39 protein-coding genes and 1 pseudogene are annotated in these 42,771 nt (G+C 66.4%); 7 read left to right on the top strand and 33 right to left on the bottom strand.

Going from position 1 to position 42,771, the window contains the following annotated elements; translation table 11 throughout:
* The 7 genes from KJ554_08200 to KJ554_08170 all read right to left on the bottom strand — a co-directional run.
* A partial coding sequence (locus tag KJ554_08200; GenBank protein MBU0742310.1) for a hypothetical protein occupies nt 1-235 on the bottom strand: 235 nt, incomplete at its 3' end.
* Nucleotides 232-990: a DUF3450 domain-containing protein gene (locus KJ554_08195; protein ID MBU0742309.1), complete on the bottom strand. Its 759-nt coding sequence runs from the start codon at nt 988-990 to the stop codon at nt 232-234. The genes KJ554_08200 and KJ554_08195, both read right to left, overlap by 4 nt.
* Nucleotides 991-1,018: 28 nt before the next feature.
* Entirely contained in the window at nt 1,019-1,525 is a 507-nt protein-coding gene (locus KJ554_08190; protein MBU0742308.1) for a metal-dependent transcriptional regulator, read from the bottom strand.
* Nucleotides 1,526-1,612: 87 nt separating this feature from the next.
* A complete protein-coding gene (locus tag KJ554_08185; GenBank protein MBU0742307.1) occupies nt 1,613-2,269 on the bottom strand; it encodes a hypothetical protein in 657 nt (218 codons plus the stop codon).
* A 5-nt stretch (nt 2,270-2,274) separates the two neighbouring features.
* Nucleotides 2,275-4,098, bottom strand: a complete 1,824-nt coding sequence (gene pepF, locus KJ554_08180; GenBank protein MBU0742306.1) for an oligoendopeptidase F — start codon at nt 4,096-4,098, stop codon at nt 2,275-2,277.
* Entirely contained in the window at nt 4,099-4,722 is a 624-nt protein-coding gene (locus tag KJ554_08175) for a nitroreductase family protein (protein ID MBU0742305.1), read from the bottom strand.
* A gap of 85 nt (nt 4,723-4,807) precedes the next feature.
* On the bottom strand, nt 4,808-5,779 hold the full coding sequence (locus KJ554_08170) for a GGDEF domain-containing protein (GenBank protein MBU0742304.1): 972 nt from the start codon (nt 5,777-5,779) through the stop codon (nt 4,808-4,810).
* Between the two features lie 122 nt (nt 5,780-5,901).
* Between KJ554_08170 and KJ554_08165 the strand changes: the two genes are divergently transcribed.
* Nucleotides 5,902-6,687 carry a TerB family tellurite resistance protein gene (locus KJ554_08165; GenBank protein MBU0742303.1) on the top strand — a complete coding sequence of 262 codons (786 nt, stop codon included), beginning with the start codon at nt 5,902-5,904 and terminating at the stop codon, nt 6,685-6,687.
* Nucleotides 6,687-7,505, top strand: coding sequence for a bifunctional DNA-formamidopyrimidine glycosylase/DNA-(apurinic or apyrimidinic site) lyase (gene mutM, locus KJ554_08160; protein ID MBU0742302.1), 819 nt, complete (start codon nt 6,687-6,689; stop codon nt 7,503-7,505). The genes KJ554_08165 and mutM overlap by 1 nt, the downstream gene beginning before the upstream one ends.
* Nucleotide 7,506: 1 nt before the next feature.
* Here the strand turns inward: mutM and KJ554_08155 are convergent, their stop codons facing one another.
* A complete protein-coding gene (locus KJ554_08155) occupies nt 7,507-8,019 on the bottom strand; it encodes a hypothetical protein (protein ID MBU0742301.1) in 513 nt (170 codons plus the stop codon).
* Between the two features lie 126 nt (nt 8,020-8,145).
* Here KJ554_08155 and KJ554_08150 point away from each other — a divergent pair, with 126 nt between their 5' ends.
* Nucleotides 8,146-10,044 (top strand): DUF362 domain-containing protein, encoded by a 1,899-nt coding sequence (locus KJ554_08150; GenBank protein ID MBU0742300.1) that lies wholly within the window; start codon nt 8,146-8,148, stop codon nt 10,042-10,044.
* Between the two features lie 5 nt (nt 10,045-10,049).
* Here the strand turns inward: KJ554_08150 and KJ554_08145 are convergent, their stop codons facing one another.
* The 4 genes from KJ554_08145 to KJ554_08130 all read right to left on the bottom strand — a co-directional run bounded on the left by KJ554_08145 (nt 10,050) and on the right by KJ554_08130 (nt 14,133).
* A complete protein-coding gene (locus KJ554_08145; protein ID MBU0742299.1) occupies nt 10,050-10,946 on the bottom strand; it encodes an EamA family transporter in 897 nt (298 codons plus the stop codon).
* Nucleotides 10,943-11,401: a GAF domain-containing protein gene (locus KJ554_08140; protein ID MBU0742298.1), complete on the bottom strand. Its 459-nt coding sequence runs from the start codon at nt 11,399-11,401 to the stop codon at nt 10,943-10,945. Before KJ554_08140 ends, KJ554_08145 begins: the two co-directional genes overlap by 4 nt.
* Nucleotides 11,402-11,547: 146 nt before the next feature.
* Nucleotides 11,548-13,272, bottom strand: a complete 1,725-nt coding sequence (locus KJ554_08135) for a DUF885 domain-containing protein (protein ID MBU0742297.1) — start codon at nt 13,270-13,272, stop codon at nt 11,548-11,550.
* Between the two features lie 99 nt (nt 13,273-13,371).
* Complete coding sequence (locus KJ554_08130; GenBank protein ID MBU0742296.1) at nt 13,372-14,133, bottom strand: sugar transferase; 762 nt, start codon at nt 14,131-14,133, stop codon at nt 13,372-13,374.
* Between the two features lie 311 nt (nt 14,134-14,444).
* On the opposite strand from KJ554_08130, the gene KJ554_08125 reads away from it, so the two are divergent.
* The gene (locus KJ554_08125; protein ID MBU0742295.1) at nt 14,445-15,608 is read left to right on the top strand and encodes a DegT/DnrJ/EryC1/StrS aminotransferase family protein; all 1,164 of its coding nucleotides are present in this window, start codon (nt 14,445-14,447) and stop codon (nt 15,606-15,608) included.
* 6 nt (nt 15,609-15,614) lie between these two features.
* Entirely contained in the window at nt 15,615-16,742 is a 1,128-nt protein-coding gene (locus tag KJ554_08120; protein ID MBU0742294.1) for a glycosyltransferase family 4 protein, read from the top strand.
* A gap of 3 nt (nt 16,743-16,745) precedes the next feature.
* Here KJ554_08120 and KJ554_08115 read toward each other — a convergent pair whose 3' ends face one another.
* The 8 genes from KJ554_08115 to KJ554_08080 are packed head-to-tail and all read right to left on the bottom strand — an operon-like array spanning nt 16,746 to nt 26,770.
* Complete coding sequence (locus KJ554_08115) at nt 16,746-17,912, bottom strand: DegT/DnrJ/EryC1/StrS family aminotransferase (GenBank protein ID MBU0742293.1); 1,167 nt, start codon at nt 17,910-17,912, stop codon at nt 16,746-16,748.
* Entirely contained in the window at nt 17,909-18,589 is a 681-nt protein-coding gene (locus KJ554_08110; protein ID MBU0742292.1) for a GNAT family N-acetyltransferase, read from the bottom strand. The genes KJ554_08115 and KJ554_08110 overlap by 4 nt, the downstream gene beginning before the upstream one ends.
* A gap of 33 nt (nt 18,590-18,622) precedes the next feature.
* Entirely contained in the window at nt 18,623-19,687 is a 1,065-nt protein-coding gene (locus KJ554_08105) for a glycosyltransferase family 4 protein (protein MBU0742291.1), read from the bottom strand.
* Nucleotides 19,684-20,655, bottom strand: coding sequence for a glycosyltransferase family 2 protein (locus KJ554_08100; GenBank protein MBU0742290.1), 972 nt, complete (start codon nt 20,653-20,655; stop codon nt 19,684-19,686). The genes KJ554_08105 and KJ554_08100 overlap by 4 nt, the downstream gene beginning before the upstream one ends.
* Nucleotides 20,648-21,862, bottom strand: coding sequence for an oligosaccharide repeat unit polymerase (locus KJ554_08095; protein ID MBU0742289.1), 1,215 nt, complete (start codon nt 21,860-21,862; stop codon nt 20,648-20,650). Before KJ554_08095 ends, KJ554_08100 begins: the two co-directional genes overlap by 8 nt.
* Nucleotides 21,856-23,361 carry a flippase gene (locus KJ554_08090; GenBank protein MBU0742288.1) on the bottom strand — a complete coding sequence of 502 codons (1,506 nt, stop codon included), beginning with the start codon at nt 23,359-23,361 and terminating at the stop codon, nt 21,856-21,858. The genes KJ554_08095 and KJ554_08090 overlap by 7 nt, the downstream gene beginning before the upstream one ends.
* A 59-nt stretch (nt 23,362-23,420) precedes the next feature.
* Entirely contained in the window at nt 23,421-24,407 is a 987-nt protein-coding gene (locus KJ554_08085) for a hypothetical protein (GenBank protein MBU0742287.1), read from the bottom strand.
* Between the two features lie 17 nt (nt 24,408-24,424).
* Nucleotides 24,425-26,770 carry an SLBB domain-containing protein gene (locus KJ554_08080; protein ID MBU0742286.1) on the bottom strand — a complete coding sequence of 782 codons (2,346 nt, stop codon included), beginning with the start codon at nt 26,768-26,770 and terminating at the stop codon, nt 24,425-24,427.
* Nucleotides 26,771-26,970: 200 nt separating this feature from the next.
* Here KJ554_08080 and KJ554_08075 point away from each other — a divergent pair, with 200 nt between their 5' ends.
* A complete protein-coding gene (locus tag KJ554_08075) occupies nt 26,971-28,113 on the top strand; it encodes a DegT/DnrJ/EryC1/StrS family aminotransferase (GenBank protein ID MBU0742285.1) in 1,143 nt (380 codons plus the stop codon).
* A 6-nt stretch (nt 28,114-28,119) separates the two neighbouring features.
* Here the strand turns inward: KJ554_08075 and KJ554_08070 are convergent, their stop codons facing one another.
* The 13 genes and pseudogenes from KJ554_08070 to KJ554_08010 form a co-directional block, all read right to left on the bottom strand.
* Nucleotides 28,120-28,770 (bottom strand): acetyltransferase, encoded by a 651-nt coding sequence (locus tag KJ554_08070; protein MBU0742284.1) that lies wholly within the window; start codon nt 28,768-28,770, stop codon nt 28,120-28,122.
* Nucleotides 28,770-29,417, bottom strand: a complete 648-nt coding sequence (locus tag KJ554_08065; protein MBU0742283.1) for a sugar transferase — start codon at nt 29,415-29,417, stop codon at nt 28,770-28,772. Before KJ554_08065 ends, KJ554_08070 begins: the two co-directional genes overlap by 1 nt.
* A pseudogene (locus KJ554_08060) lies at nt 29,414-30,652 on the bottom strand (glycosyltransferase family 4 protein). The gene KJ554_08065 and the pseudogene KJ554_08060 overlap by 4 nt, the downstream one beginning before the upstream one ends.
* Nucleotides 30,649-31,782 (bottom strand): glycosyltransferase, encoded by a 1,134-nt coding sequence (locus KJ554_08055; protein MBU0742282.1) that lies wholly within the window; start codon nt 31,780-31,782, stop codon nt 30,649-30,651. Before KJ554_08055 ends, KJ554_08060 begins: the two are co-directional and overlap by 4 nt.
* Nucleotides 31,779-32,900 (bottom strand): glycosyltransferase, encoded by a 1,122-nt coding sequence (locus KJ554_08050; GenBank protein ID MBU0742281.1) that lies wholly within the window; start codon nt 32,898-32,900, stop codon nt 31,779-31,781. The genes KJ554_08055 and KJ554_08050 overlap by 4 nt, the downstream gene beginning before the upstream one ends.
* A gap of 47 nt (nt 32,901-32,947) precedes the next feature.
* Entirely contained in the window at nt 32,948-34,333 is a 1,386-nt protein-coding gene (locus KJ554_08045; GenBank protein MBU0742280.1) for an O-antigen ligase family protein, read from the bottom strand.
* Complete coding sequence (locus KJ554_08040) at nt 34,330-35,793, bottom strand: polysaccharide biosynthesis C-terminal domain-containing protein (GenBank protein ID MBU0742279.1); 1,464 nt, start codon at nt 35,791-35,793, stop codon at nt 34,330-34,332. Before KJ554_08040 ends, KJ554_08045 begins: the two co-directional genes overlap by 4 nt.
* 4 nt (nt 35,794-35,797) lie before the next feature.
* On the bottom strand, nt 35,798-37,747 hold the full coding sequence (locus tag KJ554_08035) for a polysaccharide biosynthesis protein (GenBank protein ID MBU0742278.1): 1,950 nt from the start codon (nt 37,745-37,747) through the stop codon (nt 35,798-35,800).
* A gap of 119 nt (nt 37,748-37,866) precedes the next feature.
* Nucleotides 37,867-38,616, bottom strand: coding sequence for a protein-L-isoaspartate(D-aspartate) O-methyltransferase (locus KJ554_08030; GenBank protein ID MBU0742277.1), 750 nt, complete (start codon nt 38,614-38,616; stop codon nt 37,867-37,869).
* Between the two features lie 95 nt (nt 38,617-38,711).
* Nucleotides 38,712-39,023 (bottom strand): TusE/DsrC/DsvC family sulfur relay protein, encoded by a 312-nt coding sequence (locus tag KJ554_08025; GenBank protein ID MBU0742276.1) that lies wholly within the window; start codon nt 39,021-39,023, stop codon nt 38,712-38,714.
* A gap of 48 nt (nt 39,024-39,071) precedes the next feature.
* Nucleotides 39,072-39,809 carry a DUF3307 domain-containing protein gene (locus tag KJ554_08020; GenBank protein MBU0742275.1) on the bottom strand — a complete coding sequence of 246 codons (738 nt, stop codon included), beginning with the start codon at nt 39,807-39,809 and terminating at the stop codon, nt 39,072-39,074.
* Nucleotides 39,806-40,477 carry a SatD family protein gene (locus KJ554_08015; GenBank protein ID MBU0742274.1) on the bottom strand — a complete coding sequence of 224 codons (672 nt, stop codon included), beginning with the start codon at nt 40,475-40,477 and terminating at the stop codon, nt 39,806-39,808. The genes KJ554_08020 and KJ554_08015 overlap by 4 nt, the downstream gene beginning before the upstream one ends.
* 237 nt (nt 40,478-40,714) lie before the next feature.
* On the bottom strand, nt 40,715-41,977 hold the full coding sequence (locus KJ554_08010) for a sodium:proton antiporter (GenBank protein MBU0742273.1): 1,263 nt from the start codon (nt 41,975-41,977) through the stop codon (nt 40,715-40,717).
* A gap of 171 nt (nt 41,978-42,148) precedes the next feature.
* Between KJ554_08010 and KJ554_08005 the strand changes: the two genes are divergently transcribed.
* Nucleotides 42,149-42,771 (top strand): hypothetical protein (locus tag KJ554_08005; protein MBU0742272.1); only part of this gene is annotated, 623 nt, incomplete at its 3' end.

The raw sequence follows: 42,771 nt of genomic DNA, 5'->3' as shown, positions 1-42,771 counted from the left end.
GCGCCAGCGCGTCGAGGCCGGCCTGGAGGTCGTCTCGGCGGGCCTCGAGGCCGGCGACTGCGGCGGTCAGGGAGTCGCGGTCGGCAAGGATGCGGTGCTCCGCCTCGGCAGCCTCCGCGAAGGCCTGCTCGCGGTCGGCCCGCGCCTTGCGCACCGCCTCGCGGATGTCCTGGGCCGCGGCGGCGGACGAGAGGACGGCCAGCAGGAGGCAGATCGGCAGGAGGTTGCGCTTCATGGCGCGATCCTCCCCAGCGGCAACGACACCGGCTCGACCGGGCGCATGCGCGACGCCATCTCCAGGGCCAGCCCGATGCTGCGGCGATACCGTCGCGGCAGCTCCGTCCAGGTCCCGGCGGCGGGATCGTGCCAGCCGGCGCGCTTCGCGTCGGGCGTGCGCCAGAAGAGGGCCAGGCGGCCGAGGCGCAGCACGTCGACGAAGAGCTCCTCCCCGCCGGCCGCGATGCGGTCCTGGTAGACCTCCACGGTGGCGCCGTAGCCGGTCTCCACCTGCAGGGCCTCGAGCAGGCGGCGCAGCTTCTCGCCGGGCGACGCCTCGGGACGCGACAGTTCGCGGCGCAAGGCGGCGAGGCGGGCCTCGCGTTCGCCCGGCAGGAAGGGCGCGTCGGCCGCGACCCAGGACTCCAGGCGGCCGCAGATCACGTCCAGGGTGTCCTGCAGGGAGGCTTCCAGCCGGGTCGATTCCGCCAGTCGGCGGCGCAGCTCGTCGGCGCGCGCCTGCCTGGCCGTCACCCGTTCGGTCTCGGCGGCGGTGCGCTGCTCCAGGTAAACGAGTTCCGACTGCAGGCCGCGGTAGCGGTCCAGCAGGTGCGACCTTTCCCGGGCCCACGCGTCGTTCGACGCCTGCGTGTCCTGGCGCAGCTCGACGGTGCCGGCGACGGTATCCTTCGCCTCACGGCCCGGGTCCTGGGCCGCCAGCGGCAGCGCCGTCGCGAACACGAGCAGCCCGACCGCCGTCCCTGCAATTCTCATTGCCACCTCCCGCGCGGGCGCGCGCGGCTCAGTCCTCTGTCTTCGGGGATCCCGGCTGGTTGATCTCGTCGCAGACTTCGCAGGGGCCGCCAGCGTGATTACGGCAGAAGAAACCGAAGCCTTCCACCCAATCCGCGCTGCCGCGGGGACAGCGGTTGGCGTAGTCGATGAACTGCACGAGCCGGTCGACGATGGTGCGGGGCATGGCGTGTTCCATCTTGCAGGCCGCTGTCTCGGCCGTCTCGACGTCCACCAGCAGGATCCGCACGAAGAAGTCGCGCAGCGCCTCGTGCCGGCGGATCACGTCGTGGGCCTGCTCCTCGCCGGCGTCGGTCAACGTGACGACGCCGTAGCGCTCGTAGTTGATCAGGCCCTTCTGCGACAGGGCGCGCAGGGCCTGCGTCACCGACGAGCTGTTCACGCCGAGGCGGGACACGAGGTCGCGCGAGCGGGCGACCCGGTTCTCGGCGATGACGTGGTGTATGGCCTCGAGATAGTCTTCCTGGCTGGCCGTGAGCGTGATTTTCCCGACCATGTGGCCCCCCTGGCATCCCCCGGAACAAGAAAAGTTAGTCTGCGCCCATGATAGCGCGGGGGGACGGGGTGTCAAACGGATGCGGGATTAATCCACGAACTCCACGGACCGGAAGAACCGCAGGATCTCCGGATCCGCGAACATGTAATCGCCGCGTTCCCAGGCGGCCACCAGCAGGGTGCGGCCCAGGCTCAGATAGGCCTCGATCCAGAAGATCAGGCCCGTGGCCTCCTCGCGGCAGTAGGCCACCGCGCCCTCCATGCCGAGACGCATGATGGGACCCTGCTTCACGATGGTCAGCTTGCGGCTGCCGATGATGGCCGCCATGCGGGACGTCACCCGTTCGGCCGTGGCGGCGGCGCCGTCCGCTTCGTTGAACCAGGCCCAGACGGTGTAGCCGCAGTCCGGGTCGCCGTCGACCACGCCCGTGGCGCTCACCATGTCGTATTGGCCGGGGGCGGACGCGTTCTCCTGGAGCCGGGTGCGCACACCCACGCAGTTGGCCGGCCAGCGGACGCGGAAGCGACCCTGGGGATGGGTGAAGGCCTCGGGATCGGCGAATTCCGTCCTGGGGCCCCCGGCCGTGGCGGAGATCGGCGCCCACGCGTCGTCCGCGTCCGTCGCGGCGGCGGTCCGGGCGTCTCCGGCCGGCGGCGCGCCCTCTTCGGCGTCCTCGCCGCAGCCCGCCACGACGAGGAGCACGGACATCAGCAAAACGAATTTCGCCACGGGTGCGTTCGTCATCCGCATCACTCCCCGGACAGCAGGCTCTCCACCTGGTCCAGCAAATCCGTGAAAAGGGCGAAGACGCCCGCGACAGGCTCCGGCGTGGTCATGTCGACGCCGGCCCGCCGCAACGTATCCACCGGGTAGCGGCTGCTGCCCGACCTCATGAATCCGAGGTAATCATCGCGCTCGGCCGCGCCGCCCGCAAGAACCCGACGCGACAGCGCCACCGAGGCGGCGAAGGCCGTGGCGTACTGGTAGACGTAGTAGTTGTAGTAGAAGTGCGGTATGCGGCACCAGGTGCGGGCGCTGAGCGCGTCGCCGAGATCCAGCTCGGGTCCCCAGTAGCGGGCCAGGATCTCCAGGTACATGCCGTCGAGACGGTCGGCCGTCAGGGTCCCGCCGCGCTCGACGACGAGATGCACGGCGTGCTCGAACTCGGCGAACATGGTCTGGCGGAAGACCGTGCCGTTGAGCTGGTCGAGATAGGCGTCCAGCAGGAACAGGCGCCTGTCCCTGTCCCCGGTCACGCGCAGCAGGTGGTCCATCAGCAGCAGCTCGTTGAAGGTCGACGCCACCTCGGCGGTGAAGATGGGATAGTCGCCGTAGACGTAGGGCTGGTGCGCGACGGCGTGCCAGCTGTGCAGGGAGTGGCCCATCTCGTGGGCCAGGGTGAAGGTGTCACGCAGCTGGCCGCTCCAGTTGAGCAGGACGAACGGCGGGGTGTCGTAGGCGCCGGTGGAGTAGGCGCCGCCCCGCTTGCCCGCGCTCTCGTGCACGTCGATCCGGCGTTCGGCGATGCCGCGCCGCACGGTCTCCACGTAGCCGTCGCCGAGGGGCGCCAGCGCCGCCAGGAGCAGATCGCAGGATTCCTCGTAGGTGAAGGTGAACTCGCCGTCCGCGAACAGCGGCGCGTAGAGATCGAACTCGCGCAGCAGATCGACGCCGAGCGCGCGCTTCTTGAGCGCGGTGTAGCGGTGGATGGCGGGGAGGTTGTCGTTGACCGCCTCCACCAGGTTGTGGAAGACGTCGACGGGGACCGCGTTGTCGTGCAGCGCGGCCTCCAGGGTGCCGGGATGGTTGCGGGCGCGCGCGTAGAAGACGTGGGTGTTGATGTTGGCGTCCAGGTTCGCGGCCAGGGTGTTGGCCACCCGGCCGTACGTCTCGTGCAGGGCGACGAAGGCCTCCTCGCGCACGCGCCGGTCGCGCGAGCGCACGAACCGATTGTACCGGGCCTTGGTCAACTCGACCTCGTCGCCCTGCTCGTCGCGAACGGCGGGGAAGACGAGATCCGCGTTGTCGAGGGCGTTGAATACGTTCCCGGCGCCGCGCGCCATGGCGCCGGCGGCGGCCAGCAGCTCCTCCCGCGCCGCGTCCAGGGTGTGCGGGCGGCTGCGGCGGATGTCGTCCAGGAAGTGGGCGTAGAGCCGCAGGCCTTCCTCCTCCGCCAGGAAACGCGCGAGAACGGCGTCGTCGATCGCCAGCAGCTCCGGTTCGAACCAGCTCGCGGCCTCGGCGACCTTGACGCCCAGCAGGCCGGCGCGACCCCGGCGCTCGGTGTTGACGCCGAGGCGCGTGTCCTCGTCGCTTTTCATGGCGGCGAAGACGCGCACCAGCTCCAGGCGGCGGTTCGTGTCCAGCAGGGTCTCGATGGCGTGCAGCATGGCGGCGGCGGATTCGCCCAGGGATCCGCGCAGTCCGGACAGGCCGTCCAGCGCGCCGGCCACGGCGGCGTAGTCGTTCTCCCAGGCGTCCCAGTCGGCGTAGACGCCGCTCAGGTCCCACTTGAGATGGTCCGGGACGTCCCGGCGTTCGCGCGGGGCGGTCTCAGCGGTCGTGTTCTTCATTCAGGCGCCGGTTCCTTCGCCGGGAAAACGGTTGTGCACGACGGCTTCGGCGAGCGGTATGCGGCCGGGGCGGGGCCGCGGCCCCTCGACGCCGCGGCCCACGGCGACGGCCATCACGATCTCGTGGTCCGGGGGCAGGCCGACGATCTTCGCCACCCGGGCGAAATCGAAGCCGATCATGGGGCAGGAGTCGTAGCCCAGGGCCCGGGCGGCCAGCATGATCGTCTGGGCGGCGATGCCGCCGGAGCGGAGCGCCTCGTCGTGCCGGGCGGCCGCGTCGTTCCCGTAGTAACCGGTGATCGCGGACACGACCCTCCCGCGGACGGCCGCCGGAGCGTTGCGCCAGTAGCGCTCGGGGCTGCGGGCGTGCGCCATGAGATCGCCGCAGATGACGATCAGCAGCGAGCAGTCGGAGAACTGGGGCTGGTTCCAGCCGGCGTCGCGAATGGCGTCCTTCGAGTCCTGGTCGGTGACCAGCACGAAGCGCCAGTTCTGGATGTTGAAGGATGTCGGCGACATGATCGCGTATTCCATGAGCGTGCGGATGTCCGTCTCGGACATCGCAAGGTTCCGTTCGAACCTCTTCACCGCGCGGCGTGTCTCGATCGCTGACATGACGTCCATATCGCCTCCTCGCTGTACGTGCCAGGATATACGGAAGCGGCCCGCGGTGCCAGGGGCAACGCGGGCCCGGGCGAGGGGGTACGATTCAGCAGACCGGCTGGAGGGAGTGCGCGATCACGCAGTTGCGCCCGCTGTTCTTGGCCCGGTAGAGGGCCTGGTCGGCCGACGCCAGCAGCGCCTCGGCGTCCATGTCGTCCGCGCAGGCCGTGACGCCGACGCTCACGGTGCGCGACTCGCGTCCCTCGGGGTTGCCGCTGCGCGGCGGCACGTTGAACACGAGGGTCGCGAAACGCTCTCGGATCCGCTCGGCCACCTTGTACGCGTCGTCGCCGCTGGTGCCGGGCAGCAGGACCACGAACTCCTCGCCGCCGAAGCGGAAGGCCTGGTCGGTGTCGCGGATCGCCGCCCGCAGCAGGCGCCCGAAACGCGCCAGCATGCGGTCGCCCTGCAGGTGCCCGTAGAGATCGTTGTAGCTCTTGAACAGGTCGATGTCGAGCATGAGCAGGGAGAGGTTCAGCCGGTGGTCGCGGCAGCGCTTCACCTCCATGCCCAGACACTCGTCCAGGTAGCCCCGGTTGTATAGACCGGTGAGCGGGTCGGTGTGCATCTGCTCGCGCATGAGATGGTTCTCGAGGTCCATGCTCTCGAGCGAGAGCGCCAGGTCGCGCGTGAAGTTCATGGCGTTGCGTACCGTCTCGTCCTTGCGGTGCAGCAGGAAGACCATGTTGTTGAAGGCCTCGCCCAGCTCCTCGACCACCGACGGGCAGGCGCCGCGGTAGACAGGGCATTCCTTGCAGTCGTGCGGAAAGCAGAGAACGTCCGGATGGGCCTGGCGGCGGTATTCGCCCACCGACTGCCAGCAACGCTCGTATTTGCCGGTCGAGCCCGGACAGTGCAGGGGCGTACCGTCGGCGAACGCTTTGCTGCGCTCCAGATAGGGGTTGTCGAAATAGGTCTCCTCGCCCGAGATTAGCTTGTCGAACAGCGGGATGATCTCGTTGCGGATGCGTTCGACGAGAACCTCTTTGGCAAGACCTTGTTTGTCCTCATGCGTCATGATCCGGGCCGCCCGTACTCTTGGGTGAAACGAAGACGACAAGGGTCCGTGGACGGGACCCCGTTCCGGGCTTATCATCGACCGGATAGGCGGCGGCTTTACCGACTATGAGGAGATGACGAATGGGTTTGCTGGGAGCTCTGTTCGGCGGCACGGTGGGCTTCATGCTCGGCGGTCCCCTCGGGATGATCATCGGCGGCGCCATCGGCTCCCAGGCCGGCGGCAACGTCCTCGACCCCGGCGCGGGAACCCGCGGCGCCCGCCGCGGCGCGCGCCTCGGCGGCACCGGGGTCTTCCAGGACACCCAGACGGCCTTCGTGGTGACGCTCATCAGCCTGGCGGCCAAGGTCGCCAAGGCCGACGGCCGTGTGACGCAGGCGGAGGTGCAGGCCTTCGACGCCTTCCTGCGCGACAACCTGCGCATGTCCGCCACCGACCGCCGCATGGCCGCCCGGATCTTCAACGAGGCCCGCGACAGCGCCATCCCCGCCGCGAAGCTGGCGCGTCAGGCCCGCGGCATCCTCGGTCCCTTCCCCGACCGCCTGCGCGACCTGGTGACCCTGCTGCTGCAGATCGCCCACGCCGACGGGCAGCTGCATCCCGCCGAGGAGAAGCTCATCCGCGAGATCGCCCGCGACCTGGGCCTGACCGACCGCGACTACCAGGAATGCCGCGCCCTCTTCGGCCCCGCCGGGCCCGCGGTGGGCTCGTCCTACGAGATACTCGGTGTCCCGCCGGGCGCCAGCGAGGCGGAGATCAAGAAGGCCTACCGCAAGATCGCGCGCGAGTACCATCCCGACGTGCTGCAGAGCAAGGGGCTGCCGGAGGACTTCATGCAGTTCGCCAAGGAGAAGCTGCAGAAGGTCAACGAGGCCTACGACGTCATCAAGAAGGATCGCGGTTTCTGATGCCCGAACTGCCCGAGGTCGAAAGCATCGCCGTCGCCCTGCGCGCAGCGCTGGCCGGGCGCCGGCTGACCGGGCTGCGCGTGGAGTTCGCGGGCATCTTCGAGCCGAGCGCTCGCGCCTTCCGCCGCGCCGTCCTCGGCCGGCGTCTCGACAGCGTCCATCGCCACGGCAAGTACCTGATCCTGACCTTCGACGCCGACGGCCCCTCGCCCGCCCACGCCATGCTGCACCTGCGCATGACCGGACAGGTCTTCGTCGATCCCCGGTACATTCCCGACGAGCACGTCCACGCCGTCTTCGACTTCGACGGCCGGCCCGTCTTCTACCGCGACGTGCGCAAGTTCGGGCGCTGGACCCTGGTGGACGACGGCGAGCGTCCGTCGGCCATCGCCCACGTCGGGCCGGACATGCTGAAGGTGCGTTTCGCGGAGTGGTCCGCGAAGGTCTGCGGCCGCAAGGCGCCCTGGAAGGCCGTGCTCCTGGATCAGACGGTGGCGGCGGGGCTGGGCAACATCTACGTGGACGAGGCGCTGTTCCGCGCCGGCGTGCACCCGCTGGCGGTTCCGGCGGACACGGGCGATGAAACGCCGCGACGGATCTTCGACGCCGCCAAGGGCGTGTTGCGGTTGTCCATCAAGCACGGCGGCACGACGTTCCTGGACTTTCGCGACTTCCACGGCAAGCCCGGCAACTTCCGGCGCAAGCTGCGCGTCTTCGGGCGGCGGGGCGAAGCGTGCCGGCGTTGCGGCGGGATCATCGAGAAGATCGTGGTGGCGGGACGGGGGACGCATTTCTGTCCCGGGTGCCAGGCGCGCTGAATCAGACCCGTCCCGTTCCCCTCGCACGCCGGACCACTCCGCCACCCACCAGGACGATCCCGAGCACAGCGAACTGGCAGGTCCAGGGCGTGGCGACCAGGTCGCCGTCCAGCAGCGCCGCCTCGATCAGGACGAACTTGGCGGCGTAGTAGACGGCCTTGGCGGCGAGGACCGAGACGGCGGCGGCGAGGACGAAGCGGTGCGACCGGCGGACGAGAGCGCAGAACACCAGCGCGTTGAGCGCCAGCTCGCCCTGGATCAGCACGACCTTGGGAAAGACCGGGTGTCCGCTGGTCAACGTGGACAGCAGCGGCAGACACAGGGCCATCGCCAGCGCGTTGCGGCGGTTCGAGCAGAGGATCGCCGCGAAGAGCAGCAGGCGCATGGGCTCGAACCTGTAGAGCGGGAGAGCCGCGGCGTGGGACAGGGCGGGGACGGCGACGACGGCGACGCAGAGCAGCGCGTCCAGCAGGACGGTCTTCAGCGCGGGTCTGTCGAGGACGAGCGTGGACATGGGCGACCCTCCATGCGTCTCGGGACCTTGCGACCCTACCATGTCTCGGGGTCGCCGGCTTGTGATTCATGAGTCGTCGTGCGACAATCGCGCGGCACACGCCCCCGGACGAAAGTGGCGACCCGCATGACCCGACCGGACGACAGGGAAGGCGACCGCGGCGGCTTCGGCGCGCGCGTCCTGCTGCCGCTGACGGGCTTTCTCGCCCTGGCCTGGTTCCTGATCCGCGTCATCCCCAAGCCCTCGCGCGCGGCCTATCCCTGCCAGCGCGCGGCCTTTCCCCTGGCCAGCGCCTTCGTGCTCTGGGTGGCGGGGACCCTCGCCTCCTGGAAGCTGCTGCAGCGCGGCGGGACCCTGCTGTCCGGCAAGCGGTGGGCGGCGGCGGCCGCCTGCCTGTCCCTCGCCCTGCTCGTCGGCGCGGCCGCGTGGCTGTCGCAGCCGAGCACGCTGTCGTTGGCCGCTCCGCACCCGGTCAACGATCCGCTCGGCGAGGCCGAGGGGATCCATCCCGGCCGCGTCGTCTGGTGCCACGATCCCGACGCCACCGACTGGGAGGGCCCCGGCCACGGCTACTGGTGGTCGCCCGAACACACCGACCAGGTGGTCGTCGAGCGCATGCTGTCGGCGACCATCAAGGAACTGACCGGCGAGGCGGACGAGGCCGCGGCCTGGGACGCCCTGATCCGTCACTACAACCTCGAGCACGGACGCGGCGACACGGGCTACGCGCCCGGCGAGAAGATCACGATCAAGGTCAACCTCGTGGGCTGCCACTACCTGCCGGGCTGGGGCGGCACCGACCCCGAGACCTACGACCTGACCTCATACCTCGACTACATGAACACCTCGCCGCAGGTGATGCTGGCGCTGCTGCGCCGGCTGGTCTGCGTGGTCGGCGCCGCGCCGTCGGACATCACCATCGGCGACCCGCTGGCCCTGTTCCCGAACCAGTACCACGCCATGCTCGCCGGCGAGTTCCCGGGCGTGAACTACCTGGACCACCAGGGCGGTGTGCCCGGACACACGCGGGTCGCCGCGCAGAATTCGTCCGTCCCGCTGTTCTGGAGCAGCCATCCCTCCGGGTACCAGCAGGACTACATCCCGGCGTCGTACGCCCAGGCGACGTACTTCATCAACCTGGCCAACTTCAAGAGCCACTCTCTCGGCGGCGTCACCCTCTGCGCCAAGAACCACTACGGCTCGCTGATCCGCTACCCGGTCGAGGACGGCTACTTCGGACTGCACGAGAGCCTGGCCTACCAGGCGCCCGACCCGGCCGCCTACCGCGCGCTCGTCGATCTGATGGGACATGCGCACCTGGGCGGCAAGACCGTGCTGTACCTGGTCGATGGGCTCTACTCGGGCTGTCACCCCTACGATCTCGCGCCGCGGCGCTGGGCCGCCGACCCCTTCGGCGACGACTGGACCTCGAGCCTCTTCGCCGCGCAGGATCCCGTCGCCATCGAGTCGGTCTGCCTGGACCTCATGCAGCTCGAGGGCGACCCGCGCCTGTATCCCCGGATGGCGGGCGTCGACGACTACCTGCACGAGGCGGCCCTGGCCCACGATCCGCCCTCGGGCACCTTCTACGACCCGGATCACGCCGGCGACGTGCAGCGCCTGGCGAGCCTGGGCGTGCACGAGCACTGGAACGATCCGGTCGGCATGCAGTACAGCCGCAACCTGGGCACCGGCGACGGCATCGATCTGGTACGGCTGACGTCCCTGACCGATGTGCCGGACCCGCGCGCCCATCTCGTCGCCTCCTGCCGCCCGAATCCCTTCAACCCGCGCACGACGATCCGTTTCGTGTTGCCGACGGCCGGGCGCGTCGAGCTGCGGGTCCACGACGCATCCGGCGCCCGCATCGCCTCGCTGCTGGGCGGTCACCTGGACGCAGGCGGGCACGAGGCGTCGTGGGACGGCCGCGACGACGACGGCCGCGAGATGCCTTCGGGCGTCTACTACTATCGGCTCCGGCAGGGAGTGGCCCGGGGTTCGGGCAAGATGACCCTGATCAGGTGAGACGATCAGCGGTTGTTGAACACGCCCGCGATGCCCGCCAGCACCAGCGCCGCACCCGCCAGGGTCCAGCCCGAGACCGGCTCCGCGATGACCAGCCAGCCCAGGAACACCGCGATCACCGGGTTGGCGTAGGCGTAGGTCATGGCCACCTTCATGGGCAGCATGCGCAGGGTCGCCACGAAGGCGGTGAACGCGACCACCGATCCGAACGCCGTCAGGTAGGCCCACGCCAGCCACGCATCGCCACTGGGCGCCGTCCAGGGCTCGCCGATCAGCAGGATCACCAGCACGAAGCCCAGACCGCCCAGCAGATGCTGCCAGGCGGATACGGCCTGGATGGAGAGATCCGGCCGGCGTCGCGCCACCCAGATCGAACCGACGGCCCAGGTGAGCGGGGCGATCAGCAACGCCGTCAGCGCCCACAGGTCGGCGGCGTCTCCGGTCCGGACGACGGGCCACGACAGCACACCCACGCCCACGAAACCGATCAGCAGCGAACCGGTCATCCTGAGCGACGGCAAGCGCCGGTCGATGACCGCCTCGAACAGCGCCGCCCAGATGGGCATCACCGCCACGACCAGGGCGGCCAGCCCGGAGTCTGTGCGCTGCTCCGCCCAGGTCACCAGACCGTTGCCGCCCACCCACATGAGCAGGCCGGACCCGGCGAGGACGATCAGTTCGCGGCGCGCCGGCCGCAGGCGGTGGCGCCGCCAGGCCGCCCAGAGGAACAGGACGAGGGACGCCGCGGCCACGCGCAGCAGGGCCAGGTGGAACGGCGGGAAACCGCCTTCCGGGCGCACCGCGATGCGAATGGCCAGGTAGGTGCTGCCCCACACCACGTAGACGGTGGCGAGGTTGAAAAGCCCGATGCGGTCGAGTGTCGCTGGCCGGCTCAAGGTCAGACCTGATCGGTCAGCAGCAGGCAGACCTCTTCGAGGAACATGCGGTCGTCGGAACCGAAGCGGGCGAGCCGGAAGGAATTGATGTCCAGCTCGGCCTCCACCTGGCCCGACCGGTAGATGGGCAGGACCATCTCGCTGCGGGTGTTCGGATGCCCTGTCACGTAGTTGAGCTCCTCGGTGACATCGTCCACGACGATCGAAATCCCGTGCTCTGCGACCTGGCCGCAGATGCCCTGCCCGACGACCAGGCTGCCGGGATCGATTCCCTCGCCCGCCTGCGGGCCGAGCAGGAGCTGGCGGCGGTGGTCGGGCTCGAGCAGGAAGAAGGCGACGCAGTCGAAGCCCTCGACGTTGTCGTGCAGCAGTGACGCGACGCCCTGCATCTTGTCCTCGGCGCGGTTCTCCCGGCCCAGGATGCCCCTGACCTCTTCGAGCAATTCGGCGTAGCGGTTCATCGATCACTCCCTTGGCGGAGGATGTACAGGGACCTGCCTCCGCTCATGCGTTTCACGAAATCGCGGAGGCAGGTCCCTGTACATCCCCCGCAACGTCGATCTCGTCGACGAGGTCCATAAACCCTGGCCGCCGGCTGACGGGGTACTTATAGCCCCATCAGCTGCTGCACGTATTTCGGCGCGGGCGACCCGTAAGAGAGCAATTCGTCGTGGAACGCCTTCAGGTCGAACGCATCGCCCCTCTTCTCCTCGGCCAGCCTGCGCAGGCGGTTGATCTCCAGGTTGCCCACGTAGTAGGTGGACAGCTGCGTGGAGCTCATCTGGGCGCGGCGCCACTTGCCGGCGGCCTCGCCCTCCTCCTGGAAGCCCGTGCCCATCATCAGGTCCATGGCCTCCCGCTCGGTAAGGTCGCCGCAGTGGATGTCCTGGTCGATGATCGCGTTGATGAGCAGGCGCAGGCGCATCTTTAGCTGCTGCAGGCGCAGCGCGGGACCGCCGAAGCCGAACTCGGCCATCAGCTGTTCGGCGTAGGTGGCCCAGCCCTCTACGAAGACGCCGCTGCTGAACAGCGAGCGCACCTTGGTCGGCGCCGCGTAGGCGTTGGCGCGGGCGAGCTGCAGGTAATGCCCGGGCATGGCCTCGTGCACGGTCAGGTCCAGGAGCATGTGGTCGTTGTACTCGCGGAAGTAGGATTCCTTGCGCTCGTCGCTCCAGTCGGCGGGCGGCGGCGCGATGGAGTAGAAGGTCTTCTCGTGCTCGGCCAGGGGCCCCGGCGCGTCACAGTAGGCGATGGCGAAGCCGCGCTGGTACTCGGGCATGACGATGATCTCGACCGGATCGTCCGGCACCGTCACCAGGCCGCGCTCTCCCACGAAATACGTGATGGCGACCAGGTCCGCGCGGGCCTGCGCGACGATGTTGTCGGCGGTCGGGTGGTCGTCGGCCAGGCGGTCCAGCACCTCGCCGACTATTTCGGCGGGGGGCAGCTCAGCGACGCCCGCGCGTTCGGGATAGAACTCGCGGTACAGGGGCAGCGCCAGCCCGTACATGGTGTCGCGGGTCTCGTCCAGATCGCGCCGGGCCGACTCGCGGATCTCGTCCAGGGTCAGATCCGACGCCAGGGTCAGGCGCAGCTTCTTCTCGAACAGCTCGCGACCCAGGCGGAACTCGCCGTCGGAACGCGGCAGCAGGTCCTCCTCGAGCCAGCGCCCGTACGCCTCGAGGGCGGCGATGGCGCGGGCGCGCGGGCCGACGAACTCGGCGCGCAGATCCGGCTCCCGGTCCAGGAACGGCTGCAGGTCGTCGAGGATGAGACAGATGACGCCGCGGTTCTGGACGATGGCGGTCTCGGTGAAGACGCGCGGCGTGTCGTCGAGGATCCCGCGCGCGACGGCCAGCGCCCCGGGGACGGCCTCGAGGCGGGCCTTGACCGCCAGCAGCCGCTCGCGCAGGGGCGCGAAGTCCCGTGCCACCAGCCCGTAGATCGCGCCGCCCACGTTGTGCAGCAGCGGGTTCCAGCGGTGGGCGCCGATCTTGTCGAAGGCGAAGATCGCCGCCTCCAGGTGGTTGCGCAGAATGGCGAGGTCGATGCGGTTGCCCTTGCTCAGCCCGTTCTCCTCGACGCGGGTCAGGGAGTCGAGGTAGGCGGCGGCCACATGCCGCCGGGCCTGCGCCGCGTCCTCGGACAGATCGGTCAGCTCGTGGTCGAAACGGTGGTCGCCGTACGCCGTGGCCGCCGCGGGATCCATGCGCAGCATGGTGTCGATGTAGCGGTTGGCGAGGCCCTCGAAGACCTCGTCGGCCGAGGGGCCGGCGGAGCAGCCGTACAAGAGCGCGGCGACGAGCAGCGTCAGGGGCAGGAGGATCCGCATGAGGGTTCCTTTCGGGATGACCTGGGTGAGCGGGACGGATGCATTATGCACGTCCCGGGTTCAGCCTGCCATAAATGTTCGTCGGGGAATTACCGCGGATCAGGCCACCGTCTCCATGCGCCGCATGGCCAGCGACACCACGGCGTCGACCTGGCGCTCGCGCACGTATTCGCGCTCGACGCCGGACGGCCCGAGGTTGGCGACCACCCGCGCCGGCCCGACCACGCGCGGCAGGCGGTCGGCGAAGGAATCCAGTTCGGCCATGGTCACCGTGCGGGTGATGCGCAGGATGGTGTCGATGATGGTCAGCACGTCGCGCAACATGCTCTGGCGGCGCATCTCCTCCACGTAGAGCATCATCTTGTAGGGCATGACGCGCTCCACGTAGAGGGCGCGGGGGTCCACGGCGCGGCTGAGCAGGCGCTCCTCGTTGCGGAAGAAGAGCGTGGCCGAATGCGTGATGCCCGGCTTGACCTGCAGGATGCGTTCGTAGCTCCTGGGAAACATGTCGGCGTATTCGGGCACCTCGGGCCGCGGGCCGACCAGCGACATCTCGCCGCGCAGCACGTTCAGCAGCTGCGGCAGCTCGTCGAGCTTGTACCGGCGCAGGAAACGGCCGAACGGCGTGATGCGGACGTCGCCGCCGACGGTGAGCGTGCCGCCGAGGCGGTCGGCGTCGCGCACCATGGAACGGAACTTGTAGATGCGGAAGCGACGGCCCTGCCAGCCGAGCCGTTCCTGGCGGAAGAGGGCCGGCCCGGGACTGGTCGCCTTGACCGCCGCCGCGATCAGCGCGAGGAGCGGCGCGAGCAACACGAGCCCGGGCGCTGAAACGACGATATCGATTGTGCGCTTGATCATCGGAGCCCCCCCGGGCGTGTCAGATCCTTCTGTTTCCGGTCGTGGCAAGCAAACGGCATACCATATTGGCGCCGGGTGCAGGCGACGCCGTGCGCGGGGCCTCCTGCCCCTCCGGCGTCAGGGGTCCTTCGACAGTGATCAACGCATGATAAACAGCATCAACTCGTCAGAACAAGCATTTTTACGTGATGAAGATGGCTCCCGAAATTAATGGACATGACGCCGAACGCCGGTATCGTATGATGGATGCGGACGCGGCACGGAGGCCGCCGTCGCGGCCAGAAACACCCCGGCACCGGGAAAGAACACCGATGAGAAAGACGTTCCTGCCCTTTTCCCCCCCCTTCATCGGCGAGGAAGAGATCGCCGAGGTCGTGGACAGCCTGCGCTCGGGATGGATCACCACCGGGCCGAAAACGAAGCGCTTCGAGCAGGAATTCGCGCGCTACCTGAATGCGCCGGCCGCGCTGGCGCTGAGCTCCTGCACCGCCGGACTGCACACGGCCCTCGAGGTGGCGGGCATCGGCCCCGGCGACGAGGTGATCACCACGTCCATGACCTTCACGGCGACGGTGGCGGTGATCGAGCATACCGGCGCAAGACCCGTGCTGGTCGACATCGAACCGGACACGCTGAACATCGACCCGCAGCAGGTGCGCGCGGCGGTCACCGAACGCACGCGCGCCGTCATCGCGGTACACTACGGCGGGCATCCCTGCGAAATGGACGCGCTGCGCGCGATCTGCGACGAGCACGACCTGCTGCTGGTCGAGGACGCGGCCCACGCGATCCCGGCCAAGTACAAGGGACGCTTCATCGGCTCCGGCGACAACCCGGTCTCGTTCTCGTTCTACGCGACCAAGAACCTGACCACCGCCGAGGGCGGCATGCTGACCGGCGCGCCCGGGATGATCGAGAAGGCCATCGTGACCAGCCTGCACGGCATGGACCGCGACGCCTGGAAGCGCAACGACCGCACCGGCAGCTGGCGTTACGACATCGTCACGCCCGGCTTCAAGTACAACATGACCGACATCCAGGCCGCCATCGGCCTGCGGCAGCTCGAGCGGCTCGCCGCCATGCACGCGCGGCGCCGCGAGATCGTGCGCCTGTACGACGCGGCCTTCGCGCCGATGGGCGCCTTCGACCTGCCCGTCGAGCGTGACGAGGTGGAGCACGCGTGGCACCTGTACCCGCTGCGCATCAGGCCCGGGGCGCTGAAGATCTCGCGGGACGAGATGATCGAGGAGCTGCGGGCGCGGAACATCGGGACGAGCGTGCACTTCATTCCGGTGCATACGTTCACGTACTACCGGGAGAAGTACGGGTATCGGGCGGGGGATTTTCCGGTGGCGTACGGGGAGTCGGAAAGGTTGATCAGTATGCCGTTGCATCCGGGGTTGGGGGATGGGGATGTGGGGGATGTTGTGGGGGCGGTGGGGGATATACTGGACTCGCAGAATACGGCGAGGTGAACCGGCATGGCACGAATCATGGTTCTTGCCGGTTACGCTCCGTCACTGATACTTTTTCGGCGGGAACTGCTTGAGCGATTATGTGAACTGGGACACGAAGTTCTAGCTTGCGCAGCGGACGGGGATCCTCATACGTCCAGAATCCTGCATGAAATCGGTATCCAGTTCGAACCTGTAACCCTGAATCGCACGGGCATGAATCCGTTGAACGACCTTGTGTATTTGCGTGATATTTCTCGCATCATTCGCTCGTACCGGCCTCATGTGACACTGGCATACACCATAAAGCCCGTGATATATGGCACGCTAGTCGCCACAGGAATGGGCGTGCCGGAACGATTCGCCATGATCACCGGGCTGGGTACCAGCTTTCAGGGAACGGGCTTCCGGGCTCTCATAGTAAACCGCTTGACGAGATGGCTCTATAGGGCCTCGTTGGCGAAGTGCAAAACCGTCTTCTTCCAAAACCCGGACGATCAAGCTTTATTCATCGATGCAAATTTAATCGATCAAGACAAGGCCTCGATGATTCCCGGCTCAGGTATCAATCTTGATCGCTTTTCATTTTCACCACCGCCTGGGGGTGCCCCCCGCTTCCTCATGATCTCCCGCTTGATAGCGGAAAAGGGGGTCCGGGAATTCGCGCGGGCCGCAGCTATCGTGAAGAAAATCCATCCGGATGCGAGGTTCGATCTCGTGGGGTACCTCGAAGATCATCCGTCCGCGATCCGACCCGAAGAGATAGAGCAATGGGAAAACGAGAACTCGATCACCTTCCACGGCAAAAAGACAGACGTACGACCGTTATTGCATGAATCTTCAGTATTTGTTCTGCCAACTGCCTATAGGGAGGGTATCCCTCACACGATACTTGAAGCACTGGCCACGGGTCGCGCCATTATCACGACCGATACTCCGGGATGCAGGGAAACGGTCCTGGAGGGCAGCAATGGCCATCTGATTCCGGTGGGAGATGTGGAGAGTCTCGTCGATGTCATGAACCGCTTCGCCCGCGAGCCTCGACTGGCGATCTCTATGGGCCGGCATTCTCGTGAGCTTGCGGAACAGAAATTCGATGTGCGGCGAGTCGTCGAGACGATTGTAAGCGCCATGGGCATGGACAAGGCGGATTGAATCTCACACGGTCTCCTCTTGGCGCACGATATCGTATCGATACTCATCGAAAAAACCCAGTATCCTTCGTAAATCCGCCTCGGCGACCCGCTGGTGCGTGGGCAGGTTCACGATGCCGGATGAGACGTAATCCGCCACGGGACAGAGACCCGATCGATAACCGAACATCGCCGGGTCCGACACGGAAGGATGCAGCGGCGAGTTGAACCAATCCCCCAACTCGATCCGCCGACGTCGTGCTTCGTTCAGCAATGCCGTTCGGTTCTCGACGAGAACTGGGAATCGCAGCCAAACCGGATTCGCCCCTTCGGGACCAGATTGAATCATCGCTCCGCGAGCGGAGAACCAGTTGGCATACTGTTGCGCAATGCGTCGTCGGTGAACTATGACATCGGGCAGTCCATCGAGCGCCATATCGATTTGCCTGCGGCGTTGATGTCCGAAGCGCTCCTTGTAGTTGGGTGGCATGTCTGGACTCAGGAGTTCGTCCATCGAAGACGACCCCTGCACGATCTTCAGCTTCACCAGCCGACGGTAGGTATCCCTCGCCATCCAGTAAATGCTCGGCCGAAAGAACCTGTTGTAAGTGGTCGACAGCAGGGCCAAGTACATTGACTTGACGAATGACGGCTCCTGGAACTCGTGATTGTACAGTTCGATCATGCTATCGCGAAGCCGTGGCTCATTGACCAGCGCTACGCCGCCGAGGCCCGTCGTTACGGGCTTGGACCACTGAAAGCTGGCAAAGGATGCGTCGCCGAGTGTACCCACCGGACGATGATGAACCGTCGCCCCCATGGCGTGCGCGCAATCTTCGATCAAGAGAATCCCTCGATCTCGACAAATATCAGGCAGACCGCCCAGATCCATTGGCATGCCGAACGTATGCTGAACGATCACCGCTCTTGTTCTTTCAGTAATGCGCTCTTCCGCAAGACCCGGATTCCCGTTGAGGGTGTCGAGAATTATGTCGTAATAGACAGGGCGGGCTCCGGTGTACTGGATGGCGGCGGCAACAACAACACACGTGAAGCCCGGCACGACGACTTCATCGCCCGGACCTATGCCGGCGGCTCGTAAGATGGCATAAAACGCCACACGGCCCTTGATGAAGGGGAAGGCCGACGACGACGGTCGCCATACATCGATGGACATCGTGGATTCGTTCACAGACAGTTCTCCTGCCCGTTCGGCATGGCGCCACATCCAGGACCAACTGCCTTCGTATACAGGGCCATTGTATGCTCATGATGACGGAATTGTCCGCGCAGGGAAAAGCCTACAGAATCGTAGAATGCGTTGGATCGAGGATCTTCCGCATCCGTCACGACGCGATACAGCCCGGAATGACCGCAGTCCAGAAGATACTGTTCAAGCATCTCCACAAGCGCCCTGCCAACGCCCATGCCCCGCGCTTCCGACGCAACCGCGATCGATAACAGTTCGGCCCTGACCTCGCGGCCCAACCTGATTACTTCATCCTTCTCATCTCCGTCAGCTCCGAGCTTTCGAAACGGATATGCCAGGGTTTGCGACAAGTGAACTATCGATCTCCATCTGAAAAGCGACCCCGCAAGGCGAATTCCCAGCGGAAACCAGCCATGACGCAGCACGTACCGATAGCACTGATGAAGGTCCCTGCTCCCGGAAATGAACCCCAGACACCTGTCCCCATAGCCGACGGCGACCCAGACACCGCTAAGATCCGCATCGGCGATCCCAAGGTAAAGTCTGCCAAGGAAACCGGTACCGAGAGTCGACAGGAATCCACGCGGTAATGCCATGCAATGCAATTTCGCGACGTCTTCCACATAGCGTTGCTCGAATGTCTTGATCACGAAATCCATATCGATTCACTCCCCGCGGGTTCCGGCATGGCTTTAACGGTGAGCTACTTCAAGAAGTACACGGCTCAAAACGGAAGCTGTCACGGAAAGATCGTAATACTTCTCCACCTTCCGACGGCCCTGCTCCCCGAAACCGCTTCTCAACGATTCGCTTGCATTGAGTTCTTCGATGCAGGCAATCCACTGTTCGTCGCCGGATGCTAGAAACCCGTTCACTCCATCTTCCACAATGTCGTTGTTAATCCCGATCGGCGACGCGATGATCGGCAGCCCGGCCGCCATGTACTGTATCAGTTTAAGGCCGCACTTTCCTCTTTCCCAGGGATCGTCCGGCAGCGGCATGAGACCCACATCGCAGTTCCGAATTGCCTCTGCCTCGGTATCGGGCGCCCAGTCTACATGCTTCACGGGAACCCCCTTCAGATCAAGATCCCCGCCTCCGATCAATACGAGTTCGCAGGAATGCTTCTCGGCGAATCGACGTAATGGACCGGCGATCATGGCCAGGTACTTTGACGTGACGGGAGAACCGATCCAGCACATTTTCAGAGATTCTGTCGCATAAGACTGTTTCTTCCTATATCCAGCGACATCCACGACTGTGGGGATCACCTCGACCCTGTTCGCGCCATTCGAGCGTGCGTATTCGGCGAGATAGGCGTTGCCTACGACAACCGCGGCGGAGCAGGCGATCAGTTTCGGTATCTTGCCACCGAGCATCCCCCTCACAATGGCTTGCCCGTGTCGACCATAGCGATGGTGCATGGCGTCGTCATAATCCAGGACTACCGGTACACCTCGAGGCCACGAGGCCAGTTCAAGAGGCGCCGGCAGCCAAGGGAAAAGTTCTTTTTCTGCCCAGACGAGGTCATACCCTCCGGCGTCCCCGACCTTGAGGGCACGCTTGATATACGCCGCGGCGACTTCGAACACGTTCCCGCTCGCCCCTTTATAGCGTCGACGCAGGTAACTGTCATCAAGCAAGGGAAGCACATCGCCATCTATGCCGGCCTCACGCAACTTCGGCAGGTACTGATAGGTTCGATACCTGCTGCTGGCTCCCCTGGGGCCGTAGCGCGTCAGAAACAACACCTTCACGGTCTACCGCCCGAAATGATTGTCACGATCTCCGAAACGAGCATCCTGTACGCTTTGATCGTTTCGGCCGCACGGGTGCTATCCCGACGCACGACAGTCGAGATCAGCCGGAAGACAGGTTCGACGAGAACAGTGAAGAACAGCACTGACCAGTACCCGGCCGTCGTGGCATACTTTCGAAAATAAAGAAGACGGCTGCGCAAGGAAAAGAACAAGCACTGGGCCCTGACCTGGTCGCTAGATACTCTACCGTGATGGAGCGCAGAGGCCTCGGCCAGATACCTGGTGCGCCATCCCAGCGTGTTTGCCCGAAAACAGAAATCTACCTCTTCGAAGTACATGAAGAATCGCTCATCGAAGCCGTTCAACTCATCGAAAACACCTTGCCTGACCATGAAATATGCGCCCATCACCTGATCGACATCACGACTCTCGCCATGATCCCACTCCAACAGAAACTGGGGCTTGAAGATCTGCGGCCACAAGGAGCTTAAACCCGTGGATCTGTTCAGGATGATGACCGGAGTCGGAAATCTGGAACAGCTACGGGATACGCGTCTATGTTCGTCGAGCAGCTGCACGCCCAGAATGCCCACACGTTCGTTGTCTTCGTTGCGGAAGGTGCCGAGACTCAAGTGAAGAGCATCCGATGAGAGGACCATGTCGGGATTGAGGAAGAGGGTGAAATCGGCGTCGATGCCCTCGGTGCCCAGATTACACGCCCGCGCGAAGCCGATGTTTTCATCATTTCTGATCACTCTCAGAGGAAGGTCCAACGAATCGATGCCGTCGAGAGAGCCGTCGCTGGAATCGTTATCCACAACGGTCACGGCTTCGAGGTGGTAATCCCCCCGGCTGACCTCAATCGAACGCAGGCAATTCAACAGGAATTTACCTGCCCGCCAGTTGACTATGATGATGTGCAATACGTCCTTGGCATCTCCGGACGCTTGATTCGTGCTATCCATGCGAACGGATCCTCCTGCCTCGCCCCAGCAGTAGATAGAAAACCAGGGTTGCCTGGACCCAATAGCTGACGGACACGAGGAAGTGCTCGGTGATGCCGCTGATCAACAGTTTCGCCAGAGCGAGTCCGAACAGCGCCGTTCCGATGAGCGAACCGTTCTGGGCCCACCTGTACAACAAACAGCACGTCCAACCGAGAAGAACTCCGTATACGACAACGCCCGCAAGCCCGAAATCGACATAACTTGGAAAGAACATCGTATACACGTTCGTCGGGTACGGCGTCATCACGTATTCCAGGACGAGATCCGGCACTTCGATCCCGGCACCGAACACGTTAGCGACGATGGAAAAGAACCGTAAAGAGTGAAATCCGCCTTCGAACGGTGTGGGATCCGCAACCACCTGATCAAAGGCGACGATCCCACTGATGAGATAATGCCGTACCATGTGGAGCATGGACACAAGCGAAGAGGTACCGGTGAGATGTTGCACCCCGGTCTTGCCGAGCACGAGAGCCACACCGAGAAAGAGCGCAAGAAAGCCGCCCCCCGCCAAGAGCATCAATTTGATCGGGATGCGTCTTCTGGAAACAGCGGAGACACAGGCTGCGCTGAAGAGCAGTATGCCAACTCCGGTCCGGGAAGCCGATAGGATCTGGTAGATCAATGCGACGATAAAGAGAAGAACCACGAGGCCTCTGCGCTTCTTATCGCCCCCATAAAGAGCGAAGGCGGCAACAGCTGCAAACGTCATCCAGGCGATGACATAAGAAAACGCGCCGAGTCCCGGACCATCGCCGGAACTGTTGGCGAGTCGGAAGGCCAACAACGGATTGCTGATGCCGAGAGTCGCGCTCGCGGTGAACATGCGAATCAGCAACAACGGCAACACACCGATCCCAATGACAGCCACCCCCACGAATGGACCGATATGGCCGCCGTTCCGGGGTGTCCGTGACGTGTTTTGCGCAAACCGAGCCGGCTGAACCAATCCGATGAGCGAGCCCAAGCCGAAACCGACGAGGCCGGCCACGTAGACTACCACCGTCGTGCCGGATACCGATTCGTAACCGGAAGCAGAAAACGCCAGCACCATCAAGAACACCCAGAGTGCGGAAAGCATAACAGGCGGATAAGTCAAGTTGCGCTCGATCAGCCAGTGAAACGTGCCGTTGAGGATGAGGATGATGATGGCTGCGATCAACACGATGCATCCGCCCTGTCGTTTGACTCGCGGGGCAAGAGAGCCCGAATCGCGTCCCTGGCGTCCGACCTGAGGATGAATAGATGGAGAACCAGCAGGGCGATCAGGCCCACGACCCTCCAGGCCGGAGACGGCCCCACCCACACCAGGACAACCGCCGCCAGTACGAGCCCAACGCTGTAGGCAAGATGTCGCCGGGTAAGTGTCACCACCTGCAGGTTGCGCGCGGAGACGACGTGAAGGATCAGGGCATCGGCCGCCATACGAGCAACCCATGCCACAGCCGCGCCGGATATGCCTAGCTTGGAAACCAGGAGATACATGACCAAGAGGAATACCGGTGCCTCGAGCGCGTGCACGGTAGCGGTGACCCGCGCTTTGCCGATGGCCTGAATATATGCGAACGGCACCCCGGCCAGGCCGTTGAACAGAACACCCAGGCAAAGAAGTTGCATGGGGCGGAAGCCATTGGATGCGAATTCCGGGCCAAGCCAGATATCGAGAATCTCAGTCGCGAAAAGGGCTATTGGCAGCAGTACCGGAAAGAGCAGCAAGTAGATCTGACGGATCCCTTTCCCGTAAATGAACGAGGATGCCTCCTTCTTCGAGACGTGGCCCGCGCTGAAGGCCGGAAAAAGAACTGTTACGATGGCTGAGGATATCAACAGCGCTTTCGTAGCCACTTCAAATGGAGTTGCATAATAAGCCACAGAAGTCATGGTCAATATGGCGCCAATGATGAACCGATCCGCATACACCAGCAGGGGACTGATCAGGTTGCTCACGGTGATCCATCCACCGGTGCGGAGAAGCAGAAGGCTGTACTTCTTTTCGAACCTGTTTCCCGACGAAACCGGTAAGCTGCGCCTGACGAGATAACAATAGGCGGCAAAAGCGACAACGCGGCCGATCCCGAGAGCCGCCACCGCAGGCACGAGACTGTCGGAATAGTGAACGGCGACCAGAGGAGCGATGAACGTGTTCAGGCCGATCGGGACACGCACGAAATTCACGTAATCGAACCTCTGCGCGGCCTGCAGGACTCCGCGCAACCCAAGTGACAGAATCACGAACGGAACGGATGCCGCCAGGATCAAGAGCGACGTCCCGGCCTCGTCCCGCAATTCCGAAGAAATTCGAAATACACCCCCGACGAGATGCGGCGATGATACAGCGACGATGCCCGCGCCAACGATCCCGAGGGCGAACATGGTGACCAAGCCGCTGAACACCAGCCTCGCCGTCTCGTCCCGATGCTCGCTGGCTAGGAACTCGGCGACGTGTTTCGTCATGGAGCGAGACATACCCACGTCGAGGAGATTGAAATATCCGATCACCATCCAGATGATCGTCAGCAGGCCGAATCGCTCCGTTCCTAATCCCCTCACGATTGTGGGTAGGGCGATGACACCCACAGCCATGGGCAGAGCTAATCCCAAAAGGTTGATGAGAGAGTTCCTCGCCAATCCTTGATGTCTCGTTTGGTGGGTTCGGGTGTTCATGGCGGACCTACTGATGCTGACGCTTGTACGGAGTCGGCACCAAAACTCGGTCATGCACATTATTGTGATCGAGTATTGCCGCAAGCCCACACCGACGATATCAATCCTGCGAGTAATCCCAACACCGCACCGAAGAACGCGAAGATGGCCTTGTTTGGCCTGACCGCCCTGATCGGCAATCGGGCGTCATCAAGGATGTTGATGCGTATGAGACGGCGATGCTCGTCTATTCGGGCCGTTTCGAGCTGACGGCTCAATTCGATCCACACGGCGTTCTTCGACGCCACGTGCCTTTCCAGCTCACCATGATGTTGCTTGAGCTGGGGTGATTCGAGATAGCCTCGGTTGGCGAGTTCGAATTCCGTCAGCATATTTTCGGCATCGGCAAGTTCGAGCGCAACGGTTTCGAGACGTGTGCCGATGAAAGCCCTCTGCTCGGCCGCATGGCTCGTATGAAAAGTGATTAGGAATTCGTCAAGCGAAGTGGTCACTTCACTGACTAGACCCTTCGCCAGCAGCGGATCCTTGGCCAACTCCACGCTGACTATCATGAATCCGCTGGACCTGTCCCGGTGAAATGCGATGACGTCGTCGCTGAGCATTCGGAGCGTTTTGTCCAGGATCCTGAGCGTGTCCATGCGGGAGCCTTGAAGATCAAGACCCAGAGCTTGGTACAGGCTAACGGGGTCATCTGACAGGGACGACTGCCATGATTTATCTAGTAGGGGTTCGAGAATTTTATCCGACCGGATGATCTGGCGATAGAGATCTTCCAAGGATTCGGCGCGGGGCGCGTTGATGTCAACAAATCCAGACAACTGAGATAACAGGGCACTATTGAGTTCCCGGTCCCTGCTGGGCAAAAGTGTCACTTCGGCCCTATATACGGACGGCAACAGAAACGCCAGTAGCAGCCCCAACACAAACCCCGCGGCGGCAAGGATGATGATCCACCATCGCGCCTTCCATATCGCACGGATGATCACCGACACATCTTGGCCAGGGATGATCGCGGATGTATCAGCAGTATTCTTGGGCATCGGCATCGCGCATCCTCGGATTTTCACTGCGTCCGATCAATAACCAACCACACCGTAGCCACACTGGCCAGGATACTCGCGATCTCCTTAAGCGTAGCCAGCTTCCCCGCTCCCTCGTCCGGACTCTTCAGCGGCACCACGATCGTCGAACCCGGCATCACCCCGGGGTCGTTCCAGATCTTGCGGATCTGCTTCGACATCCCGTTGGGATACACCACGTGCGTCTTCCACTTGTCCGCCATGTCCGCATAGCCGCCGGCGCGCGCGACGTAGTCGCCCAGGCTCTTGCCGTGCTCGAAGATGATGCTGGTGGGGAAGCCCACCGCGCCGGTCACCTTCACCGTGTAGGGCACCGGCGGGACGAGGACCTCGTCGCCGGCCTCGAGGATCGCGTCGTGCTCGTGGCCGGGCCTGGAGAGGGCGCGGGTCAGGTCGATGGCCACGTTGCCGATGCCGTCCTTCTCGCGCACCACGCGCGTGCCGGGCGCGTAGGCGGTGGGCTTGAGGCCGCCGGCGCGGGCGAGCAGGCTGGACAGGCGCTCGTCGTTGCGTTCCAGCGTGTAGACGCCCGGGAAGTGCACCTCGCCGCGGATGGTCACCTGGCGCGGCAGTTCCCACCAGGGCAGGCTGCGGATCGCCACGCGGTCGTGGGGCTCGAGCGCGAAGTGGCCGCCGTCGGTCAGCCAGTCGTCGCCCATCTGGACGGTGATCACGTCGACGGTGCGCGCGGGCGGAGCGCCCGTCTCGCGGCTGGTGACGGCGTCGCGGCGCACGCGCGACACCTCGGCGCGCAGCAGGTCGGCCGACTCCTTCAGGCCGCCGGCCTTCAGCACGAGATCGCGCAGGGTCATCCGCTCGCGCCACTCGAAGCTGCCCGGCGCGCGCACCTCGCCGCTGATGGCCACCTCGAAGCGGTCGCGCACGTCCCAGATCGAGAAGACGCGCAGCACGTCCATGGGCTGCAGGGCCACCGACGCCTCGCCGGCGAGGGCCCCGCCCAGGTCGAAGTCGACGGCCGAGTGCGCGCGGTCGGCCTCGGTGCGGTCGATGATGGCGCGCTCGTCCAGGGTGTCGGACCAGAGCCCCCCGGCGATCCCCACCAGATCGGCGACGGTCAGGCCCTCGCGGTACTCGTAGCGCCCCGGCTGCTTCACGTTGCCGCGCACCTCGACCCAGTTCTCCAGGCGGTCGGGGATGCGGTCGATGCGCACCACGTCGCCGTCGGCGAGCGGGTGCAGCATCTTCAGGCGCAGGTCCAGGTCCTGGTGGATGCGGTCCGGCTGCTCGGGACGGCGCTCTCGAGGCGGCACGATACGCTCCACGTGCACGTGGTTCCTCTCCGCCTCGGCCGTGAAACCGCCGGCGAAGCGGATCAGGTCCCGCACGTCCTCCCTTTCCCTCATCTCGAAGGTCAGCTCGCGGCGCACCTCGCCCCGGATGCGCACGGTGAGGCCGCGCGGCGGCACGTAGACCGTGTCGCCCTCGCGCAGCAGCGCGTCGCCGGTGCGCTTGCCCGACAACAGGTAGTCGTAGAGATCGAGCGCGGCGACCTGCTGCTCGCCGCGCATCAGGAGGATGGCGCGCAGGCTGCCCTGGGCGTTGGGGCCGCCGGCCGCGTAGAGGGCCGTGAAGACCGTCGCCACCGAGCTCATCTCGTAGGCGCCGGGTTGCGCCGCCTCGCCGACGACGAAGACGCGGATGGCGCGCAGCCGTCCCAGGCTCACGTCCACGAAGGTCGTGCCGCCCTCCCCCTTGGTGTCGATGCCGGAATAGGAGCCAGAGAGCTTCTCGCGCACGGCTCTCGCGACCTCGCCCAGGGTGCGGCCGGCGCAGCGGATCTTGCCGCCCTTGGGCAGGATGACCGCGCCGTCGCGGTCGACCACGCGTTCCAGACGGAACTCCACCTCGCCCCACACGTCCACGAAGACCTGGTCGCCCACGCCGAGCTGATAGCCCTCGGGCACGGGGCCGAAGATCGCCGGTGCGAAGACGCCCGTGTCGAGGCGGAAGAAGTCGGCGCCGAAGATGCTGTCGGGCAGGGCGGCTGCCGGAGACGGATGCGCGGTCGTGTCCTTGCGCGCCGCGGCCAAATCCAGGTCGAATGGCAGGATGACGCCCGGGCGGATGGACGGGCCGGCCGCGCCGGGCAGCTCCGTCAAACCGGGGGGCGTGTCCTCGTCGTCGATGCCCCCACCGGTCTTCTCCTGGTAGCGCCGCAGCAGCTCCTCGCGGCTGAGGCCGCTCCGGCGGGAGGCCTCGTCCAGGAGGTCCTGCGTCGCATCCTGGGAGACGGCCGGCTCGGGCAATACGGCGAGCAGGGTCAGGCAGGCGACGGCGAGGGTGATCGCGACATGGCATCCGTTCCGCATGGCGTCGACTCCATCAGCATCCGAATGGTACGGCGAAACGCGGCGGTCGCTGTGTGCCACCGCCGCCCGGTAGGGGCATCGTAGCACCTGCCGGCGGACCGGCAAGGGAATTGTCGCCGGGACTGGCGTTCGCGCCCTTCGTCATCTATAATCCACCGATCGCACAGGGACATGAGCGGACGGCATCCGGAGGAGACAGCTTGGCCACACCCCTCTCCAGACCCGACATCACCGACCTCGAACGCCAGGCCGTCATGCAGGTCCTGCGCTCCCACAACCTGGCGCTGGGACCGAAGCTGCGCGAGTTCGAAAAGGCCATGGCCGACTACCACGGCCGCAAGCACGCGATCGCCGTCAACAGCGGCACCAGCGGGCTGCACCTGGCCATGATCGCCCTCGGCCTCGAGCCGGGCGACGAGGTGATCACCACGCCGTTCTCCTTCGTGGCGTCGACCAACTGCATCCTCTACGAGCGCGGCGAGCCCCGCTTCGTGGACATCGACCGCGACACCTGGAACATGGACCTCGCGCAACTCGATGCCGCGGTCACGCCGCGCACCCGCGGCCTGCTGCCGGTACACGTCTTCGGCGTGCCCTGCGACATGAAGGCGATCCGCGCCTTCGCCGCCGATCGCGGCTTGTGGGTGGTGGAGGACGCCTGCGAGGCCATCGGGGCCTACTCGCGCGACACGCTGGCCGGCAGTGACTCCGACATCGCCGTGCTCGCCTTCTACCCCAACAAGCAGCTCACCACCGGCGAGGGCGGCATGGTGCTGACCGACGACGACGATCTCGCCGCGGTCATGCGTTCGGCCCACAACCAGGGCCGCGCTCCGCGCGCGGGCTGGCTCAGCCACGAACGCCTCGGCTACAACTACCGCATGAGCGACATCCAGGCCGCCCTGGGCCTGGCGCAGCTCTCGCGCCTCGACGAGATCCTCGCCAAGCGCACGCAGGTGGCCCGCTGGTACGACGAGCGCCTGTCCGGACACGACTGGGTGCGCGGCCAGACCGTGCCCGACGGCGTCACCAAGAGCTGGTTCGTGTACGTCGTGGAACTGGATGCGTCGTTCGGGCGCGTCGGGCGGGACGCCGTGCTGGCCGGCCTGCGCGAGCGGGGCGTCGGTTGCAGCAACTACTTCACCCCCATTCACCTGCAGCCGTTCATCCGCGAGCGTCTGGGCACGTGCGTGGGCGACTTCCCGGTCACGGAGAGCGTGGCGGACCGCACCGTGGCGCTGCCGTTCTTCAGCAACCTCAAGGAGACCGAGGTCGACGGGGTCTGCGCGGCGCTGCAGGAGACGGCGGCCTCGGCGCGCAGGCGGTGCGCCGCCGACCGCTGATCCGCGCTACTTCCTCGCCAGCGGCTTGGCGGGAATCCCCACCACCACATCGCCCGGAGCCACGTCCTTGGTGACCAGCGCACCCGAGCCCACCGTGGCGCCGCGGCCGATCGTCAGCGTCTGCAGGATGCCGGCCCGGGTGCCGATGAGGTTCTCTCCTTCCAGCGTCACGTTCCCCGAGATGGAGCAGCCGGGATTGATCACGCAGCAGTCGCCGATCACGACGTCGTGGCCGTAGGTACAGGAGAGGTTGAAGATGTTGAACGAGCCGATCCTGATGTCGGTGGTGAAGATGCTGCCGGCGGTGATCACGTTGCCCTCGCCGATCTCGATGCGCGCGGCGTCCCAGATCACGCCCGGGTGGACGAGGTTGGGGAAGCTCACGTTGTCGAGCGTCCTCAGGAGCCGGCTCACCGTCGCCAGGGCCCTGGGCGTGCCGATCCCGACGACGCAGCCCACCTGCTCCCGGCGCTTGTCGAACCAGCTGCCGTCGCCCAGGACGGGCAGATCGCCGATGGTCTTGACGGGACCGGCGCAGTCGTCCTCGACGTAGCCCAGCAGCCGGTAGGGCGGCGTGCCGGACGCCGCGTTGATCTCCCGCGCCAGGAAAGCCACTTCGCGCGCCAGTCCGCCCGCGCCGTATATCACGAGATCCATCAAGGCCGATCCTCCTCTCGAGATTTCCCGCCGCCACCGTTGCCCAGGAACTCGGGCATTGTGGCGTAGCCGTCGTGACTGATGCCGCGGCGCCAGAACACGTGGGCCACGGTCATCAGCAGTATCTTCAGGTCGAGCCAGGGCGACACGTGGTCCACGTACCATACGTCCAGTGCGAATTTGGCCTCCCAGTCGATGGCGTTGCGCCCGTTGACCTGGGCCCAGCCGGTGATGCCCGGCTTTACCTCGTGCCGCCGCTTCTGCTGCGCGTCGTAGCGCGCGAGGTATTGCGGAAGCAGGGGGCGCGGCCCGACGAAGCACATCTTCCCGCTCAAGACGTTGATCAGCTCGGGCAGTTCGTCGAGGCTGGTCTTGCGCAACCAGCGACCGACGGTCGTCATGCGCCGCGCATCGGAGAGCAGCACGCCCGTTTCGTTCCGGACCTCGGTCATGGTGCGGAACTTGTAGATGGTGAAGGGCGCGCCCTGCTGGCCGGGCCGCTCCTGCCGGAAGAGCACGGGCGCGCCGATGCGCAGGCGAACCAGCGCCGCGATGAACAACAGCATGGGCGACAGGACGACCAGACCGACCAGGGCCAGCATGGGATCGAAGATGCGCTTCAGGTCGAGGGTGAGGGCGCGGATCATATCGCCCCCCCGGTACCGGTCGCGGCGGCGCGCAGCACGGATTCCAGCCGGGCGGCCAGCGTGTCGCGGTCGAAACGCTCCCGCGCGAGGCGCCGGGCGGCCTCGCCCATGGTTTGCAGGGCGTCGCGGTCGTCCAGCACGGAAACGAGCGCGTACGCGGCGGCGTCACGGTCGTGGGGGTCGAGCACGATGCCGGCGCCGGTCTCGCGCAGCAGGTCGGCTTGCCAGCCGCCGTAGTTGATCGCCGGCGGGCGTCCCGCCGCCAGGGCGTCGAAGAATTTGTTGGCCGAATTATGCCACATGGCCTCGATGGGCAGGAACAGCGAGGTGGCCAGGTCGGCCGCTCGCAGCACGGCGGGCATCTCGCGCTTGGGCACCGGCGGCACCATGAAGAAGGTATCCTCCCACACGCCGAGATCACGCGCCCGCGCCTCGATCTTCTCGCGCTCCATGCCGTCGCCCAGCACGAGGAACCGCACCTCCGGCGCGAGCGGGCGGACCGCGGCGGCAAGTTAGGCGAGGTAGCCCACGCCGTTGATCAGGCCCAGCGCGCCGGCGTAGATCACCAGCGGGCGGTCTCCCAGCCACGGGAAGCGGGCACGGAAGCGGGCCGCCGCCTCGTCCGTGGCGCGGAAGAATTCGAGGTCGCAGGAGTTGGGGATGACCGAGATCCGCTCGCGGGGATAGCCGGTCGCGGCCACGCCGTCGGCCATGCCGGGCGACAGGGCCACCACGCGCGCGCTGCCGTGGTAGGCGCGCCGCTCGAGCCAGCGCGCGGCGGCGATCAGCAGAGGGTTCCTCAGGGCGCCCACCGCGATCGGCAGCTCGGGCCAGAGGTCGCGAACTTCGAAGACCAGCGGCGCCCGCAGCTTGCCCTTCGCCAGAAGCCCGGGCACGGCGATGGTCAGGGGCGCGCTGGTGGCGAAGACGACGTCGGCCCGGTGTCCCCGCGCCCGGCGCGTGCAGGCCCACATGAAGGCCAGGAACTTGCGGATGCGACGGGGGAACGCGTCGCGGTTGGAATAGGGCAGCCGGTAGACCTCCACGCGCACGCCCTCGATCTCGTGGACGTGCCAGCCCGGGCCCGGCGCCCGCGACTCGTCCAGGAAGGCCGAGGAGGTGAGCAGGGTGATTTCGTGACCCGTCGCGGCCAGGCGCCGCGCCATCTCGTAGCTCCGCGTGCCCCCCACGCCCCGGGGTTCGATGAAGTACTGGTGCAGGTAGAGGATCCTCACGGCGCCCCTTCTTCCAGAAGCTCGCGGTAGAGATCCAGGAGCCTGGCTGCCTCGCGGTCCCAGTTGTACGTGCTCAGCACGGCCTCGCGACCGCGCCGGCCCATGGCCCGCGCGGCCGCGGGATTGTCGAGGAGGAGGCGAATCGCGTCGGTCACCGCGACATCGTCATCCGGATCCACGCAGATCCCGCAGCCGTTGGCCTCGACGACGTCGCGCCAGACGGGCATGTCCGTCGCGACGATGGGCAATCCGGCCGCCATGTATTCGAAGAACTTGGTCAGTTCCTTGCGTCGATAATGCTCCGTGCGCGGGAAAAGGGCCAGTCCGGCCGTCCAGCCGCCCTCTGCATAGCGCGCGAGAATGCGCTCGTAGGGCACATGTCCGTCCTCCCCCTCGATGTGCAGGCGCCCGGCCCCGTCGCCCGCGATGGAGCGCAGGCGATCCGCCTCGCCCGGGAAACAGCGGCCGACCAGGTGGATCTCGCAGTCCGGCAGCAGGCGCACGAGGGAGGCGTGACGGTCCGCGCCGCGATCGGCGCTGACGTTTCCGGTGTAGAGCAGGCGCGGCCGGCCCGGGGGCGGCGCAGCCTGCGGTTGCGGGAGGATCTCCACGCGCGGGTAATTGAGCACCGTCCGTCCGCGGGGAAAGCGATCCGCGTAGTATTTCTCGGCCAGCACGACCGCGAAGGCGCGAGCGGCCAGACGTTCCAGGCCGTCGAACAGCGCGCCGGCCAGACGCGCGAGCGGTCGCGGCAGATAGGGCTTCTGGACGATCGCCGTAACGTAGTCCTCATGCACATCGTACACGACCCGGCGGCCGGCCAGGCGCAGCAGGAGCCCGGCGGGAATGAGTTCGGGATCGTGGAAGTGGCAGATGCGCGCGCCCGAGGCCCGCGCCACGCTCCAGACGCGCCAGGTCGTGATCAGCATGCGCGCGAGTCGACCGCGCGGCGGCGGCACCGCGCGGATCGATACGCCATCGCGCGCCGCGTCCCGCTCCGCGGGCGCCACCAGCAGGACTTCGAAACCGGCCTCCGCCAGCGAGCGGCACTGCTTGTGGAAGATACGCGGGTCGTCCGGGTCGTGGACCGAAGTGAGGTGGGCGATGGTCGTTTTTCCGCTGGTTGTCATCGCCTCTGGGTCCGTTCGCTGGCAAGTCCGGCATACAGGGACAGGAGCCTTTCGCCCTGGCCTTCCCAGTTGATCTCGGACCGCACCCGCTCGGCATTGCGCGCCATCCTCGAGCGGATCTCCTCGTCTCCGACCACCTCGAGGACGGCCCGCGCCAGGGACCGCGGGTCTTCCGGGTCGAACAGCGCGCCGACATCGAACCGCTCCACCAGGCTTCGGATCTCCGGCTGGTCGCTGCCGACGATCGGCACGCCGGCCGCGCAGTAGTCGTACAGCTTGTTGGGCGAGCAATGATGGTTGTTCAGGTTCGTGTCGCGGTAAATGACGATGCCCGCGTGCGCGAGCCGCATGTAGGAGACGACCTGCGCGGCGGGCACCTTGCCGACCATCCACAGGCGGCCGGCCGTGCCGTCGGCCTGCGCGCGCGCACGCATGTCGTCCCCGGCAGCCCCGTCGCCCACGACCACCAGTACGATGTCCTCGGGCAGATGCTTCAGGGCGCCCACCATGTTTGCCAGCCCCCGCCCGCGCGTGAGCACCCCCTGGTAGACCAGCAGGCGCGCGGCTTGAGGCGGCGGACCGGCCGGCCAGACGGCGGTGGGGCCCTCCGGCAGTCCATCGCGCGGTGTGACGTTCATGATCGACAGCGGGCGCGTCTTCAGGCCGTATCGCTCGACCATGACCGCCGACCTCGCCTCGCTGGCGCAGATCACCCGGTCCGCGCGGCGCAGGAGCCACAGCACGAAGCTGCGATGCAGTGCGCCGATCCACGACCTGGTGACAGGTCCCGTCCGATCGAGCTCCAGTTCGTGGGCATCATAGACGAAATCCGCGCGTCGCAGCCTGGCCGCGATCCAGGCGGGAAGAGCGCCCACCACCTCATGACCGTGGTAGGCATCCGCCCCGGCGGCGATGGCCGCCGTCGTCGCGCGCAGCAGGAACTCCAGGTACATCACGGGCCAGAAGAAAGGCGACGAAGGCAGCCTGTGCGCCACCAGCGGCACGCTGCGCACCGTGAAGCCGTCCAGGCGGCGACTGCCGCCGCCGCCGCGCACGTGATCGACGACGCACACCTCGTGGCGCGAGGCCAGAGAAGCCGCCTCGCGCCTGATCCTCATGATGTTGCGGACATCCCGGAGCGTCACCATGCATATGCGCACCGCCCTCACACCTCCCGCGACCGTTCCGGTCCCCCGCGCGCCGGCACCGTCTCGGCGGCGTGGACGCCCAGGAAGCCGAACAGCCAGAAAAACACCGCAAACTGGGCGTTGAGCAGCGGGTCGCTGTCGGTCAGCATCAGCAGGCAAAGGGACACCCATATCGCGATATTGAGCGACGCCTGGCCCGAGATCCGCGGCGACGCGCGCGCGCGCAGGGAAACCATTATCGGCACCGCCAGGATGGCGACGAAGACCAGCAGAGCCGGCCAGCCGTGTTCCGCCGCGATCAACAGGTACATGTTATGCGGCTCCATGGCCGTCATCTCGTCGCCCACCATCATCAAGCGCCGCTTGTCCCCGCTGTCGTCGCTGCGCAGCCACGTGGTGCGGACCTCCTCATAGAGCAGCCCCGGCCCCGCGCCGAGCAGCGGTTCCCGGATGCTGACACCCAGGGCCGCTGCTGCGCTTGCCTTGCGAACGGAAAGAGAGAAATCCCCGGTCTCCAGGAACCGGTCGAAGCTGTAGTCGCCCTTCAGCACCGCCAGGCCGAAAACGGCGGCGGCAATGGCCACCGGCACGCACAGCATCTGTCCGAGACGTTGCCGTCTGGCCCAGAGCAGCCAGTACAGGACGTGGAGAATCAGGAAGGCGAACAACACCGAGCGCGCGAGCGTGAACATGATGGCGACGACGTTGAGCGCGGCCAGCATGGCGAATATCGGGCGTCTGGTCGTCATGTACTCGTGCAGGAGAACGCCGTAGGCCATGATCACCAGGCCGCCGGAAGCGATGGTGCTCCCCAGGGGCGACCAGCCGCGCACGAAACCATTGTCGGCCGAAACGGCCTGCTGTCGCCAGCCCATGGCCGGGCCGATGACATCGGGCAACAGGGCCGTCAGGAGCATGATCAGCGGCGTGATCAGCCCGATCAACAGCGCGATGGACAGGCGCAACCTGCGGTTTGCCTCGGGAGTGCGGGGGTAGAGGTCGGTGATCTGGGCTGCGACGACGAAAGGCGGCACCGCGATGAACAGGATCTGGGCTGCCGCCGCCAGGCCTTCGGCTCCGGCGTGCACGGCGCCGCTGACAAGCGAGAGCAGGCACCAGACCATCAGCAGGCGCGTGGCGCTGCCGCGGCCCCGACGCCTCGTCACGCCGCGCACACCGCGCAACAGGGCCAGCAGCAACGCGACCGTCGCCAGGTAGATGTGGATGCCCAGCAGGGGACGGCCCAGCACGGAGAGCGTCAGCATCTGATCGAAGCGCGAGAGGAAAAACGCCACGGAGAACAGGAATGCCATGGTCATCAGGTCGCGCCAGCGGAAACGCACGGCAAGGACGTAGCCGGCCGCCGCCATGCCCAACCCGGCCAGGAAAACCGCGATCGTCACGCCGACCACCTCCCGGCCTCGCGCAGTTCGACGTCTATTTCACCGGTCCGCCAGATCACGAGGAAGTAGGTTCCCGCGCCGATGAGCACGGCCAGCGCCAGGCGCGGTGCGTCGTCGATCGTCAGGACCCTCATCAACCCTCCCAGGACGAAGGCCATCGCCGCCGCAGCCAGCACGGAGCGCCAGGCCGTGCGCAAGGGGAGCACGACGCGCTCCGGGCGGATGCCCCAGATCATCGATGCGGCCAGCATCACGGCGTTGGCGACGAGCGTCGAATACGCGGCCGACAGGTAGCCGTGCCTCGGCACGAGATACAGAGACAGACCGATATTGACCGCGGCAGCGGACAATCCGACCGCCGCCATGACCGCGGTCCGCTTGGCGACGATGAACTTCAACGAGAAATACTGGCTCAACCCATACAGGAACATGCCGCCCGCGACGAGCGACAACGCCGGCCAGGCCGCCGCGTATTCCGGGCCGGCGACGACCGCCAGCACCGGCCTGGCCAGCAGAGCCAGACCGGTCAGGGCCGGCAGCCCGCCCAGCATGAACCAGCGCAGCCCGTCACGCACGATCGGCCGATAGTCCTCTCCGGCCTCCCAGGCATCGATCGCCAGCGGATAAAGGCCGAGCATGACGATCTGCTGGAAGATCACGAGCGGCGCGCCGCCGATATTCACGGCGGCCGAGAAGAGTCCCGTCGACTCGGAACCGGTGAGCGACATCACCACGTAGCGGTTGCCGGCCACGCGCAGGGACGTGGCGAGCAGGGCCACCGCCAGGGGGGCGCCGAAGACCAGATACCGCCCGAGGACATCGACCGAGACCCCCTTCCAGCGCACGTGCCGCCAGGCGCCGAGCAGGGTCCACGACCAAAGCGCCACCAGCGCGAGGCCGCCGATGCGGAACATGAAGTAGGTGGGTATGTCGCGGGAGACCAGCAGCAGGCCGCCCACGCCGAGCACGTGGCGCGACACGCCCTGCAGGGTGCGCGACACCGTGAAGGCCACCGGACGGTGTTCGGCCCGCAGCACCATCTCGCCGCTGTAGGCGAAGGCCGAGACGACGGCGTCGACCAGCGTCCAGACCAGCAGCGCGCCGACGGCCGTCCGCACCCTCTCCGGCAGCAGGTCGCCGCCGCCGGCCACCAGCAGCGCGGTCACGCACGAGGCGGCGATCAGGCCGACGAGCTGGTTGCTGTAGAAGCGGTCGAGCTCGTCCCCCATGGGAGTGCGGAAGCGCAAGGCGCAGTTGTTGATCCAGTCGAAGCCGAGCGTGCGCAGCAGGCCGGCGGTCAGCAGCACCACCGAGAGGTCGCCGTAGGTGGACGCGCCCAGGGCGCGCGTGAGCACGGGGATGGCCAGGAAACCGAGCAGCGGCTCCACGAAGCGCGACGGCGCGTACTTGAGGATCGCGTCGCCCACGCCGGTTCCCGCTGTCCGGTCCCTCTGGGTCATGGGGTCAGTCTTCCGTCTCGCGGACCGCAGCCGACGGCGCCGCCCGCTCCCGCACATCCCCCTGGAAGTCCGGCGCCAGCCTGAGCAGGTGGGGCCAGCACTCCCGCATGTTCCCCGCCTCGGCGGCGGCCAGCAACGCGTCGACCACCTCCGCGGCGCCCGCCGTGTCGCGCCGGCTGCGCGCCACGCGGATGCCGGGGTGGCGGGTGGGCTGGGGCTCCTCGTCCGGGGTCCAGAGTTCCTCGTAGAGCTTCTCGCCCGGCCGCAGCCCGGTGTAGACGATGGGCACGTCCACCTCGGGCGTGAGCCCGGCGAGCTGTATCATCTGCCGCGCCAGGTTGTCGATCTTCACCGGTTCGCCCATGTCCAGGATGAAGACCTCGTCGCCGTCGCCCAGGCCCGCGGCGTAGAGCACCAGGTGCACGGCCTCGGCGATGGTCATGAAGTAGCGGGTCATGCGCTTGTCGGTGACGGTCACCGGCCCGCCCTGCCGGATCTGCTTCAAGAACAGTTCCACGACGCTGCCTGCCGAGCCGAGCACGTTGCCGAAGCGGATCGTCGAGAAGCGCGTGCCGTCGGGCTCCAGCTCGCCCTGGACGCGGATCACGCGCTCGGCGACCTGCTTGGTGGCGCCCATGATGCTGGTGGGCCGCACGGCCTTGTCGGTGGAGATCATCACGAAGCGGTCGACGCCGTAGCGCTGGGCCAGCCGCGCCATGTTGCGCGTGCCGCCCACGTTGTTGCGGATGGCCTCGGTGGGATGGAACTGCAGGATGGGCACGTGCTTGTAGGCCGCCGCGTGGAAGACCAGGGCGGGCCCGTAGCGCGAGAAGAGCGCCTCCATCCGCGGCTCGTCCTTGATGTCGCCCAGGAAGAAGGCCATGTCCGCGCCGGGACATCGCGAGCGCAGTTCCTGCTCGAGGCGGAACAGTCCGTTCTCGTCCCTGTCCAGGCAGAGCAGCCGCGCGGCCCCCTGGTCGATGATCTGGCGGCACAGCTCCGAGCCTATGCTGCCGGCGGCGCCGGTGACCAGCACCGCGGCCCCCTTGACCAGGGCGCGGATCTCGGGCACGTCGGTGCGCACGACGCGGCGCGTGAGCAGGTCGTCCAGGCTGAAGTCCTGGATGCGCGTGACCGCCTCGCTGCTCTGCAGGATCTGCCAGATGTCGGGCGTCGTCTTCAGGGGCAGACCGGTGCCGCGGCTCAGCTTGAGGATGCGGTAGAGCTGGGACGTGGCGGCCGAGGGCAGGGCCAGGATGATCGCCTCGGCGCGGTGCTTGCGCGCCACCTCGCCGATGCGGTCGATGGGGCAGGTGACGGGTACGCCGTGGATGGTGATGCCGTGCTTGAGCGGATCGTCGTCCACCAGGGCGACGGGCTTGTAGGCGTTCAGGCGCGGCGTCATCATGGCCTCGAGCACCAGGTTCGCGGCCGAGCCGGCGCCCACGATCACCACGCGCGTCTGCGGCCCGGGACTCACCTGCCGCGACAGGAAATCGAGGATGCGGTAGGCGTAGCGGCCGATGCCCGTCAGCGCCAGGCACACGACGGTATCGACGATCAGCACCGAGCGCGGGAACGCGCCCTGGTGCGACCACATCAGCGCCACCGCGTCGATAGCCGAGCCCACCAGCGTGGCGTAGACCAGCGGCGCCATGTCGCGCAGCCCGGCGAACCGCCACGACACGCGGTGCAGGCCGAAGGCGTAGAACACCACCAGCCTCACCGGCACCGCGACCACGAGCATCGTCCGCCACCACTCGGGCCAGTGGGGCACGCGCTTGAGCCAAGACCACTCGAAGCGGGCCAAGAACGAGACCGTCACCGACAGCGCCGCGATCGCGCCGAAGAAGAGCACGAAGAAGAGCAGGCGATGGCGGCGCACCAGCTGGGAGAGCGGCCCCTTGTCGTCCGGTGTCAGGGCGCGCAGGGTCTTGCGGAGGTCAGCGGCCATAGGATGCACCGGAGCGAGCCGCGGCGAGCGCGGTCGCAGTTCGCGACATGGCGAGGGGGGCCGCCGAACGCGGCCCCGCGCGGGGCTCAGGATAAGCCTCGGCAGGGATCGAATCCAGGTTATTCATCCTCGCGCGTCAAGGGCACGAACCGCACCGGCAGCACCTCGCGGCGGGTCACCCGGCCGTCGCCGGACTTCTCCACCACGGTCAGCTCCTGCACCCAGCCCTGCCGGCCGACGGGGATCACCAGGCGCCTGCCGGGCGCGAGCTGCTCGACCAGGGCCGGCGGCAGGTGGTCCGGCGCGGCGGTGACGATGATGCCGGCGTAGGGCGCGTGCTCCGGCACGCCGAGGTATCCGTCCCCCTCGTAGACGGTCACGTTGTCGTAGCCGAGGGCGGCGAGCCGCTTGCGCGCGGAACGGGCCAGCTCGGGCACGATCTCGATGGTGTGCACGTGGGCGCAGAACTCCGACAGCACCGCCGCCTGGTAGCCGCTGCCGGTGCCTACCTCGAGCACCGTGTCGCCGGGTCCGGCGGCGATCAGGTCGCTCATCATGGCCACGACGGTGGGCTGGCTGATGGTCTGGCCGCTGCCGATGGGCAGCGGGCGGTTGTCGTGGGCCCAGCGGCGCATCTCGGACGGCACGAACTCGTGGCGCGGCACCTTGAGCATGGCGTCCCGGACCTCGGCGGAGAGATGCGAACGGCCGAGCACCTCTGGACTGCGCGCCACGTCGGCGTCGACCTCGCGCATCATGCGCGCGCGGGCGGCGGCGGGATCCTCGCTCGCGGCGGAGCCGCAGCCGAACAGACCGCTCAGGCCGATCATCAGGACGAGAGGGAGGCGGACGGAACGGCGTACACGCATGTCCCTCCTCCGGCTGGGGTTGAAGAGGGGTGAAGACGGGCGAAGGCCGCGGACACCTATATCATCGGTCAAACCGGGGTGCGTTGGCAAGGGGGTCACACGCACCCGTCCGGCCGGGGCAGTCCGGCGTACCTGCAGGCGCCGTGGGCGGGACCGCCGGGAAACAGCGCGTAGATGTCCCGCAACGAGAAGCCGGTCTCGCGGCAGAGCACGCGGATCATGGGCGCCACGCCGCGATCCAGCCAGTGATCGCGCACGAAATCCATCACCCGCCAGTGATCGGCGGTCAGCGCCGTCACGCCGTCGGCGGCGGCGAGAGCGGCCGCCAGCTCGCGCGTCCAGGCGGCGGGATCGGCCATGAAGCCGTCCTCGTCGACGGGGATGGGCGCGCCGCGGCGCCCCGGCATCCGCGGGCCGCATCCGTCGATCGCTTCCTTGTCCTCCGGAAAGGCCATTCACGACAGATAGGCCAGCACGTAATGCGCCGCCAGTCCCGAGAGCACGGCTACCAGCAGGCTGGCCAGCGTGCCGATCATGTAGTAGTCGGAGAACCCCTGCTTCTTGAGCCTGTCGAAGCGCGCGACCGACTTGGCCGTCAGGATGAAACCGACGGCCCCCCACTGGGACAGCAGCACCATCACGAGCAGGAGCAGGCGCTCGAGCATGCCGATCAGGGTGCCCGTGCGCGCCATGTCCTCGGCGGCGTCCTGCAGTTTGTCCCTGATCGACGAGAAACGCGCGAGCAGCAACCGGACGATCGTGTCGCCGCCGCGCAGGTTCAGTCCGACCACCCCGGCCAGCAGGGCGATCTTCGTGAAGGTCGCAGCCCCGCCGGGGGTGAAACCGGCGCGCAGGAGCGGACCGGCGTCGGGGACATACCACATCCAGAACAGCCTGAGAAAGACCAGGTGCAGCACCTGGTCCGCGAAGAACAGCCCGAGGGTCGGCGGCCGGTGCGCCCTGAGGAAATCGACCAGCAGGTGGATCAGGGTGAGAACGGACAGACCCAGCGCCAGCTTCGCGCTCCAGAAGGGATAGAGCAGGAGCCAGTGGGACGCGTACAGGCCGACCGCGTGGATCGACAGCGCCTTCGGCCGGCGCTTGCCCTCGGCGACCCGCGTGGTCTGCACCAGAAACTCGCCGACGAGGTGGCCGGAGAGCAGCAGCACGGCGAAGACCAGGGAGAGATTCATGTCCCGTCGCCTCCCGTCGGTCGGACGAGATAGTCGCGCAGGAGTATCTTCATCGCCTCCTCCGCTGCCAGCAGCTGCGAATAATTCGCGGCCTTCAGCATCTTGCTCAGGGTCGATTTGTCGATGCCCATCCCCTCGGAAGTCGCGGTAAGGGTGGGCATGCGGCGGCGCTCGGTGACGGCCGTCCTCTGTCGCGCGGTCCACCCGTCCCTGATCACCTGGATCAAACCGAGCATTCCGTTGATGACGCGCTCGTGCGCGTCGGGAGCACCCGAACATGTCGCCCAGCGGTCTTCCTTCTTGCCGCGCACCAGGGCGCCGTAGGCGTTGTGGAAGCAGGTCCCGTCCATCTCCGTGGTCCTGGACCTGAAGGCGGTCTCGATCGTGCCCCAGCCCAATCCGTAGCGGAAAGTGAAATGGTCGGACCGGGAATCGAAGGCATCGATGATCGCCAGCGCGTACTCCGGCGCGGCCAGCAGTCCCTGGAACTCATCCCCCTTCGCGATGGAGAAGGGCACGGCGAGATCCCGGCGGAAATCCGCGTTGACCGCGTCGATGACACCCAGAAAGGCGCGCTGGGCCAGATCCCGGTCGTCGATCAAGCGCGAATGCTTGATGTCCCCGTAGACCGCCAGATAAAATCGACCATTATCAGCCAACATGCTCATGATTGGTAAATCATAGCCAATTTCATGCCCCTGTCAACAGGTGATTCTTGGCTTGATACAGCCAATGTTGTTTATGTTGGCTAAATATAGCCAGCATGGTGACATACACCCCGATCACCAGATCTGCCAGACCGGAATCAGATGGTTGTGCCTTCGGGACCGTGTCTGTTCATCCCGATGAGGGATAAAGCCCCATCATCCGCGGAGAGCAGACACGGTCTCAAGGGCACAGCCGGATCAGATATACCGCCGCAACACCTTCTTGATGGTCATCCCCTGCACCAGGATCGAGAACAGCACCACCATGTAGGTGCAGGTCAACAGCAGGGGCTTCTCCGCGATGGGGGGCAGCGACAGGGCCAGCGCCACCGAGATGCCGCCGCGCAGGCCCGCCCAGGTCAGGATGCGCACCACGCCCTGGGAGAACTCGGTCCGCCAGCGCAGCAGCGTGATGGGTATGCTGACGCTGATCAGCCGGGCCAACAGCACCACGAAGATGGAGATCAGGCCGGCCAGGGCGCTCGCGCGGTGGAAGGCCATCACCAGCACCTCGACGCCGATCAGCAGGAAGAGCACGGCGTTGAGCATCTCGTCCAGCAGCTCCCAGAACTTTTCGAGATAATCCGCGACCTCGTCGCTCATGGCGAAGGCGCGGCCGCGGTTGCCGATCAGCAGCCCGGCCGTGACCACCGCGATGGGGCCGGAGATGTGCAGCGCCCAGGCCAGGCTGTAGCTGCCCATCACCAGGGCCAGGGTCACCAGCACCTCCACCTTGTAGTCGTCGATCGTCAGCATCATGCGGTAGGCGAGCCAGCCCGCGGCCAGGCCCAGCAGGGCGCCGCCGCCGGCCTCGCGCAGGAAGAACCAGGCCAGGTCCGCCGGTCCCATGGACCCGCCGTGGCCGGCGCCGGCCTGGCCGATCCTGGTCTGCAGCAGGGCCACCAGGCCGGTGAAGACCACCACCGCCACGCCGTCGTTGAAGAGGGACTCGCCGGCGATCTTGGCCTCGAGCGAGGGGGGCGCGTGCAGGGTCTTGAGCGTGCCCATCACCGCGATGGGATCGGTCGGCGAGATGAGCGCCCCGAAGACCAGGCAGGCCAGCCACGACGCCTGCAGCCCCAGCAGACCGAAGACCAGCTTGCTCATCACCGCCACCAGGACCGTGCTGATCAGCAGGCCCACCGTGGCCAGCAGGGAGATCGTCCAGCGCTTCTGCACGAAGTAGTCCAGGTCGGCGTGCAGGGCGCCCGCGAAGAGCAGGAAACCGAGCATGCCGTGCATCAGGGCCTCGTTGAGGTCTAGGTTGCCCACGTAGCCGCGGATGATGGTCACCAGCTCGAGGTCGGGAGCCAGCGCCGAGAGCAGCATCACACCCAGCGAGCTGACCAGGCTGATCACCAGCAGCCCCACCGACGACTCCAGTTTCAGGAAGCGGCTGTTGAGATAGCCGAAAATGGCGGCTAGGGTCAGCAACACGGCGATGACGTCGAACAGGCTCATATCTTCCTCCAGGTGGGGATTCTTCCCCAGGAATGCGGCGGCATCAAGGCAATAATGGGCTCAATCGTGACGACAGAATATGACAATATATGATATAATTGTATCGTAAATCATCTACGCCAGGAGATGCTATCATGCATCGCATCGTGTACAAGGCAAGGATGGCCAGGTATGAGAACCCTGATCGCGGTCATGATCGCCGGCATCATCGGTTCGTCGTCCCCCGGTGACGACATCGGCGCCATCCGCGCGCACCTGATCGAGCGCCTGTCGATCGACGAGCTGGCGAGCCGGGCGCACGTGGCCGAATTCTACGCGGGCCGCGACTGGATCCCGGTCTGGACGACAGATCAACCGGCACACGCCCTGATCCATTCCGTGCTGTTCTATCTGGACGCCGCCCGCGCCGAAGGGATCGAGCCCGGCGGATTCCACGCCGACGACCTGACCTCCCTGGCCCACTTCCACGACCGGCGGCTATCCCCCGTCGACCTGGCCAGTCGCGACCTCCTGCTGACCGACGCCGTCTTCACGCTGGCCCGGCAGTTCGCCGGCGCCCGGATCGATCCCGCGATGCTGTACGATCGCTGGGAGACGCCGTCGCGCGACGCGGACCTCCTGGCCCCCCTCGCCGCCGCGCTGGATTCCGGCCGCCTCCTGTTCGAGACGCTCGATGCGTTGCGCCCGGACGATCCGGGTTACGCCGGGCTGCGCGAATCCCTCGCGCGCTACCGCGCGTACGAGGCGGACGGCGGCTGGCCGGCTCTGCCCGACGGCCCGGCGCTGCGCCCCGG

This window comes from bacterium (assembly GCA_018814885.1).
Classification (GTDB): domain Bacteria; phylum Krumholzibacteriota; class Krumholzibacteriia; order LZORAL124-64-63; family LZORAL124-64-63; genus JAHIYU01.
The sequence above is the reverse complement of the archived record's forward strand: the minus strand, read 5'-3'. Positions and strand labels throughout refer to the sequence as shown.

Coding starts and splice junctions, on each gene's coding strand:
- mutM (MBU0742302.1), top strand. CDS start 6,687: ATGCCCGAACTGCCCGAGGTCGAAAGCATCGCCGTCGCCCTGCGCGCA.
- KJ554_08175 (MBU0742305.1), bottom strand. CDS start 4,722: ATGGACGTCATGTCAGCGATCGAGACACGCCGCGCGGTGAAGAGGTTC.
- KJ554_08165 (MBU0742303.1), top strand. CDS start 5,902: ATGGGTTTGCTGGGAGCTCTGTTCGGCGGCACGGTGGGCTTCATGCTC.
- KJ554_08030 (MBU0742277.1), bottom strand. CDS start 38,616: ATGCGTGTACGCCGTTCCGTCCGCCTCCCTCTCGTCCTGATGATCGGC.
- KJ554_08135 (MBU0742297.1), bottom strand. CDS start 13,272: ATGCGGATCCTCCTGCCCCTGACGCTGCTCGTCGCCGCGCTCTTGTAC.
- KJ554_08080 (MBU0742286.1), bottom strand. CDS start 26,770: ATGCGGAACGGATGCCATGTCGCGATCACCCTCGCCGTCGCCTGCCTG.
- KJ554_08015 (MBU0742274.1), bottom strand. CDS start 40,477: ATGAGCATGTTGGCTGATAATGGTCGATTTTATCTGGCGGTCTACGGG.
- KJ554_08065 (MBU0742283.1), bottom strand. CDS start 29,417: ATGATCCGCGCCCTCACCCTCGACCTGAAGCGCATCTTCGATCCCATG.
- KJ554_08010 (MBU0742273.1), bottom strand. CDS start 41,977: ATGAGCCTGTTCGACGTCATCGCCGTGTTGCTGACCCTAGCCGCCATT.
- pepF (MBU0742306.1), bottom strand. CDS start 4,098: ATGAAGAACACGACCGCTGAGACCGCCCCGCGCGAACGCCGGGACGTC.
- KJ554_08125 (MBU0742295.1), top strand. CDS start 14,445: ATGAGAAAGACGTTCCTGCCCTTTTCCCCCCCCTTCATCGGCGAGGAA.
- KJ554_08055 (MBU0742282.1), bottom strand. CDS start 31,782: ATGACAACCAGCGGAAAAACGACCATCGCCCACCTCACTTCGGTCCAC.
- KJ554_08085 (MBU0742287.1), bottom strand. CDS start 24,407: ATGCCGATGCCCAAGAATACTGCTGATACATCCGCGATCATCCCTGGC.
- KJ554_08170 (MBU0742304.1), bottom strand. CDS start 5,779: ATGACGCATGAGGACAAACAAGGTCTTGCCAAAGAGGTTCTCGTCGAA.
- KJ554_08195 (MBU0742309.1), bottom strand. CDS start 990: ATGAGAATTGCAGGGACGGCGGTCGGGCTGCTCGTGTTCGCGACGGCG.
- KJ554_08100 (MBU0742290.1), bottom strand. CDS start 20,655: ATGGATAGCACGAATCAAGCGTCCGGAGATGCCAAGGACGTATTGCAC.
- KJ554_08130 (MBU0742296.1), bottom strand. CDS start 14,133: ATGATCAAGCGCACAATCGATATCGTCGTTTCAGCGCCCGGGCTCGTG.
- KJ554_08070 (MBU0742284.1), bottom strand. CDS start 28,770: ATGGATCTCGTGATATACGGCGCGGGCGGACTGGCGCGCGAAGTGGCT.
- KJ554_08140 (MBU0742298.1), bottom strand. CDS start 11,401: ATGAACCGCTACGCCGAATTGCTCGAAGAGGTCAGGGGCATCCTGGGC.
- KJ554_08110 (MBU0742292.1), bottom strand. CDS start 18,589: ATGGATTTCGTGATCAAGACATTCGAGCAACGCTATGTGGAAGACGTC.
- KJ554_08150 (MBU0742300.1), top strand. CDS start 8,146: ATGACCCGACCGGACGACAGGGAAGGCGACCGCGGCGGCTTCGGCGCG.
- KJ554_08035 (MBU0742278.1), bottom strand. CDS start 37,747: ATGGCCGCTGACCTCCGCAAGACCCTGCGCGCCCTGACACCGGACGAC.
- KJ554_08040 (MBU0742279.1), bottom strand. CDS start 35,793: ATGACCCAGAGGGACCGGACAGCGGGAACCGGCGTGGGCGACGCGATC.
- KJ554_08190 (MBU0742308.1), bottom strand. CDS start 1,525: ATGGTCGGGAAAATCACGCTCACGGCCAGCCAGGAAGACTATCTCGAG.
- KJ554_08155 (MBU0742301.1), bottom strand. CDS start 8,019: ATGTCCACGCTCGTCCTCGACAGACCCGCGCTGAAGACCGTCCTGCTG.
- KJ554_08020 (MBU0742275.1), bottom strand. CDS start 39,809: ATGAATCTCTCCCTGGTCTTCGCCGTGCTGCTGCTCTCCGGCCACCTC.
- KJ554_08185 (MBU0742307.1), bottom strand. CDS start 2,269: ATGACGAACGCACCCGTGGCGAAATTCGTTTTGCTGATGTCCGTGCTC.
- KJ554_08120 (MBU0742294.1), top strand. CDS start 15,615: ATGGCACGAATCATGGTTCTTGCCGGTTACGCTCCGTCACTGATACTT.
- KJ554_08025 (MBU0742276.1), bottom strand. CDS start 39,023: ATGCCGGGGCGCCGCGGCGCGCCCATCCCCGTCGACGAGGACGGCTTC.
- KJ554_08090 (MBU0742288.1), bottom strand. CDS start 23,361: ATGAACACCCGAACCCACCAAACGAGACATCAAGGATTGGCGAGGAAC.
- KJ554_08050 (MBU0742281.1), bottom strand. CDS start 32,900: ATGAGGATCAGGCGCGAGGCGGCTTCTCTGGCCTCGCGCCACGAGGTG.